The sequence below is a fragment of the Janthinobacterium sp. SUN120 genome (assembly GCF_030397735.1).
GTDB lineage: Bacteria > Pseudomonadota > Gammaproteobacteria > Burkholderiales > Burkholderiaceae_D > Janthinobacterium > Janthinobacterium kumbetense.
On sequence record NZ_JAPUBW010000005.1, the window covers coordinates 221,703 to 277,749 of the forward strand.

Genomic DNA, 56,047 nt, shown 5'->3' on the forward strand with positions numbered 1-56,047 from the left:
TGCCCAACAGGGTGGCGACGGAATTGCCCGTGGCCGACAGCGACGCATCGCCATTGATTTCGCCCACGCTCGCTTGCAGGGCCGGCAGGCGGGGGAACAGTTGCTGGATGTGCAGATGGCGGGCGCTGGCCTTGAGTTCGGCCGCGATGCCGTTGGCGATGACCTTGCCGCTGCCGTCGAGCTTGATCTGCGACGTCAGGGTGCCGCCCGCCACGTTGAAGTTGAGCGGCGTCAAGGACAGCACGCCATCCGTCAGCACGACATGCGTGTCGAGCTTGCTGATCGGCAACTCGGCATCGCGCGTGATTTTATCCGCCGTGTAGCGCACGTCGGCGTCCAGGCTGGTCCAGCGCTCCGTCTTGAAGGTTTCCACCGGCAAGACCCGGCCGGCCGGCTGCGTCGACGGCACGCCCCGTTCCTTCTTGCTGGCGCTGGAATCGGCGCCCACCAGCGGACCCAGGTCGGAAAATTGCAGCAGGCGCGAGTGGACTTCGCCCGTCAGCCGCTTGCGCGGCGTGCTGGCGGAAAAGGCCAGCTTGCCGTTGATGTCGCTGGAGCCCACCTTGCCGCTGAACTGGTCGTACACCCATTCGCCGCCGCGCGGCGCCAGGGTGCCCGTCAAATGGCCTTCCGTGCTGAAGTGCGGCGTTTCCGGCAGCAACACGCCCGTCAACGGATACAGGCGCGCCATGCTGGGTCCGGATAGCTTCAGGCGCACGTCGAGCGCGGCCAAGTCTGTCGGGCGGGTCAAGGTGCCTTCGATGGCCACGCTGCTGCCGCTCGCGCGCATGTCGGCCTGGATGGGGAAGGGCGTGCCTTGCCGCTGCAGCGACAGCACGCCGCCCGCCTTGCCGCCGCCCTTGACGGTTTCGCCGCGGTAGGTGCCGGACAGTGTCCACGCGATGCCGTAGCGCGCATCGTCCGCGATGGTGTCGACATCGGCGCGCATCGCTGTCTTGCTGACGCCATCGTCCAGGGTCACGGTGCCCTTGCTGAAGACCACGCTTTGCAATTCCAGCTGCCATGGCGATGGCTGGTCCTGCTTGTCGAAGGTCCAGTTGTTCTTGCCATCCTTGCTGCGCAGCAAGCGCACTTGCGGCGTGTCAAAGCGCAATTGCGGGATGATGATTTTCTTGTCCAGCAGGGCCAGCGGATTGAGCGAGAACGCCAGCTGGCTCACGGTGGCCAGTTGCGCCTTCTCACCCGTGTCCGCCATGGCGTTCGGGTTGCCCAGGCGCACGTCCTTTGCCTGCAGGTGCGGCCAGGGCAGATAGTCGCGCCAGGTTTTTCGCTCCGCGGTGGCTGGCTGCTGCCACGTCAGCGCCAGGTCGCCCTCGATGGCAAACGGCCGCCCCAGCGCGTCGCTGGCGCGCGCATTGAGCCAGGGCTTGGCGCGGTTCCAGTCCATGTTCAGCAGGACGACGGCGGCCGTGACGGGCAGGGCGATCAGCACGGCGGTACTGGCGAGGGCGATTTTTTGACGGCGGGAGAGCGGCATGAGCTGATTCTTTCTGGACAAGTAGTCACGATGCTACAGGAATCGCTCCAAAGCCGGGCCTGTTTCAGGTTTTGCTGGCGGACACGTGCGCTGGCGCACGTTGCCCATGCAAGTATTGTCGATTTCCTACCCTATGTGCGGCACCGAACGGATATGCGGGGATGCGGGGCCTATAACGTCATACATCAAACGCAGTTCCTGATTCGTTCCATGTATGACTTATATCGTTACCTCACTCTCCAGGAGAAGAAAAATGACAAACCGAGATTCCATCAAAACCCCCTTGACCGCCCTGGCTGCCTGCATCAGCGCCGTCGTCCTGATGACGGGCTGTTCCAGCCTGAAAACGCCCGCCACGGCCGATGTCGCCGTGTCGCGCGCCGCCGTCGATAACGCCGCCAGCGCCGGCGCCGCCGACCTGGCTCCCGATGAAATGCGTTCGGCCCGCGAAAAAATGCGCATGGCTAACCAGGCCTTGAAAGACCGCGACTACAAGACGGCGCGCGACCTGGCTGACCAGGCGCAAGCGGACGCCAAGCTGGCGCAAAGCAAGGCCAATTCGGCCAAGGCGACATCGGCCGCCGATGAAATCAACGAGAACATCCGCGTCATGCGCGAAGAGCTCGACCGTGCCAATCAACAAGCCCCAAAACAATAAGCAACAACAATAACAGGACCCCATCATGAAAAAAGCTACCTACACCACCATTCCCGGCCTGCTGGCCATGGCCGCCCTGGTTGCCGCCTGCAGCTCCGCACCGACCACCACCAGCCTGCTCGACCAGACGCGCGGCGACTACATGGCGGCGCAATCGAATCCGATCGTGTCGACCTATGCGCCACGCGAATTCCGTGAAGCGAGCGCGGCACTGGAAGCGGCAAACGCGGCCGCCACGCGCCAGGAAGACAGCGAAAAAGTCGACAAGCTGGCCTACCTTGCCAAGCAAAAGATAGCCACGGCGCAAGAAGTTGCCAAGCAAAAGGCAGCGGAAGCCGATATCGCCAACGCCGGCAAGCAGCGCGACCAGTTGCGCCTCGATGCGCGCACGCAGCAGGCTGACCAGGCCACGGCCCGCGCCCAGTCGGCGCAAGCGGATGCGGAAGCGGCCAAGGCCCAGGCACAAGCGGCCGAAGCATCGGCCCGCGATGCGCAAGCGCGCGCCGCCGGTCTGGAAGCGCAGCTGGCGGACCTGGCCGCCAAGAAAACGGAACGGGGCATGGTCATCACCCTGGGCGACGTGCTGTTCGGCACGGACAAGGCGAACCTGACGGCCGATGGCGCGAATACGGCGCGCAAGCTGGCCGACGTGCTGAAAAACAACCCGCAGCGCACCGTGCTGATCGAAGGCTTTACGGATAGCACGGGCGGTTCCGCGCATAACCTGGAATTGTCGCAACGCCGCGCCGAGTCCGTGCGCAATGCGCTGCTGGAGCAAGGCATCAGCCGCGACCGCATCGCCACGAAAGGCTACGGCGCCGCTTACCCGGCCGCCGGCAACGATACGGCGGCGAACCGCCAGCTGAATCGCCGGGTGGAAATTGTCCTGTCTGAGGACAACACGGCCATTCCCGCCCGCCGCTAAAACACCAGGCCAAACCTGCTGCGCGTCGCGACTTGCGGCCTCCGATGCTCACTGTGCTATAGCACAGCTCCGCTTCTCGGCCACAATTCACTGCCGCTCGCTACGGTTTTGCCAGGTGTTTGATTTGTTAGTAGGCAGCACCGGCCGCTACCTGGCCGGTGGATACCCATGCAAGACTTGAAAGGAAACATCATGACCCAAACATCTGTTGAGATTCCAGCTGGCATCGATACGGCCGCCATCCGCGCCGCCGCGAAAAACCTGGACGATGGCGCCGTGACGGCCGGCTATCAGGGCGACCGCCAGGAGTTGATCACCCTGTTGAATGGGGCGCTGGCCACCGAACTGGTGTGTATTGCGCGCTATAAACGCCATTACTACACGGTGAGCGGACGCGACAACGGCACCATCAAGGCCGAGTTCCTGGAACATGCGCAGCAGGAGCAGGAACACGCCGACTGGCTGGCCGAGCGCATCGTGCAATTGAATGGCAAGCCAGATTTTAATCCTGCAACATTGCTTGCGCGTAGCCATGCCGAGTATGATGACTCCGAAGACGTGCAAAGCATGGTGCGTGCCAATCTGATCGCGGAACGGGTGGCGATCGAGTCGTATCGCCAGATGATCGTGAAAATCGGCGACAAAGACCCGACCACACGCCATTTGTTGATCAAAATCATGGCTGTTGAAGAAGAGCACGCCGATGATATGCGCGATCTAATGGAATAGTGTTTTTGAGTAAAGTAGGTATAGTAACTACATTCATCCACAGCTAAGGAGCTAAACCATGTTGGAAAACAATATCACCACCGTCAATAACGATGTCAAAACCCTGGTCAAGGATGCCCAGGCCCTGTTCAGCGCCGCTGCCGCCCTGACCGGCGAAAAAGCCGACGAAGTGCGCGTCAAGGGCATGAAAACCCTGGATGCCGCGCTGGCCAAGGCACATGAAGCGCAAGCGTCGGCCATCGTCGCCACCAAGCAGATGGCTGCCCAGGCAGACGGTTATGTCAAGGAAAACCCATGGCGCACCGTGGCCGTCGCCGCTGGCGTCGGCGTGCTGGTTGGCTTCATCCTGGGCCGCAAGTAATCCACTGTCAGGAGCGATATGGACAAGTCTGCTTCGTCTCACCAGGGGCCGGGATTGATCGGCTCGGTCGCCGGCCTGGCCAAAAACGCCGTCGGACTGATGTTGTCGCGGCTGGAACTGGCCACCATCGAACTGTCGGAAGTGCGCAATCACATGCTGCAGCTGATTGTCATTTTCGCGTTGGCGACCGTGGCGGGCTTGTTTGCCATCGCTTACGGCAGCGTGCTGATCGTCTTCCTGGCCTGGGATAGCCTGGGCTGGAAGATCCTGGCGATCATGACGGTCGTGTTCGTACTGCTGGCGATTGCCCTGGTCATGTATGCGCGCGCCATGTTGCGTCAAGGAAAGCTGTCCATGCCGGCCACCATGGCGGAATTGAAGGCCGACCGCGACATGCTGATGTAAGCGGCCTTACGAGGAGAATTCATGTCGGAAAACGACAAACTGGCGGCGCAAGCCGCCCGCAAGCGCCTGCTGATCGCCCAGGGTGAAATGTACCGCGTGGGCATCGTGCATGCGCGCGCCAACGTGGGCTACGCATTGCGTCCCGAATCGATGCTGCAGGGCGTGGTCGAAACGGCCGTCGGCTTTGCCGGCCACCGCGTCGAATCCCTGCTGGCGCCGGGCGGCATGCGTTTGCAAGGCGCCATGCCTTACGTGCTGACGGCGCTGTCCTTCATCGGACGCAAGAAGCTGGTCAAGCCGGCCCTGGTCCTCGTGGCCGTGGCCGCCGTTGCCGCCAGCTGGCTGCGCCGCAAGCGCTGAACGCCAGCCGTGTTGCACAGGAACGCCGTCATCGACGGCGTTTTTTTTTGCCCGTACCCAACGTCCGGCACGTGCAGGCGCAATCCCTTACAATGATTCACGCCGCACCCGCGCGGCGGACAGAGGGCCATCTCGATGACGAATTCAAAGACACCGATCAATCAGTTAAATCCCTCGCGCCTGCGCATCGTGCTGGTGCTGCAAGGCGGCGGCGCACTGGGCGCCTACCAGGCTGGCGTCTACCACGCGCTGCACGAACATGGCCTGGCACCCGACTGGGTGGTGGGCACCTCGATCGGCGCCATCAATGCCGCCATTCTTGCCGGCAACAAGCACGAAGACCGGCTCGTGCGCTTGAAACAATTCTGGCAGCGCGTGGCGCACCGCGACAGCATCGACATGAACCTGGTATCGGACCAGCAACGCCGCTCGAACATCTGGCTGGCCACGCTCGATACGGTGCTGCGGGGCGTGCCCGGCTTCTTCAAGCCGCGTTCGTTCAGCATGTTTCCGGCAGGAATCGCCGTCAAGCCGGAAGAGGCCAGCTTCTATGACACCAGCGAACTGGCCGGCACCCTCGAAGACCTGGTCGATTTCGATTACCTGAACCAGCCCGGCGGCATGCGCCTGACGGTCAACGCCCTGCGCGTCAAATGCGGCAGCCTCACCAGTTTCGACAGCCAGCAGCAACCCCTGACGGCGGACCATATCCGCGCCAGCGGCGCCTTGCCGCCCGGCTTTGCCGGCGTGCGCGTCGATGGCGACTTATATTGGGATGGCGGCCTGTACTCGAACACGCCGCTGGAAACCGTGCTCGACGACACGCCCCACGTGGACACCCTCGTCTTCATGGTTGACCTGTGGAGCTCGGAAGGGCCGGAACCGACCACCCTCGACGAAGTGCAGACGCGGCAAAAGGATGTCACCTTCGCGTCGCGCTCGAAGCGGCATATCGCCGATTATGTCAATACGCATACCTTGCAGCGCAAGTTGCGCGAACTGTACGCCGGGCTGCCCGATACCAAGCACAACCGCCAGCAGACGGAAGAGCTGGTCGCGCTGGGCTGCGACAGCACCATGCACATCGTGCGCCTGCCGTACGCGGGGCGCGACTGGCACATGGCGGCCAAGGACATCAATTTTTCCAAGGGCTCCATCGAGTGGCGCTGGGAGCAGGGCTACCAGGATGGCTTGCGCGCGATCAAGGCGGCCGGCTGGCTCGCCTTTGTCACGGAAGATACGCCGCTCGTGGTGCACGAGTTGCCGCCCTACGAGCGCGACGCCGCCTGATCAGGCCGAGTCGCAAGAGTACGCTTCACTACTGCGGATGGGCCGCTTCGCGCAGTTTTTCCGCGTTCGCCATGTCTTGCCGGTAAGTGTCTTGCGCCTCCTTCAGGCAGGTGGCGCGCGCCGCGGAAGGTTCCGAGCGGCAGGCTTTTTTGGCTTCGGCCAGGGCGGCGGCGATTTCCTTGCGCAGGGTGCGCAGCTGGGCTTGCGCCGTGCTGTCTTCCTGATACCAGCGTTGCGGGTCGCCCGGCTGCGGCGCGGCCGTCTGGGCCAGTGCCAGCGGCGCCAGGCTGCAGGCGAACAGGGTGGCCAAGAGTGTGTTGTGGATAGTCATGATATTTCCTCCTTGAAATAAAAAAGGCGCCGTAGCGCCTTTTTTTACAACCTGCCCGTCAGTAATAGCAGGATCAGTATCACTACGACGAGGCCGGCGATGCCGCTGGGGCCGTAACCCCAGTTGCGGCTATGCGGCCAGGTAGGCAGGACGCCGACCAGGGCCAGGATCAAGATGATCAGAATGATGGTGCCCATGGTATCTCCTAGTTGGTGCATGGTCCGGCGCAGGCTTGCGGGCAAGCCTGGCCAGCGGATTAATAGCGGTAGACGCGGCCGTCAACGATGCGCACGCGATTGCCGGGACGCAAGTCATTTGCGTTGTCCTGCACCACGGTGCGGTATTCGCCGTTATCGAGGCGCACGCTGATCTGGTAGCCCTGCGCTTGCTGCCTGCGGCCTTCCACCTGGTTGCCCACGACGCCGCCGGCGACGGCGCCCGCCACGGTGGCGGCCGTGCGTCCGCCGCCCGAGCCGATGGTGTTGCCCAGCAGGGCGCCCGCGATGCCGCCCACGACGGCGCCGGCGCCGCTGGTTTGTCCGCCGCCCTGCACGAGCTGGATGGAATCGACGGTGCCGTACATGGCGGACTCAGGCTGGTTGGCTGGATAGTATGGTTGTTGTGACTGGTAAGAAGGGCCGGTGGCGCAACCGCTCAGTACGGCGGTGGCGGCGAGCATCAGTGCAGCCATGGTGGCGTTGGTTTTCATTTTATTCTCCTGACGAGGTGAGGGTGTAGTGCCATCTTAGTCATGCCCCCGCCCCCGGTCTGTACGCTGCCGCACGTACTTATTTCATGTCGAAATGGTATTTTTTACCACGGCGATCCCGCAAAACGTTGTTATTTCTCCCTGTCTGCCTCCCGCTTTCAAAATAAATTACTTGTGTACGGCAGCGTACAGAAGAGAGGCGGCGATCCACGTAAAACGGTAGTCATGCCAAGCAGACATGCTTGCTACCACCAGGGAGAAATACATGAACAAGAATAAGCTTTTCACCGCCATCGTCGTCAGCCTGGCGTGCGCCGCCTGGGGCGGCCAGGCAGTGGCTGCCACGCCGGAAGCGAAAGCAGCGTACAAGGCGGCCAACGAGCAGGCGGGCTTGAATTACAAGCTGGCGCATGCGGAATGCGAAAAAATCACGGGCAACCCGAAGGATGTCTGCATCGCCGAAGCGAAGGCCGTGCGCGCCTACGATGAAGCCGTGGCCCAGGCGCAATACACGAATACCCTGCGTGCCTACACCAAGGCGCGCATCAAGATTGCCGATGCCAACTACGACGTCGACCTGGCGCGCTGCAATGCGCTGACGGGCAACGACAAGGATGTCTGCGTCAAGCTGGCCAAGTCCACCAAGGTGGCGGCCCTGGCCGACGCCAAGGCAGACAAGAAAGTCATCGAAGCGCGCAGCGATGCGCGCGAAGCAAAAAGAAAAGCCGAGTACAAGGTCGCGACAGAAAAATGCGATGCATTAGCCGGCGCAGCCAAGGATGACTGTATCAAGGCTGCAAAAACCCAGTTCGGCTACTGAGCTCCCTCCGGGGCGCAGTCACCAGACTGGTATAAGAAGCTCATTGTGAGCACATTGATTGACCACTCCTAAGGAAACCACCATGAAATTCACTAAATCTATCGCTACTGGCCTTTTCGTCGCTTCCCTGTTCGCCGTTGCAGGTTGCGCTTCGACCCCAACCAAGGAAGGCACGGGCGAGTACATCGACGACGCGGCCATCACCACCAAGGTGAAAGCCAGCATCTTCAACGAGCCTACCCTGAAATCGACGGAAATCAACGTTGAAACCTTCAAGGGCGTGGTTCAGCTGAGCGGCTTCGTGGCCCAGCCGTCGGATGCCGCCAAAGCAGGCGAAGTCGCCCGTGGCGTCAAGGGCGTGAAGTCGGTGAAGAACGACATCCGCGTCAAGTAATGGCCTGACCTGCCGCAGCGGCCCGCCCCACGGCTGGCCCTGCGGCCCACCACCGACCGTCGCGGGAATCGCATGCATATCCAGCCTACAGATACCCCGCCCGAGCCGGTGGCGGCCGCCTCCACCGAGCCTGCCGGGCCACTTCCCGGCGCGCCCGTGGAGAATCCGGACGCATCCCTGCGTTTACCGCTGCATGTCAATGCGCGCGGCATGGCGCTGGGCATCATCGCCACCGTCAGCTTCATTTATGCGCTGCAGTGGGCACAGAAATTCCTCATTCCCGTCATCTTCGGCATTTTCATTGCCTACACCCTCAATCCCGTCGTCGCCTGGCTGGAAAAGCTGCGCCTGCCGCGCGCCATCGCCGCCACGGCCGTGACGGCCCTGATCCTGTTCGGCTCCATCGTCGTCGTCGAGCGCGTGCAGGGCGAATTCGAATCCATCGTGGAAGAATTGCCGGCCGCCACGCATAAACTGTCGCGCCTGATCGCCGCCAATACGGGCGGCAAGAACAGCACCTTCCAGAAGATGCAGGCCGTGGCCAATGAAATCGAGCAAGTGGCCGCCGGCGCCGAAGCGCGCCGCAACAACCGCCGCGCCGCCGCGGCCGAGGCGCCCAACTTCAAGATCATGGACTGGGTCTGGGCCGGCTCGCTGGGCCTGGTGGGCTTCCTCAGCCAGGCCACCATGGTCATCTTCCTCGTGTTTTTCCTGCTGCTGTCGGGCGATACCTTCAAGCGCAAGCTCGTCAAGCTGACGGGGCCGTCGCTGAGCCGCAAGAAAGTCACCGTGCACATCCTGGAAGACATCAATACCTCGATCCAGAACTATATGTTCATGCTGCTCGTCACGAATGGCTTGCTGGCCGTCCTGATGTGGATCGCTCTGCGCGTGATCGGCCTGGAAAACGCGGGCGCCTGGGCCATCGTGGCCGGCTTGCTGCACATCATGCCGTATTTCGGCCCCTTGCTCATCACCATCGCCACGGGCCTGGTGGCTTTTTTGCAGTTCGAATCGCTGGAAATGGTCTTGCTGGTAACGGGCACGTCGATGGCGATTGCCACCCTGGTGGGCACCTTTGTCACCACCTGGATGACGGGGCGCATCGCCCGCATGAATCCCACGGCCGTGTTCATCAGCCTGCTGTTCTGGGGCTGGCTGTGGGGCGTATGGGGCTTGCTGCTGGGCGTGCCCATCATCGTCATCGTGAAAGTCGTGGCCGAGCGCGTGCAGGGCATGGAAGTGGTGGCCGAGCTGCTGGGCGAATAGTTTGCGGTAACTCAAGAAAAACGGCGCCCGCGGGCGCCGTTTTGACTTGCCGCAGCCGGCTCAGGATTGGTGGCGTTTCAATATCTTGATTTGCACGTCGCCATCGTCCGTCTTCGGCATATCCTTCATGCTGCCTAGCTGCAGGGCGAACTGGCGCGTGAATTCGGCGCCCAGGAAGAAGATTTGCGCCGAGTAATACACCCACAGCAGCAGGGCCACGAGCGAACCGGCCGCGCCATAGCTGCTGGCCACGCCGCTATTGCCGATATACACGCCAATTGCATATTTCCCCAGGGAAAACATGAAGGCCGTGCCCACGGCGCCGATCACCACGTCGCGCCAGGACAGGCGCACGCGCGGCAGCATTTTATAGATGACGGCAAACAGGCTGGCGATGACGGCAAAGCCGATCAGGTTCGATAGGATGGTAAACAGCACGGCCGTGTCTTTCCACACGCCTTCCCAGAAATTGGCGAGGATGGCCATGGCCGCATTGACCACCAGCGACACCATCAGCAGGAAGGCCAGCACCAGCACCAGGCCGAAGGACAGCAAGCGCGTGCGCAGCATGTCCCAGGCGCCCGCTTCCTTCAAGGGCGGCACTTGCCAGATTTCATCCAGGCTGGCTTTCAGTTCGGCAAACACGCTGGTGGCGCCGAACAGCAGCAGGGCGCTGGCGATGAGGGTGGCGATGCGGCCCTGCTCATGATTCTTCGCGCCGGCCAGCACCAGCTGGATGGCTTCGGCGCCCTGCGTGCCCAGCAAGCCCTGCAATTGCCCCATCAGCTCGCCGCGCGCGGCGGCCGGGCCATAGAAAAAGCCCGCGATGGCGATCACCAGCACGAGGATGGGGGCGATGGAAAACAGGGTGTAATAGGCGAGGGCGGCGCCCTTGCTCGAGGCGCGGTGTTCCAGCCATTCGGTGACGGAACAGACGATGACGCTGCGCATCTGCTTGCTGAACGGCGCCAGGCCGGCCAGTCTGGGATAGCGGGGGAAAATATTCATGATGGCTTTCAATGCAAAAAAGGGGCGCGAGCCCCTTTTTCTATTCACGAGTGGCGTACCACTGTTGAGCTTACTGCACGCGGCGTTCGATGGTGATCTGTTCCACTTCAACGCGGCGGTTTGGTTCCAGGCACTTGATCAGGTCGGCACGCTTCTTGTTATCGCAGGTGACGACAGGATTGGTGGAGCCCTTGCCTTCGGCCGTCAGGCGGTTGGCGGCGACACCGTGAGCGACCAGGTATTCCTTGACTGCATCAGCGCGCTGCTGCGACAGTTTCAGGTTGTACTTGGGCGAACCGATGCGGTCGGCATAACCGCTGATGACGACGTTGTTGACGTCCGGCGCCGCGTTCAGCACGCGGGCGATTTCGTCGAGCTTGGTCTGTGTCGGACCCAGCTTGGCGCTGTCGAACGCGAACAGTTCCGTTGCCGCCATCGTCACTTTTTCAAAGCGTGGCGGCGGTGGTGGCGGTGGTGGCGGCACGACCACGACGACTTCTTCACGCACTGGCGGCGGTGGCGGTGGTGGCGGCGGTGCAGGCGGTTTGTCGAACGCGTAGTTCAGGCCCACGGTGACGTAGTAGTTGTTGGACTTGCTGCTCGGGTCGAAGGTGTTGCCACGCAGGAAGCCGTGCACATTGCGTACGTCAGCCTGGAGGGACAACTGATCCGTGATGCTGGACTGGAAACCCAGGCCCACGCTGGCGTACGGCGAGCTCTTGCTGCGTTCGCCGAAGGCGAAGCTGGTGTCCTTGTCGCGCTGCATGCCGGCACCGACCAGCAGGAAGGGGCGGAAGGCTTTGCGCGAGAACATGTACAGGCCGTCTACGCCCAGCGTATTTTGCTGGTAGCGCTGACCGCCATCCTTGGAGCGGGCATACGTGGTGCCCAGCTGGATATCCCAGTCCGGCGAAACGGGTTTACCGAAACGCAAGCCCGCGCCATAGCCGGTTTTATCCGTGGCGAAGTCGGAATCTGGCTTGAGTGCGTTGATGCTAGGTTGAATGTACCAGGAGGGATTGATTTCCTGGGCCTGTGCGCCGAGGGCGGAGCACAGTACTGCGGCGGCGACGGCGATTTTTTTTAGATTATTCACAAGTAACTCCCAACGTTGATAAGAGATTTTCTCTACTGCATCAATGCGACAACTGCCAGACATGCTATTGCTAGAGGTAGACAACAATTCCAGGTGCGCTTTCTTGCGATAAATGCACTGCTGTTGGACTAGAGAATACGGTTGCAGGTTCAACTGGTCGGTGCGTTGGCGCACAAAGCATTGTTGTATATCAATGGTGTTGCAGATTCACGACAAAGACTTCGGTGTTGAAAAAAACTAATTCGCCTCGGGAAACTTTTGCAATCACGGCCACTTCCTGGCGCCGCGACCAGAGGCAATCGTACGACTTGTTACCAGCGTGCCACTGTATATTAGCAACAATGATGAGCTTGATAACTAATATTACATTGATGTTGTATTCCTGCCGCGTTCTGTTGCCTTGCCGGGCTTCTTCCAGGCAACTTTTACGCGCCGCAGCCAGCTCCGCCACTTTTCATCAAGGAGTCACCCGTGCCTGATCACCCCCGTGTTGTTTCCTCCCCGCTGTCTGGCAAACTGGGCCCGCTATGTCTGCTGGGCCTGCTGCTGTCGCCGGGTCTGGCCATGCCGGCCTGGGCCGATAGCGGCGTGTCCCTGTTTTCGCCCAGCGGCACGGTCAAGGCCGTGCGCCAGGTGCGGGCCCAGTTCGCCACGCCGATGGTGCCGTTCGGCGACATGGGCTTGCCCGCGCCGTTCGCCATCGATTGCGGCAAGGCCGAGCCTGCCGTCGTGGCGGGCGCGGGACGCTGGGCCGACGAGCGCAACTGGAACTACGATTTCGAGCGCGACTTGCCGGCCGGCGTGGCCTGCAGCTTTACCTTGAAAGCGGGGTTGAAGGACGTGGCGGGCCAGGCCTTGCAGGGCACTGGCGCTTACCGCTTTTCCACGGGCGGCCCGGCCATCGTCGAGGCCGTACCGTATGACGGCCAGCCGTATATCGATGAAAACCAGATCTTCGTGCTGGGCCTGGACGCCGCGCCGAACGAGGCCAGCGTGGCCGCCAACGCGTATTGCCGCGCCGATGGCATCAATGAAAAGATTCCCGTGCGCTTGCTCAAAGGCAAGGAACTGGAGCAGGTATTGACCCTGCGCAAGAGTTTTCTCGACCGCTACCTGACCGTGTATTTCAAGAAGCGGGGCACGCTGTGGAAGGTGGGCATGCCCGTCGCCAGCAAGGGCGCGCCGCCGCTGCCCGTTACCGTGCTGCAATGCAAGCGCAGCTTCCCCGCCAACGCCAAGGTGTCGCTCGTGTGGGGCGAGGGCATTGCCAGCGCCAGCGGCATTGCCACGGACAAGGCGCAAACCCTGCAGTTCAAGACGCGGCCCGATTTCACGGCCAAGTTCAGCTGCGAGCGCAGCAATCCCAAGGAGCAGTGCATTCCCTTCCTGCCCATGCGCGTGCAGTTTTCCGCGCCCGTGAGCGCGGCGCAAGTGCGCGCTATGACCCTGAAGGGGGGCGGCAAGACGTATGCGCCGACGATATCAAAAGACGAGGAAAAGGCGGAATTCCTGTACGGCGCCACCTTCAACGGTCCGTTTCCCGTGCAAGCCAGCTTCGTGCTGAATTTGCCGCCGAAATTGACGGATGACGCGGGCCGCGCCTTGCTCAACCGCGCGCGCTTCCCCATGACGGTGCGCACGGGCGAACAGCCGCCGCTGCTCAAGTTCCCGGCCCCGTTCGGCATCATCGAAGCGAAGGGCGACGGCTTGCTGCCCGTGACGGTGCGCAATATCGAGCCCGTGCTGTCTGGCAAGGAAATCGCCCAGCCAGCCGCCGCCAGCGGCGCCACCTTGCGCGTGCCCGACAATGACGACAAGTTCATCATCGAGTGGATGCGGCGCCTGGCCGGCAATGGCGACGGGGGAGAGTACTGGCAGCCGTACGCCCAGTATGCGGGCAACATGAGCAAATCCGTGCTGGCGGACGCGGCCGGTACGCGCCCCATCAGCCTGCCGCGCCCCGATGGCAAGAAAACCTTTGAAGTGATCGGCATCCCGTTGCAGAAGCCGGGCTTTTACGTGGTGGAGCTGGCCAGCCCCATCCTGGGCAAAGTGCTGCTGGGCAAACCGACGACGGCCTACATCCGCACGGCCGCGCTGGTGACGAACCTGGCGGCCCACTTCAAGCATGGCGCGCAATCGTCGCTCGTGTGGGTGACGTCGCTGGACAAGGGCGCGCCTGTTGCGAAAGCGCAAGTGGCCGTGCGCGACTGCGCCGGCAAGCTGCTGTGGCAAGGCGCCACGGGCGCGGACGGCGTGGCGCACATTCCCGGCGAGCTGGCCAATTCCAGCTGCAAGAACAATGGCCGCTACTTCATCAGTGCGCGCAGCGGCGGCGACATGACGTTCACCCTGTCGGACTGGGTGGGCGGCATCGAAGCCTGGCGCTTCAATTTGCCCACGGACGACACGCGCGCCGACAACACCCTGCTGGCCACGGTATTCGACCGCACCTTGCTGCGCGCCGGTGAAACCGTGCACATGAAGCATTTCATCCGCAAGCACACGGGCGAAGGCATGAGCCTGGTCGACAAGAACAACGGCCCCGGCAGCGCCACCTCCATCGTCATCACGCACCAGGGCAGCGACCAGAACTACCAGTTGCCCCTGCGCTGGTCCGCCAGCGGCACGGCGGAAAGCGACTGGCTCATTCCCGCCGACGCCAAGCAGGGAGAGTACAGCGTGACGATGGCGGGCCGTCCTTCCGGCAGTTTCCGCGTAGAAGCGTTCCGCGTGCCGACCATGAAAGCCGTGCTGCAGGGACCGAAGGCCCCCGCCGTGCAGGCGAAGCAGCTGGCCCTGGATGCGCAAATCACCTATCTGGCCGGCGGCGCCGCCACGAATGCGCCCGTCAAGCTGCGTACGGTGCTGCAAGACAAGAGCGTGACGTTTGCCGACTATCCCGATTACAGCTTCAGCAATGGCGACGTAAAGGAAGGCCTGGTGAAACAGGGCACGGGCTACGACGACGATGAGGGCGAATGGCAGGACGAAGGCCATGGCGCGGCCGGCGCCGGCGCGGCGGCTGCGCGCACGCAAAGCTTGACCCTGGACAAGGCGGGCGGCGCACGCATCGTCATCGACCAGCTGCCGCAGCTGTCCACGCCGCGCGACCTGGTGGCGGAAATGGCTTTCCAGGATGCGAATGGCGAGACAGCCTCGGTGGCTGCGCGGGTGCCGCTGTGGCCGTCCAACTATGTGATCGGCATCAAGCCCGACGCCTGGGCCCTGAGCAAGGATGCGTTCAAGTTCACGGTCGCCGTGCTGGGCACCAATGGCAAGCCCGTGGCGAACGCTCCGGTCGCCGTCGATTTCTTCCAGCGCAACAGCTATTCGCACCGCCGGCGCCTGATCGGCGGCTTCTATGCGTATGAAAACAGCAGCGAAGTGGTCAAGCTGGGCCCCGCGTGCTCGGGCAAGACGGACAGCAAAGGTTTGCTGATCTGCGACGTGAAGGCGCCCGCCAGCGGCAATCTGATACTGCGCGCCCGCACGCAGGACAGTGCCGGCAATGCGGCCGTCGCCAACCGCGAAACCTGGGTGGCCGGCAGCGGCGACTGGTGGTTCAACGCCAGCGACAATGACCGCATCGATGTGTTGCCTGAAAAGAAACGCTATGAACCGGGCCAGGAAGCGAGCTTGCAAGTGCGCATGCCCTTCCGCTCGGGCACGGCCCTGATCACGGTCGAGCGCGAAGGTATCCTCGACACCTATGTGCGCCAGCTTAATGGCCGGGAACCGGTGGTGACTATCCCTGTCAAACCGAACTACGCGCCGAATGTGTATGTATCCGTGTTTGTCGTGCGGGGCAGGGTAGATGGCGTGCAGCCGACGGCCCTGGTCGACCTGGGCAAGCCGGCCTACAAGATGGGCATCGCATCGCTGAACGTGGGGTGGCAGGCGCATGAACTGAACGTGATGGTCGTGTCCGACAAGGAGGTGTATAAAACGCGCGACAAGGCGGAAGTGTCCGTGCGCGTGCGCCGCGCCGACGGTAAAGCCTTGCCGGCCGGCGCGGAAGTGGCGCTGGCGGCCGTCGACACGGGCTTGCTGGAATTGATGCCCAACGATAGCTGGAAGTTGCTCGATACCATGATGGCGCAGCGCAGCTTGCAGGTGGAAACGGCAACGGCGCAGATGCAGGTGATCGGCAAGCGCCACTTCGGCCGCAAGGCGTTTCCGGCCGGCGGTGGCGGCGGCAAGGGCGCCAGCCGCGAGCTGTTCGACACCCTGCTGTTCTGGAAGGGCACCGTCAAGCTCGACGCCAAGGGCGAAGCGACCGTGCAAGTGCCGCTCAACGATTCGCTGACGGGCTTCCGCATCGTCGCCATCGCCAGTGCCGGCAAGGAATTGTTTGGCACGGGTAGCACGGACATCCGCAGCTCGCAAGACTTGATCCTGATGTCGGGCTTGCCGACCCTCGTGCGCGAAGGCGACCAGTTGCGCGCGGGATTCACCGTGCGCAACACCTCGGTCGCATCCTTGAACGTGGAACTCAATGCCAGCGCTGCTGGCAAGGCCTTGCCGCGCCAGAGTGTGACCCTGGCGGCGGGCGAAGCGCGCGAAGTGGGCTGGGATTACCAGGTGCCGCTCGGTGCGCAACAGATTGTGTGGGAGATCGCCGCGAAGGCGGGTAGCGGGTCTGGCAACACTACGGACAAGCTGAAAATCACGCAAAAAGTGGGCCAGGCCACGCCCGTGCGCACCTATCAAGCCACCTTGCAGCAGATCGACAAGCCCGTCAATATGTCCGTGCAAATGCCGGCCGGCGCCTTGCCGGGCCGGGGCGGCATCCAGACCAGCTTTGTCGCCAAACTGGGCGGCGAGTTGCCCGGCGTGCGCGAGTACATGGCTGCGTATCCGTACACCTGCTTCGAGCAAAACACGTCGAAATCCATCGCCCTGCAAGACCAGGAGGCGTGGAACAAGCTGGCCGCCAGCTTGCCCGCCTACCTGGACAGCGATGGCATGCTGAAATACTTCCCCATCATGGAGCAGGGCAGCGACAGCTTGACGGCGTATGTGCTGTCGGCAACGAGGGAGGCGGGCTATGCGATTCCCGAACAGACGAAGAACCGCATGGAAGAAGCCTTGACGGCCTTCGTGCAAGGCCGCATCGTGCGCCGTTCCGCGCTGGACACGACCGACCTGGCCGTGCGCAAGCTGGCCGCGCTGGAAGCGCTGTCGCGTTCGAACAAGGTGCCGCCCGATGCGCTGGAGAGCATCAGCATCAATCCGAACCTGTGGCCGACGTCGGCCGTCATCGACTGGAGCTTGTTGCTGCAACGCACGCCAAGCCTGGCGCGCCGCGATGCATTGCTGGCCGAGGCGCAGCAGATCTTGCGCAGCCGTTTGAACTTCCAGGGCACGACCATGGGCTTTTCCACCGAGCGCAAGGATAACTGGTGGTGGCTGATGGTGTCGGGCGACGTCAACGCCAACCGGCTGTTGCTGGCCGTGCTGGACAATCCCGCGTGGAAAGACGACATCGGCCGCCTCGTGCGCGGCAGCATGGGCCGCCAGAAGAAGGGCCGCTGGGATACCACGGTGGCCAACGCCTGGGGTACCCTGGCGATTGCCAAGTTCTCGGCCAAGTTCGAGTCCACCCCCGTGACGGGCGCCAGCGCCGTCAAATTGGGCAGCGATACGCAAGCGCTCGTGTGGAATGGCGCGGCGAAAGTGGGCCCCGTGCTGCAAGCGTGGCCGAAGGGCACGGACACCCTGGGCCTGGCGCACAGCGGCACGGGCAAACCGTGGGCCACTGTGCAAAGCCTGGCCGCCATCCCGCTCAAGGCGCCCGTGTCCAGCGGCTACACGATCAAGAAAACCATTACGCCAGTGGAACAGAAGACGGCGGGCGCCTGGTCGCGCGGCGACGTCTACCGCGTGCGCCTGGACTTGTCCGCGCAGGCGGACATGAGCTGGGTGGTGGTCGACGACCCGATTCCCGCCAGCGCCACGGTGCTGGGCAACGGCCTGGGCCGCGATTCGCAGCTGCTGACGGCCGGCGAAAAATCCACGGGCTGGGTCTGGCCCACGTTCGAGGAGCGGGCTTTCGACGCCTTCCGCGCCTATTACGCCTTCGTGCCGAAGGGTAACTGGAGCGTGGAATACACGGTGCGCCTGAACAATGCCGGGGATTTCAGCCTGCCCGCCACGCGCATCGAAGCGATGTATTCGCCGGAAATGTTTGGCGAGTCGCCGAACGCGAATGTGAAGGTGGGACAGTGAAGAGTTTGATTTTTGTCACGGGCTGCCTGCTGGCCGGCCAGGTTTTCGCCGAGGTGGTCCTGACGCCGGCCCAGGTGCAGGCCGCCTACCGCAGTTCGGAAGCGCAATTGCTGGACCGCAGCGGCGCGCCCCTGCAATCCTTGCGCGTGGACATGAAGGTGCGGCGTTTGCCGTGGGTGCCGCTGGCCGACATCTCTCCCGCCGTGCAGCAAGCCGTGCTGCTGGCGGAAGACCAGCGCTTCATGCGCCACGGCGGCGTGGATGTGTCCGCGCTGGCCACGGCCGCCTGGGACAATCTGTTTTCCAAGAAACCCCGGGGCGCTTCCACCATCACCATGCAGCTGGCGGGCCAGCTGGATGCGGACTTGCAGGCGTCCTCGGGCGGACGCAGCCTGCGCCAGAAGTGGGACCAGATGCGCGCTGCCCAGGCCATCGAGGATAGCTGGAGCAAGGCGCAGATTTTCGAGGCGTATTTGAACCTCGTGTCGTTCCGCGGCGAATTGCAGGGCATCGCGTCCGCCTCGTACAGCTTGTTCGGCAAGGCGCCGTCGGGCCTGAACCAGACGGATGGCATCATTTTGGCCAGCCTCGTGCGGGCGCCGAACGCGCCGCCGGCCACCGTCACGCGCCGCGCCTGCGCGCTGGCGAAGGAATGGCGCATGGACAGCAGTTGCCAGCTGATCGGCCAGCGCGTGCAGACGGCCTTGCAGCGCAACGCCCTGTATGCGGAGCTGGCGCCGGCGCCGCAAGTGGCGCAGCAACTGTTGAAACAGCCGGGCGCGCAAGTGGCCAGCACCCTGGATGGCGCCTTGCAGCGTTTCGCGCAGGAAAATCTGCGCCAGCAACTGGCATCCTTGCGCGAGCGCAATGTCAACGATGGCGCCATCATCGTGCTCGACAACCGCAGCGGAGAGATTCTCGCCTATGTCGGCAATGCGGGCGGCAGCCATGTCGACGGCGTGGCGGCCCTGCGCCAGGCTGGTTCCACCTTGAAACCATTCTTGTATGAACTGGCCATCGAGCGCCGCCTGATGACGGCCGCGTCCGTCATGGACGACTCGCCGCTCGACGTCGCCACGGCGTCCGGCATGTATGCGCCGCAAAACTATGACCGCAATTTCAAGGGATACGTCAGCGCCCGCACCAGCCTGGCCAGTTCGCTCAATATTCCCGCCGTGCGCACGGTGTTGCTGACGGGGCAGGATGGCTTCTACAACCGTCTGAATGACGTGGGCTTGTCGAGCCTGACGGAGCCGGCCGAATACTACGGCCCTTCGCTGGCGCTGGGTTCGTCCGAAGTGACCTTGCTGGAACTGGCCAACGCCTACCGCGCGCTGGCGAATGGCGGGCTGTACAGCACGGCCAGCCTGCAGCCGGGCCAGGCGGGCAAGGACAAACGCCGCGTGATGGAAGCGGGCGCCGCCTTCATCGTGGGCGACATCCTGGCCGACCGCGCCGCGCGCAGCATGACCTTTGGCTTGCGCAACGAACTGGGGACGAATTTCTGGAGCGCCGTCAAGACGGGCACGAGCAAGGACATGCGCGACAACTGGTGCATGGGCTACTCGGCGCGCTACACGGTGGGCGTGTGGGTGGGCAACTTCGACGGCAAGCCCATGTGGGACGTGTCGGGCGTGACGGGCGCCGCGCCCGTGTGGCGCGACGTCATGGATTACCTGCACAAGAACGTGCCCAGCCATGCCCCGAAAGCGCCGCCCGGCGTGCTGCAGCAAATGGTGGCGTACCAGCCCGCGCTGGAAGCGCCGCGCCGCGAATGGTTTATCGCGGGCACGGAAAGCCCCGTCATCGCCGTCGTGGGCGACACCGTGAAGCCGCCCGCCATCGTGTATCCGGCCGACGACAGCATCCTCGCCATCGATCCCGACATCCCGCCCGCCCTGCAGCGCGTGTTCTTCCAGGCCCAGGGCAGCCGCGACTTGCGCTGGGTGCTCGACGGCAAGGACCTGGGCGGCGCGGCGGAGAGCATCAGCTGGCGCCCCGTGCCCGGCAAGCACGCGCTGGCCCTCGTCGACGACGCAGGCAAGACGGTGGCGCAGGTGGCGTTCCAGGTGCGGGGGAATGCGCTGGCGCAGCTTGCCGCACAGGGTAAGTAATCAGTTCGATGGATAGTTCGCCGGGTCGATGGCTGGCGTGACGTAATGCCGCAATACATCGCCGCCGTGCGGGTGTTTTTGCGTGCGGCGTCTTTCGTCCGATGGCGGACTGACCAGCACGATGGTCGCTTCTTCCGGATTACGCAGATTCACCACGGCGCTGACGCCGCCGTCGCGGTAGCTGCCCATCACGCCGACGGCCATTTGCACGAACAGAGTGGCCGCGCCCGTGTTGCCCAGGCGCTGGTCCGTATCGATCCACTGCTGCGGCTTGCCGCTGTCGAGTTCCGTGCCGCCATCTTCCGCATGCTTGAGCAAGGTTTTGTGTAGCGCCACCAACTGTGCCTGATTGCCGCCCGTGGCGGCGACCAGGCGCGCCGGCGCGGCGGGACGTTCGCTTTCCGGCAAGCTGTGCAGGGCCTCCTGCCAGCCCGCCTGCAAGGCTTGTTCGCGCTGGTCGCGGCGCGTGAGCGGCTTGCCGTGTTCATCCGTCATCCTGACGAACGTGGGCCTGTGGATGAAGCCGAAGGTCGGCAGGCGGTCCAGTTGCGCCAACTGTTCCTTGTTGAAGGGCACAGGAAACCAGGGCGTGGGCTGCCACTCTTTCGGCGGGTGATAGGTCTTGTGCTGGAGCTTGTCGAGCATGCTGAAGCTGCCCGTGCCACGGATGTCGGGACGCCGGGCGAATTGTGCGGCGACGGGCAGCCATTCGGCGATTGAGGGCTGGCGCCGGGTGGTGGCTGCCGGGTCGCTTTCCAGACGTTCCTGGGGCACGGTGCCCATCAAGTCATAGTAGGCCAGATATAGGCGCCGCGCCACGCCGTAGGTATTCAAGTCATCGACGCTATCCTCGGGCGGTGCATCGTCGTAGGCGAACTTTCGCACGGCATCGATGCGTTCGCGCCGGGCCAGCACGAACAGGGCCGAGGCGTCGGGCATTTCGGGAATGTAGCGGCCGTCATGTGTGAGCGGCGGAGAGTTGTCCGGGCTGTACAGGTTGCGCGTTGGCATGCTGTCTTCAGAATTGAGCACGATGTAAGGCACGTCGGGATGGGCATCGAAAAAGGCGAACACGTCTTCCAGGATGCGGTCCGGATGTTCGCTCAGGCGGCGTGGACCACTGGCGAACAGATGCCAGTGCAGACCGGATGACGCGGCGCCACCGGCCAGGCCTATGGCTGGAGAGTCGGGGCTGTCCAGCATGCGCGAATTAAAGATTGGTGGCTCAGCATTGAAAACGGGGACGCCAAAATACATGGGAGTATCCCTCGCCCCATTCTCCAGTGTGTCGCCACCGCGGCCACCTGCTATTCCAGCTCTTTGCATGGCATCCCAGGTGTACTTTTCCTTGTCCTGTTCGCGGATGCTGGCATAGGCGTTTCCCTGCTGCAGCGCTTCCCACAGTTTTCCCTGCCGGTATTTGTCCAGGGTGACGCCGAGACCGATCACTTCCAGCACATATTCCCGCTTGTCCTGTTCGCTAGGCGCCGCCTGCTGCACTTGCGGCTTTGCGACGGCCACGGGCTTGGGCGAATGCAGCCAGCGAGAGCCGAGCAATGTAGCTGCCACGATGGGGGGGATCAGCAAGAACCATTGCAGGTGCTTCCATATTTTTCTGCTCATTGTGAACTCCAGCAAGAAAGGGGATGGAATGAACATTAGTAGCAGTGCCAACACGATGGCAGCTGCACCAATCGAATACTGCCAGCGTGGGAATAAATTTTTCATCTTGGAATATCGTCGCTTGATTTATGGACGACCGGAGTGATGAGCGACTCAGTGCGCCTACCGTTGACTATTTCACAAATGACGGTAGACGGCAGGCCTGCTTGCAATGCGGGCACAAAGGCTGGTAACTCTCCCGAACTGTAATAATGGGCATTACCTTCAATGATTTGCTTGCGTTGTAGAGGTTCTGCAGCCCAATAGGCTGCAAATTTTTTCATGAAATCCTCCCATCTCAGGATGGATTGTCTTATAGGATTTTTTTTGTCGTTTTGCAGCCGCCAATCCGCCACCGCACACAAATACCGGTAAAACCTCGGATCGCTGCTGGCCTTGCCCCCGCCGATGGCCACGTCATACGCCGTCACGTTGCGGTGGTTTTCCGCGTTGCCGATGATGGCGCCGTGGAAGGATTTGGGGCTGACCTCGTTCTGCCAGCGCTGGCGCGCCTCGTTCGGGGTTTCTTCGCGGTCCACGCGCAGCCTGTCGCCACCGCCCGGGTGGCGCGAGACGCGGTCGAGCTTGCATTGGTCGCCCGCTTCCTTGCCCAGGTTCAGGGCCTTTTCCACTTGCTCGCGCTCGCCCGCGCCGAACATGCCGGCGCCGTACTCGGGAATGCGATGCTTGAGCGGCCGCGGATCGGCGATGATTTCCTGCTTGCGGATGCGCAAACCTTTCTTGCTGGTCACCGCGATGGCCGCGTCGATCGGGTCGACTTCCTCGCACGGTCCTTGCTGGTCGCGCGGCAGCCTGGCCTGGTCGGAATCCTTCGGGAATTGCCCAGGGCGGATCTCGCCGCCGTCCAACACGGCCTTCGTGGGTACGCGCAGCGCTTCGCCATTGATCGTGCGCAAGCCTTCGCGCCGTTTCGCTTCCGTGGAAAAGACATTCCATTTGCTGGGCTTGACGGGCGGCCAGGGCGCTTCGTCATGGCTGGCGCGGTGACCCCGGTTGGCGCCCGCCACGTGGGCATGGTCGTCCTCGCCTTCCACGCGCAGGGCGAAGTCGTGCGGCGGCGGGCCCACCGGCACGGGCCCGCGGTTCTTGCCGGCCGCATCGGGGCGTTGTTTGTTGGTAAATACGCGCTGGTAAAACCCTTTGCCCAGTTCCGCCAGCGGCTGGCGGCGCTGGAATTCCTTTTCCCAGTAGGTGGGGCCGTCGCCCCAGATGCTTTTGTTCGTCTTACCCTTGGTTTTGGACAGGCCATGGCCATCGACGTGGTCGGGTATGCCTTGCCAGCCTATGCCCTGCATATTATCCAGCGCCACAGTCATGTCTTCGGGGCAAAAGTACAGATAAACCTTGCCCCGGTTGTCGCGGTCCGCTTCCGCGCGCCATGCGGCGCCCGCCATGCCATGGCAGATAGTGTGATCCTTGATGTGCGCAAAGGCGGGCGTGGTGTGCTTTTTTGCCACCACGCCCTGCACGATCTGTACGAGGGTTTGCAAGCGTGCATGCAGGGTCTGGCGGTTGTCGATGGCGTCGTACTGGCTTTCCATCGCAGCATCGCGGCCGCCGCCGAAGATGCGGCTCGCCTCCGCCGCGCCGAAAAACATCGTCGTGTCTTCCACCAGGCTGTAGGGCGGATGCGTGAGGATCAGGGTGTCGGCGGGGCGCTTGCCCTCATCGAGCAGGAAGGCTTGCGCCAGCAGCGAGATCAGACAGCCCTGGCTGTGCGCGACGATGGATACCACGTCGTCGCTGTCGTAGTCGCGGATCATGGCGATCAGCGCGGCCAGGCGCTTGGCCGCCAGCACCATGTACATGCGGCCCGGCGCCGTCATCAGCGGACGCACGGGGTCGCCGCCAACATCGTAGGGTGAAAACAGCCCCTTGTTCCACATGTCGGGCAGGGTGTTGGTGGCATTGCCGAACGGACCGCCGTTCTTCGACATGTCCTTGTCCAGGCGGTTGCCGTAGCGGTCAGTGTTCTGGCCGTTGACCACTTTGCTGGCGTTGCCGCGTTCGCGAAAGCCCCAGTAAAACGGAATGACGGGGCTGTACGTCGCCTCATCAGGCTTGCGCTTGAAATACACATCGTCCGGGTCGGCGATGGTTTCACGCTTGTCAGCCTCCTGCGGCAGGCGGTAGGCGGCAGGGGTGAAAACGTGGCCGCCGCCGTACATGCGCGCGTCGAGTCCCTGGCACAGCCCCTTTTCCACGGCACTGAAACTCGTGCCCACGTCATTGACGCCATGGATGACGATGACGTTGCCCGGCAGTTCGGGGCGGATGCGCACGATGGCTTCCTGCGTGCGGTCGCAGTGCAGCAGGGCGGTGCTCTTGCCGCTGATATACGGAAGTTTGGGATACGCCATCGCCGCTCCAGGCTGACCAGACAGGTCAGTGTAGAGGGGCGGGATGGTGGATTAATTGCGTTTCCGCAAGCATTGCGGAAAAGAAGGTGTCCTTACGGCGCGCTGATGATCTTCGTCAGCGCGATGCGGTACGCGGGCTGCACGTCGCCATCCTTGTCTAGCTTGTCCGTCATGATCGCGCCATAGCCTTGCGCGTACCATACGTATTCACCGCTTTTACCCTTGCTCTTGCCGCCGACGTCGCGCAGTTCGAACTTGCAGGCGTCGGGGAAGCGGCGGCCGCCCAGTTCCAGGCGTTCCCAGCCGAGGAAGGTGATCGAGAAATCGCGTTTATCCGTGCGCGTGGAGGTGGTGATCTTGTCCGACAGGCCCGCCAGCGGGTAGTGGGTGTCCGTTCGCGTGTCCGTGAACTGCACGCGCACTTCCTGGCCGGGGCGCATGTTGGCGGGGATGGCGGACTGCGGCGTGTAGGCGTTCTTGCTGCGCACGGTGCCGTCTTCGTTGTAATGGATGGCGCCCGTCAGGAAGACCTGGCCGTCGCGGATATCCTGGTAGGACGTGGCCAGCAGCACGCCGCCGTCGAGGATCAGCTGCGTGCCCTTTTGTTTCTTGCCTTCGAACATCTCCTCGACGTTGACTTGCGCATCGCCATTGTTCTTGCTGAACTTGATGCCTGTCGTCAATTCCATGCATTCGCCCACCGTGGGCGCCGCCTGTACGCTCGCGGCCGCGAATACGCTGGCCGCCGCCATTCCACACCATACTGCTTTCATTGTCATCCTGGATATATTGCAAAGGCGCGATGATAGCGTGCCTTGGAGCAATGTGGCGCAGCGCTGGAGGCAGACTTAGCGGGCCGGCGCGACTGGCGTCGCTGGCGGCGCGGTGGCCGGTCCGCTGGCGGCCGGGGTGTCCGGCGTGGCCACGGGCTTGCCGCGCCGCGTGCGCTTGTCCGTGCGCGTCTTGCCGGGCTTGGCGTCGTGGATCGGCTTGCCTTTGTTATCGAGCTTGTCGGATTGGTCCGATTGCTGGCCAGGGTCCCTGGCATTGTTGGTGTGGTTGCCCGTCTGGTTCACATTCGTCGTCGACTGGGCTTGCACCCAGGCGCCGCCGACGGTCATCAGGGTGGCGGCCAGCAAGAGAGCGGCGGTTTTCATGGCGGTATCCTGTGAGAAATGAGGTTGAGCTTGCATTCTCACACAGGAGTCCGTCCGCACGGGTAGGACGCCGCCTCATGGCCGTGTCGGCTATTTGCTTCAGATCAACGGAACTGTTCCGTCGAGATATCGAAGCGCTTGAGCTTGTCGTACAGGGTCTTCTTCGGGATATTCAGGCTGGCAGCCGCGTCGATGACGTTGCCATTGTGGCGGCGCAAGGCTTCCTCGATGATGGAAATTTCGAAGGTGTCGACTTGTTCGGCCAAGGATGCTTCTCGGCAGCCTGCCGGGCTCAGGGTGTCGTCGAGCAGGCCCAGCACGAAGCGGTCGGCCACATTGTGCAGCTCGCGCACATTGCCGGCCCAGCGCTGCGCCATCAGCGAGGCGATCAGTTCGCCGCTGACGAGGGCGGCCGGCTGGCCGTAGCGCAAGGCTGCCTGCAGCACGAAGAACTCGAACAGCAGCGGGATATCTTCGCGCCGGTTGCGCAGCGCGGGCAGGGTCAGGCTGGCCACGTTCAGGCGGTAATACAGGTCGGGCCGGAATTTCCCTTGTTCGGCCAGCACATTCAAGTCTTCCTTGGCGGCGGCGATGACACGGAAATTGACGGAAATCAATTTATTGGAACCGAGCCGCTCCACTTGGCGTTCCTGCAGCACGCGCAGCAGTTTCACTTGCAGGGCCAGCGGCATGCTTTCGATTTCGTCTAAAAACAAAGTGCCGCCGTTGGCGTACTCGATCTTGCCGATGCGCTGGCGCTGCGCGCCCGTGAATGCCCCTTCTTCGTGGCCGAACAGTTCCGATTCGAAGATCGATTCGGGCAGGGCGCCGCAGTTGATGGCCACGAACGGGTGGTCGCGCCGCTCGCTGAAATCGTGCAGGCAGCGGGCGATGAGTTCCTTGCCGGTCCCCGTTTCGCCGAGGATGATGATGTCGGCCGATTTCGGCGCCAGGTTCAGCACCAGCTGGCGCACCTTGGCCATGGCCGCGCTGCGCCCGACGATGCGCGCCTCGATGCCGACCCGCTGTTCGAGCTGGCGGCGCAAGTTCATGTTTTCCAGCACCAAATGGCGTTTATCCAGGGCGCGGCGGCACACTTCCACCAGCAAGTCGGCGGAAAACGGTTTTTCGATGAAATCGTAGGCGCCACGGCGCATGGCGCCCACGGCCATCGACACGTCGCCGTGGCCCGTGACGAGGATGACGGGCAGGCTGGCATCCTGCGCCACGGCGATATCGAGCAGTTTCAAGCCATCCATGCCGGGCAGCTTGATATCGCTCAATAAAATGCCCGCAAATTCCGGCACTAGGTAGGGCAGCGCTTCTTCGGCCGTGGCGACGGCGGTCACTTGCAAGCCCGCCAGTTCCAGCGATTGCCGCGCGCCCTTGCGCACGACCGCGTCGTCTTCCACCAGCAGCACTTGCATGCCTTCAAAATTATTCTCGTGCATCGGGTGTTTCCTCTGTCTCTTTATTCTTTTCCCCCGGGGCGCAGCTCAGGGTGATGGTAAATTGCGCGCCGCCCCCTTCCTGCGCGCTGCGGTTGCGCACGGCCAATGCGCTGCCGGCCGCGCGCAGTATGCCAGCGCTGATCGACAATCCCAAGCCCAGCCCGTGTTCCTTGGTGGTATAGAAGGGGTCGAAAATCTTGTCCAGCGAAGCGAGCGGAATGCCGGGGCCATTATCGGTGATATGCAGCACGGCGAGGTCGCCTTCGCGGCGCACCTGGAACCAGATTTGCACGGGCTCGTTTTCCGGCACGGCATCCATGGCGTTCGTGATCAGATTGGTAAACACCTGTTCCAGGCCAATGGCGTTGCACAGCACGATGATGTCGTCCTCCAGCCAGCTTTCATGCAGGGTCAGGCGCTGCGAATGCTTGCGCGTGCGGATTTGCAGCATGGTTTGCGCAAACGCCTGGCGCACGCTGACGGGTTTGCGGGCATCGTCGCTGCGCCGCGCAAAGCCTTTCAGTTGCGACGTCACATAGCCGAGACGCTTGACGAGGTCGGAAATGGTCGACAGGTTGTCGAGCGCGTCGTCGATGCGCCCGCGCGCCAGGAACACCTTGGCATTGTCGGAAAAGGTTTGCAGGGCGGCCAGCGGCTGGTTCAGCTCGTGCGTGACGCCGGCCGCCATCTGGCCGATGGCCGCCAGCTTGCCGCTTTGCACCAATTCCGCCTGGGCATAGCGCAGGGTCTGCTCAGCCCGCTCGCGCTCGGCCACTTCCGCCTGCAGGCGGCCGTTCGCATGCACGAGGTCGGCCGTGCGCTGCTCGACCTTGATTTCCAGCTGTTCATAGGCGCGCGCCAGCGTCTGTTGCGCATTGAGCTTGTCGGCGATGCGGCGCCGGCGCTGGCGCGCATACATCAGGGCCAGCAGCAGCAAGGCCCAGCCCAGCGCGGCGGCGATGGCCGCGTTGCGCGCCGCCTCGTCGACCTGGTCGAGCTCGGCCAGCACGGTGATCTGCCATTGCAGCGGGCCCAGAGCGCGGTTCACGGCCAGATAGTCGGCGCTGCCGGACAGGGCGGGCGTATCGCCCGTCTGCGGACGTTCCAGCGTCATCACGCTGGCGCCGTCGGCAAACTGGCGCCGCAACCGGTGCGGCAAGATGGGCAGATTTTCCTGCAGGAACTGGCGCTGCGCGCTGATATCGTTCTTCGCGGCCGGCGCCAGGGGCGCCAGGGTCTTGAACTTGAAGGCGGGCGTGGTGGCCAGGATCAGCACGCCATTTGCATCCTTGACCCAGATCTGTTCGCCGGCGCCGGGCGTGCGCCACGATTGCTCGATCCAGTCCAGGTTGACCTTGGCGGCGACGATGCCGATGATGCGCCCGTTGCGCTGCACGGGTTGCGAAATGAAATAGCCGGCCTCGAAGGTGGAAGCGCCGATGCCGTAGAAGCGGCCGATGCCGCCCGCGATCGCATCCTTGAAGTAGGGCCGGAAACCGTAGTTGACGCCCACATACGAGCTGCGGTCTTGCCAGTTGCTCGATGCCAGGGTCGTGCCCTTGTCGTCGAGCACGTAGACGGCAAAGGCGCCCGCGCGGCGGTTCATGTCGACCAGGTAGGCGTTGATCTGCGTGACCTTGTCGGCGCTGGGCTGTTCCAGCAATTGCGCCACGGCATCGCTCTGGGCCACGGCCAGGGGCAGGAATTCGTACTTGTTGAGGGCGCCGCCGATGGACGCCGCATACAGTTCCGCGCGCGAATCGAGGGTGCGGTGCAATTCATCGAGCTGGCGCTGCTTGACCCAGGCATACGACGCCCACGTCAGCACGACCAGCGATCCCACGGCCAGCAGGGGGCCGAGCGCGGGTCTCAGGGTCCATTTGCCGAATGCCATGGTGCTCCGTGTGTCGGGTTAAGCTTGCGTGTGCCGCAAAGAAGGAATGGTAGTGTACGGCGGGATTCACCCGAATGGGTGAATCCTGATTTACGACTGACATGCAAAGTTGCAGTGTCTGACAAAACCGTAGCGAGCGGAAGGGAGAGGTGGCCGAGAAGCGGAACCGTACTCTAGTACGGTGAGCATCGCAGGCCGCCTATACCGACGCGCAGTAGGTTTGGTCAGACACCACTAATCAGCGGTGCTGGCCATGGTCTCGGCGTTATGATGACGCTGTTGCTCTTCCATCACCATCTCGCCCAGCATGCGCTTCAGGCGGTTGAACTCCGGGTCGCTCGGGTCGCGCGGGCGGGGCAGTTCGATGGCCACGTCGCGCTTGATGGTGCCGGGACGGTAGGTCATGACGATGGTGCGGTCTGCCAGGTAGATCGATTCCTCGATCGAGTGCGTGACGAACACGATGGTGGTGCCGAAGACTTTCCAGATTTTCAGCAATTCATCTTGCAGGTTGCGCCGCGTCAAGGCGTCCAGCGCGCCGAACGGTTCATCCATCAGCATGATGGGCGAATCGAGGGCCAGCACGCGGGCAATCGCCACGCGCTGGCGCATGCCGCCCGACAAGTCTTTCGGGTAGCGGGCACGGAATTCCGTCAAGCCCAGCATGCTCAGCAGCATGTCGACCCGTTCCTTGATTTCGGCCGGCGTCTTGCCGGCGATTTCCAGGCCGAAAGCGATATTGCTTTCGATGGTCATCCAGGGGAACAGCGCATATTCCTGGAACACCATGCCGCGGTCGGGACCGGGTTCGGTGATCAGCTTGCCGCCGGCCAGGATCTGGCCCGAGGTCGGTTGCGAAAAGCCGGCGATGGCGTTGAGCAGGGTCGACTTGCCGCAGCCGGACGGTCCCAGCAGGCAAATGAACTCGCCGCTGGCGATTTCCAGGTTGATATCCTTCAGGGCGATGACGTCCGCGCCGCCCGTGGTGAAGATTTTATTGACTGCATTGATATTGATCGTGGTCATGGCCGTTCCTCTCAGTGTTCCAGGCCGCGGTGCCACTGCAGCAAATGATTATTCAGGGCATTCATGGCCATGTCGATGGCCAGGCCGAACAGGCCGATGGTGAACATGCCGGCGATAATCTTGTCAGACCAGAAATATTCGCGCGCTTCCAGGATGCGGAAACCGAGGCCGCTATTGACGGCGATCATTTCCGCCACGATCACGACGATGAAGGCCGTGCCCATGCCGATGCGCGCGCCCGCCAGGATGTAGGGCGTGGCGGCCGGCAGGATGACGCGGCGGAACATGGTCATCTGGCTGGCGCCCAGGTTGCGCGCGGCGCGGATGTAGATGCCGTCGACCTGGCGCACGCCGGCGATGGTATTCATCAGCACGGGGAAGAAGGAGCCGATGCTGATCAGGAAGAAGGCGGGCGGGTTGCCCAGGCCGAACCACAAAATGGCCAGCGGAATGTAGGCGATGGGCGGAATCGGGCGCAGCACCTGCACCAGCGGGTCGAACAGTTTATAGATGGTCTTGTTGGTGCCCATCAGCAAGCCCAGCGGCAATGCCAGGCCGGCGCCGATGGCGAAGCCGCCCAGCACGCGCGACAGGCTGGCCCAGGCGTCATGCGGCAACTCGCCGGAGAACATCCACACCAGGTAATTGCCCGTTTCGGGCGTGTAGGCTTCCATCGGCACCAGGTATTCATACCATTTCACCAGTACGGCCACGGGCGAGGGCAGGATTTGCGGGTTGATCCAGCCGAACGTCGACATGGCTTGCCACAGCAGCAGCACGGCCACGGGCACGGCGGCACCGTGCGCGAAGCGTTTCATCATTTGAATATTCATCGTGATACTTTCAGATTAGCGTGGTCATGGTTAGCGTGGAACATAGGACTTCTTGGCTTTGTCCAGCAGGTCCAGCTTGACCCAATCCTGTGCTGCAGGCGGTTTGGCCATGCGGCCCACGCCGAATTTCACCATGTAATCGGTGGTCAGCTGCACGTGGCTTTGCGTGATGTCTTCCGTGAAGATGGCGTTGTCGATGGCGTCGCGGTAATCCTCGGTGGTGATCTGGTTCTTGAACATCGATTCGCGCACGTATTTTTCCGCCAGTTTCGGGTCGGCCAGGAAGGCGCGCGTGGCGGCGACGAAGCAATCCATGAAGCGCTGGGCCACGGCAGGTTTCTCTTTGTACATCTTTTCCGTCATCACGAGCGCGCGCACGGGCTCGCCCAGCGGCGTGTCGTAAGGCTTGATGATGGCCGCGCCGTATTTCTTGTGGATGGCCTGGGTCGAGTACGGCTCGGACTGGCTCATGACGTCGATATCCTTGGTCAGCAGCGCCTGGTTCAGGTCCGGGTAGCCCATGTACAGGATCTGCACGTCCTTGCCCGGCTTGTCGGACCAGGTCAGCTTGGCCTTGGTCAATTCGGCAAACAGCAGGATTTCCTGCGGGCCGCCGCGCGTGACGCCGACTTTCTTGCCTTTCAGGTCGGCGATGCCCTTGATGTTCAGGTCGGGACGGCCGACGATCTGCACGCCGCCCTTGGCGAAGCCGCCCACCAGGTACACGGGCAAGCCCGTGGCGCGGCCCGTGATGGCCGCTTCCAGCGCGCTGGCGGACACGTCGATTTCACCGGCGATCATGGCCGGCACGATGTCGAGGCCCTTGGCGAAGATGCGCTCTTCAATTTTCAAGTCGTATTTGGGCGCGATTTCCTTCATGTAGGCGACGGCGCCGTAATGGGCGAATTTCAGGTTGCCCAGGCGGACCAGGTCGGCTGCATGGACGGCCAGCGGGAATTGCGCGGCCAGTGCGACGGCGACGGTCAGTGCCTTGGTGTTCAGGAAGGACGAGATGCGGAAGGTGCGTGCCATGCTGTTGTCTCCAAAAGGTAGATGGTTTTATATAGTGGGTCGGGCTGCCGCTCTGACGGCGGTTATGAAAATATAAAAGCATCTTCCGTGCCAGTGGAGCGCATTTTGACATTTATTGCAAGTGATTGTTTATAAAGGTTTAATTTGAATCTAGTGAAAATGGGAAATGGCGAGATTCCGTCTTTCCGCACGACGAGGGGAAAGGCTGTGCGGATTGCCGCATTCTCGGAGCCGCATGCCGGTGAACCTTCAGGGCGTGGCCGACTCCAATCGTAAAAAAACGCGTTGCAAACAGGCTGGCAACGCGTAACTCCCCCGTGGAGTAGGGGTGGCGCCGCGCGGGCGCCCGTCTGAGGTCGTGTGCCGGCCTCGACTGTAGGCTTTACTTCGGCGCCGTGGCCGGCGGCAGGGCGGGCGCGGTGGCGGGATCGGTCAGCGGCGCAGGCGGCGTCGTGCTGCCGGAACCCGCGTCCGGCATGGCTGGCGTGACGGGGGCAGGCATCACTTGCGGGGTGGAAGCGGGATTGGGCGCCGTTTCGGGCAGGGGCGGCTCGGCCGGTTTCTTACAGGCGGACAGGGTGACAAGCAAGGCGGCGGCCAACAGGGCGGGCATTTTCATGATGTTTCCTTTGCAAGGGTCGAAGATTCGCGATGCGGGCGGCAGGCGCCGCGCGCGAAGCTTGAATTTATTGCAATGGCGTTTCCGCTTCTGTTCGCTATTTCACTTTGCGCCACGAATGGCGGCACAGGCTCGTCATGCCGGGTTTTTAGATGTCTTTTTTAGATGTCACGAGAGAAAGAATTCAATAGGGCAATATTTTTCACTTTCTTGCTTCTAATGTTCGTTAACGCACAGACCGCAGCCGCCGACACGGGCATTCTGTGCCCAGACGCTCAGGATTCGTGGTGTTCTGGTATAAAAATTGCCAAGAACTTAACAATCCGGGCTACCGGCAATCGTTTAAAAGGAGTATTCAAATGCATGCAATGACTCAGTCTCACGTGAAGAGCGAATTAAAGGCAGCGCACCAGGAACTTCGTAGCCCCGAAAAAGGCTCGCAAATGGTAGAACGCGCAGCACCTATCCCCCCGGAACGCATGAATCCCATTTCCATGGCACCGATCGAGCGCGTGCGTTCGACGTCGGCCACCCTGCGCCGCATCGAAAACATGCAAAAGCTGATCGGCGAATTGTCGCTGCACGAGATGCTGGCCGACGAAATCGCCTGGTTCCTCAAGTTTTCGCCATCGGGCGCCCGCAAATACATCCGCGACCTGCGCGAAGCGGGCGTGATCGAACTGGCCCGCTACATCGAAGGCACCGCCACCTACCTGGGCAAGGCAGTGTACCAGCTGACGCCAGACCCTGAGCGCGTGCGCGCCTTCCTGGCCGCCATCGTCCAGCCAAAACGCGAAGGCGCGCCACCGCGCAAGGATCGTCCAGGCTTGCGCGAGCAAAGCATGGCAGGCAGCGGCCGTCACTTCCACATCCTGGCCGATGACACGCATTACGCCATCCGCGTCAACCGTGGTCCCGTGACGCGCGATCCGCTGGTCGCCGCCCTGTTTGGTGCGCCGCAGCAAAAGGCTGCCGAGTAATACGGCGCTTGAACGGCCGCCTGGCGGCTGGCGGGCGTCGCTTGTAGTTCGTATTATCAGACGCATGTCGAAAGCCGGGTTGCGACCCGGCTTTTGGCGTTGTGCCGAACCATCCGAGGTGAGTCGATTGAACGTGGTCTGATTGAAAAGACTGCAAGCATCCCCATGTGGGCTGGACTGCTGCCCGCGCCGTGCGGGTTCACTTGAAGGAGCTTGTCCTTGTCTGCCTACGCCGTGTTCTCCTGCATTGCTCTTATTGTTCTGAAACGGGCCGCCGCATGAACCCGCTGCTGTGGATCGCCCTCGTCACGGCGGCCATCGTCTTTTCGCTGTGGTTCCCCCGCTGGCGTTTGAAGCGTGCCTTGGCGAAACCCTTGCCGGCAGAAGGCTTGGCCGTGCTGGAAAACAATATCCCCGTCTATCAGCATATGCCGGCGCCGCTGCAGGAGCAGTTGCGCCGCCTCGTCGTGCAATTCCTGTATCAAAAGAAATTCGTCGGCTGCGGCGGCCTGGAAATCACGGACGAGATGCGCTACACCATCGCCGGCCAGGCTTGTTTGCTGCTGCTGAACCGCCAGACGCAGGTGTATCCCGAACTCGACACCATCCTCGTGTATCCCACGGAATTCATCGTCACGCGCAATGAAGTGGGGCCGGGCGGCGTGGTGACGCCGTCGGCGAATGGCTTGCTGGGCGAATCCTGGGGCGATGGCCGCGTGGTGCTGGCCTGGGACCACGTACAGCGGGGCGCGGCCGACTGGAGCGATGGCCACAATGTCGTGCTGCATGAATTTGCCCACCAGCTCGACAGCGAATCGGGCGCCGCGAATGGCGCGCCCTACCTGCCCAGCGTGTCGAGCTACCGCAGCTGGGCCACCGTGCTGTCGCGCGACTTCGACAACCTGCGCCACGACGCCATGTACCAGCAGCAAAGCGTGATGGACCATTACGGCGCCACCAATCCCGCCGAATTCTTTGCCGTGGCCACGGAAACCTTCTTTGAAAAGCCGTACCAGATGGCGGAACACCATGAAGAACTGTATGCGCAATTCTTGCAGTACTACAAGGTCGACCCGCGCGACTGGATGGCGCCGCCCGTGGAACCCGAACACATAGCCTCGCCATTCCCCAACTACGCACCGCACTGGTAAGTCTGGCTTTAACTCGACGATATCAGCCTAGCAGCCGCTGTTTCAGCGCGGGATAGCTGCTGCGCGACACGGGGATGCCCGTGCTCGTCTGCGTGTCGAGCGCGTATTTGCCGCCCGCGCCGATCTGCAGCCGCTTGAAGCCCAGGCTGTTGACGATGTAGGAGCGGTGCACGCGCAGGAAGTGGGGCGGCAGCAGGGCCATGAGCTTGTCGATAGGCAAGTCGTGAAAGCACTGCTCGCCGCTGCACAGCACGATATTGCTGTAGTGGCCATCGGCTTGCACGTGGTCGATGTCGGCCATGGCGATCCATTCCAGTGCCCCCCGTTTCTTGACGGCCAGCGAAGCCGCTTCCGTGTGCCGCCCCGTATAGCGTTGCAGCGCCTTGTGCAGGCGTTCGCGGCTGAAAGGCTTGGCGACGAAATCGAGCACGCCGAATTCGAAGGCCGTGATCGAGCGTTCCGCGTGGGCCGAGACGATGATGGTCTGGAAGCGCGCATCGGCGGCCAGACGCAGCAAATCATAGCCGTCCGCGCCATGCAGGTTCAAATCCAGCAGTAGCAGGTCGATCTGCCCCTGCGCCAGGGCGGCCAGCGCTTGCGGCACATTGTCATGCAGTACGAGATTGCGGAGGCGCGCGCCGAAATGCGCGCGCACTTCGCGTTCGAGGCCTTGCGCGATCAGCGGTTCATCTTCCAGTATCAACACATTCATGGCGCCGCCGGCAAGGTAAAGGTGAGGCGCCAGCCTGCCGGATGCTGTGCGCAGGCATAGTTGGCCGCATCGCCGAACACGGCGTGCAGGCTGGCGCGGATGTACTGTTCGCCCACGCCGCTGCCTGCATGGGGGCGCGCCTCGCCTTCGGGCAGCAGCAAGGTAAGTATTTGCGTTTGCGCATGTTGTGCGATGCGCAGGATAAAGGCCGCGCCGTGGCGGTAGCGGTTGTGGCTGAACGCATTTTCCAGTGCCGTCAGCAACAGGGCGGGCGGCACGGTGATGCCCGCCGCCTCGCCGTCGAGCAGCAGGCTGCACGGCTGCTGCAGCCGCGTGCCCATGATGCTCAGGTAATTCTCGCACAGGGCCAGTTCCTGCGTCAGGGCAATGCTGGGCTGCTGCGCGAATTCGTTGAGCATGCGCAATTCGGCCCCCAGCGCTTCGATGAAGGTTTCGGCCGCCTGCGGCGATTGCGCGTTGAGTTCGCTGATCAGGCTGAGGGAATTCATCAGGAAGTGCGGTTGCATGCTTTTGCGCAAGAGCTGGTTTTCCAGCTGCTGGGCGCGCGCCGCCTTGCTGCGTTCGCGCAATAGCTGCGCCAGCAATTGCGCGCATACAGGCAGCAGCAGGAAGCACACGACGAGGGCGAAGCCGCCTTCGGCAAACTGGCTGCCCGTCAGCAGGAACAGGGCGCACGACGCCAGCGCGATCAAGGTGCCGCCGCGGCTGCCCGGCAGGCGGCGCCACAGGGCGCCCAGGTTGAGCGCCAGGCTCGCCGCCAGGCCCGTCAGAAACATCAGCCAGCAGCGCGCGTCGAAATGCGTGGGCAGCGCGCCGGCCAGCGCGATGCCCGCCAGCAGGACCGCCGCCGCCAGCGGCCAGCGGGGCAGGCGGTAAGCCGTATAAAAATACAGGGGCAGCAAGGCGGAAAACAGCCACGTCAGGGCGCTGACGGCGTACAGGCGCGGCATGTGCGAGGGATAGGCATAGCCGGCAAAGCTGCGCCACAGTTCCGCCACCAGCAGCAGCGCCGCCGCCAGGCACAGCGCCGCAAACATGGCCCAGTGCCGCTGCCGCTGGTACAGTACCGTCAAGGCGAGAAACAGCAGGGCGACGGCGCCCAGCGCCCCGGCCAGCAGCAGTGGCGGCAACCGGTACCAGGCCAGCGCCGCGCGGTAATCGTGCCGGTCGACCAGGTACAGCGCATAGAATGGCGATGCCAGGTGGGCCGGCACCTGCTGCGTCGACAGCAGCAGGCGCAGGTGGTGTGTGCCCATGGCCAATTGCTGCGGCCTCAGGTGGAGGGCGAAATCGACGTCGCCCGCGCGTTCCCCGCTGGCCTGGCGAGCCGGCTGGCCATTGCTGCCGATCAAGACCCCATCGAGCCACAGCTCGCTGGCAGCCAGCGCCGACAGCACCAGCAATTGCGTCGACGACGGCGTGGCGGCCAGGGCGACATCGCGCTCGACGCACAGCAGCTGGCCCGGCCGGACCAGCTGCTGCAGCGAGGCGGGCGCGGAAGGCGTGTTGCCGCAGGTGCGCCAGCCGTCGTCCAGCGAGAGCGGATGCATGGCGCAGGCGAAAGAGGGCAAGGCCAGGCAGCACAGCAGCAGGTAGCGGAAGAGGGAGGGCATGGCGGGCATTGTAGCTGCTCATGTGCTACTCCTTTGCAACATTTTCATCGACGCCGGTGCCGTTCGTGCGGGCCACGTGCATTTCGTGCACGGCCCGCCAACGGCGTGTGGAAGACACTTACCATGCATCAGCGCCGTGCTGTGCACACGGCCCTCACCATGGAATCATGACTATGCAAAGCAGCAAATACTACGGTTTCGCCGGCGCGCTGGCGCTGTTCTGCGGCGTGGCGCAGGCCGCCTCCGCCCCATCCTCTGTTTCACCCGCTGCTCCTTCCGCCGCGCTGGCCGCGCGCCTGGCCGATTTCGACGGCTGGGCGGCCCGGCGCATGGGCGCGGAGCGCATTCCGGGCGTCACCGTCGGTTTCAGCCAGGGCGACGTGGAATGGGTAAAAGGCTACGGCTATGCGGACCTGGAAAACCACGTGCCGGCCACGGCCCAGTCCAGCTACCGGTTGGCGTCCGTCACCAAGCCCATGACGGCGGTGGCCATTTTGCAACTGGTCGAACAGGGCAAGATCGACCTGGATGCGCCCGTGCAAACCTATGTGCCGTATTTTCCCGTCAAGCCGTTTCCCGTGACGGTGCGCCAGTTGCTGGGCCACCTGGGCGGTATCGACGCCTACCGCGACAGCAGGGTGGAACAGCATTTCAAGGAGCACAAGGATACGCGCCAGTCGATCGCCGTCTTCGAGCAGTTCGACCTGATCGCCGAACCGGGCACGCGCTTCCGCTACACCAGCTATGGCTACAACCTGCTGGGCGCCGTCATCGAGGCCGCCTCGGGCGAAAGCTATGGCGGCTACATGCGGCGCCACGTGTGGGGGCCGCTGGGCATGGACGCCACCGTGATGGACGACTCGGACGCCGTGATCGCGCACCGCGTGCGCGGCTACCGGCTAGCCGGCAAGGAGTTGAAGAATTCGGAATTCGTCGACATCAGCAGCCGCTTTTCGGCCGGCGGCACGCGCGCCAGCGTGCCCGACATGCTGGCCTTTGGCCGGGGCGTTCACGCAGGCAAGATCTTGTCGGCGGCCAGCGTGGCCGCCATGGTGCAGCCGATGGCCACGCGCGCGGGCCGCTTGACGAATTACGGCATGGGCTGGGAAATCCTGCCGACGGGCGGGCGCTACGCCATCGCCCACGGCGGCCAGCAGCCGGAAACCGTTACCTACCTGTACAGCTTTCCTTCGCGCAAGCTCACCATCGCCGTCGCCGCCAATCTCGAGCGCGTCAATCCCGAAGCCTTCGTGCAGCGCCTGTTCGAAGTGGTCACGGGTGAACCGTGGCAGCTGAACACGTATATCGCCGACGCGGGCGCGCAGCGCGCCTACCAGGTGGCGCAAGGCCTGTTCGAGGAGGGCCGCGCCTACGCCGAACGCACGGATCAGGCGTATGCCGATGCGGCCGCCACGCGCGCAGCCTTCACGCACATCAACCGGCAAGCGCTGGCGCCCGACGCCCAGGCGGCGCGCGCCTACATCGAGGCGGCCCGCCATCCTGCGGGCGGCCGCGTGTTTCTCGCAGCCGGCGCCAGCATGGCCCGGGCATTGCGCGCATCGGGCGTCGACTTGAATACCTACTCGCGCGGCGGCGCGCTGGCGTTTGCGCGCGACTATGTTCGCTTGTCGCAAGGCGCAAAGGCCGGCACCGTGCCCCGTTTCGATCCCGCCTTCGAGCAAGCCATCGTGGCCCTGGCCGCCAGTTGGGACCGCACGGCCGCCATCGCCTGGCCGGCCGCACCCGCCTCGGCATCTATCGCCGCCCTGGATAGCCGGTTGCGCACGGCCTTCCGCGGCCAGCGCGCCTATCCCGATTTCGTGCCCGAGTTGCTTGATCTGGCGCAAGCGTCGGCCGCGCGCGGCGAGGCGGATTCGGCGCTGGCGGCCAGCCGCCTGGCCGTGGAACTGTATTCCCTCAGCGACCGCGCGCATGCGCTGCACGGCTTGACCTTGTTGCGCGCCGGAAAGACGGAACCCGCCCTCGCGGCCCTGCGCCTGGCGCTGGCCCGCGACCCGCTGGGCGCGGCCAGTCCGGCGGCGCTGAACCTGGAAGCGTACCGCCTGAAAGGCGGCGGCGCCGTGGCGCAAGGCATGGCCGTGCTGCAGACGGCCGCCAGCCTGCATCCGCGCGACGCGAATCTGCAAGACAGCCTGGCCGAGTTTTATGTGGAGCAAGGCTTGCGCCCGCAAGCGCTCGAGGCGTACAGGCAGGCGCTGCAGCTCGACCCCCGCTATCCGGGCGCCGTGGGCGCCAGGGCGGCGATCATCCGCCTGGGCGGCGAGACGAAGGCGCTGGCGCCTTAGTTGGTGCCTTACAACACCTAACAAAACCGTAGCGAGCGGAAGGAAGGCTCGGCGCCCCCGTTGGCTTGAGAAGCGCAACTGTACGAAGGTACGGGGGCGCCGAGCCAGTGAGCATCGCAGACCGCAAATTACGACGCGCAGTAGGTTTTGATAGGTGTTCTTAGATGAATTCTGCATAAGCAAGGGTGAAAAGATTCCTTTTTGGAAATAAGAGCGCTGCGGTCTAATGGCGGCATTCATTGTCCACCAGAGGAATTCCATGCAGACCCGCCTACACTTCGCCGCGCTTCTTTTCACCTCCATCGCCTTCACGCAGGTGGCGCAAGCGGACCAGCTGGCCGCCATCAAGGTGAAGGGCGAGCTGGTCTGCGGCACCCTGGGCACGGACGAGCCGAACAGTTTCATCGACGCCAAGTCGCGCCAGCTGGTCGGCTATGAAGTGGACCTGTGCCGCGCCATCGCCCAGGGCCTGGGCGTCAAGCCGGTGATCAAGCAGCTGGCCGTGGCCGCCCGCATTCCCGAACTGCAGCAGGGCCGCATCGATATCCTGACGGCATCCTTGACGCACAACAAGGAACGCGAAGCGCTGGTCGATTTTTCCCTGTCCACGTTTTACACGGGCCAGCGCGTGCTGGTGAAAAAAAGCAGCAATATCACGACGGTCGCTGGCCTGGCCGGCAAGAAAGTGCTGACCGTCAAGGGCGGCACGCAGGAACCGAATATCCGCAAGGCCGTGCCCGGCGTGGACGTGGTGACGTTCGAGACGGCGGGCCAGGCCTATCTCGGCTTGCAGCAAGGCAAGGGCGTTGGCTATGTCGACGATGAAGTCTCGCTGCTCAACAACTACGCCAAGCTGGGCGCCGCGCAAAAGGATTACATTGTGCTGCCGCAAAACATCAGCCAGGAAGTGTTTGCCTTCGGCATCCGCAAGGGCGAGACGGGCGTGAAAACCGCCGTCGACAAGGTGCTGCGGGAGCTGGAAAAGTCGGGCGAGGCGGAAAAACTGTTCTTCAAATGGTATGGCCCGACGAGCAATGTGAAATTCCAGAAACGCACATTTAAAATTGAATCGGACAAGATCGACGCCTGAACCTTGCCTGACTCTTCCGCATGTTTGATCTGAACTTTTTGCTGGCCGGCGACTACCGCGACTGGTTGCTGTCCGGTTTGCTGCTGTCATTGCGCCTGATGGGCATCACCTTGCTGTTGTCGCTGCCGCTGGCGTGCGGCGTGGCCATGCTGCGCCTGGCGCCGTCGCGCCTGCTCAACGGGCTGGGCGCCGCGTATGTCGAGCTGATCCGCAACGTGCCCTTACTGGCCCACTTCCTGTTCTGGTATTTCGGCGCGCCCGAACTGTTGCCCGACGCCTGGAAGGAGCGCTTGTATGCCGGCAATATCGAAGCCGTCAGTGCCGTCACGGCCCTGACTTTATATACGGCCGCCTACATGGCGGAAGACATCCGCAGCGGCATCCGCGCCATTCCTGCTCAGCAATTCGAGGCGGGCCGGGCGCTGGGCTTTGGCTTTCTCGCCACCATGCGCCTGTGCATCGTGCCGCAAGCCTTGCGCCTGGCCGCACCGCCGCTGCTGTCGCAAACCCTGAACCTGTGGCAAAACACCAGCATCGCCACCGTCATCGGCGTGGCCGAGCTGATGTACCAGACGCAGCGCGTCGAAGCGGCCTCGTTCCGCAGCGTGGAAGCGTTCGTCTTTGCCAGCGCGGCCTATCTGGCCGTTTCCCTGCTGATCGCCAGCCTGGCGGCCTTGCTGCAAAAGAAGGTGTCCTGATGCTGGAACTGATCCACGATTACTGGCTGTATTTCCTCGTTGGCCGCTATCCCGAGGGGCCGCTGGGCGGCCTGGCGCTGACGGTGCTGCTGGCCAGCCTGGCGTTGGTGCTCAGCCTGCCGTTCGGCTTGCTGCTGGGGCTGGCGCGCCTGAGTCCCTGGCGCCTGCTGCGCTGGCCCGTCGCCGCGCTGATCCACGTGGTGCGGGGCATCCCCTTGCTGCTCGTCATCTTCTGGGCGTATTTCTTCCTGCCCAGCATCACCGGCCATGAAAGCGGGCAATTCGGCACCATGCTGGCGGCCCTCGTCATCTTCGACGGCATTTATCTGGCGGAAATCGTGCGCGCCGGCGTGCAAGCCGTGCCGCGCGGACAGGTGGAGGCGGCCCGTTCGCTGGGCTTGAACTATCTGGACAGCATGCGCACGGTCGTGCTGCCGCAGGCGCTGCGCCACATGCTGCCGTCCCTGGTCAACCAGTTCGTCTCGACCATCAAGGAAACCTCGCTGGGATACATCATCGGCCTGGCCGAAGTGTCGTTCATCGCCTCGCAAGTCAATGGCCTGGTGCTGACGAAACCCGTGCAAGTGTATTTCTTGCTGGGCATGACGTACTTTGTTTTATGTTTCAGCCTGTCGCGCGCCGCCTTCTGGCTCGAGCGGCGCCAGGCGCGACTCTTGAAAGCGGCTGCATGATTACCTTTGACAACGTCAACAAATACTATGGCGAGTATCACGCCTTGAGCGGCATCAATGAACACGTCGCCAAGGGCGAGGTGCTGGTGGTGTGCGGGCCGTCCGGTTCCGGCAAATCCACCCTGATCCGCACCATCAACCGGCTGGAGCCGATCGCCTCGGGCCGCATCACGGTGGCGGGCCAGGACATCCACGCGCCGGGGCTGGACGTGAACGCCTTCCGTTCGCATATCGGTTTTGTTTTCCAGCAATTCAACCTGTTTCCGCACCTTTCCGTGCTGGACAATTGCGCGCTGGCGCCGCAGCGCTTGCGCGGCCTGAGCCGCAAGGAAGCGGAAGAGCGGGCGCTGGCCCTGCTGGAACGGGTGGGCCTCGCGCACAAGGCGCGCGCCATGCCAGCGGCCCTGTCGGGCGGGCAGCAGCAGCGCGTGGCGATTGCCCGCGCGCTGGCCATGCAGCCGCCGCTGATGCTGTTCGATGAACCGACCAGCGCGCTGGACCCGGAAATGGTGGGCGAAGTGCTGCAAGTGATGCGCGACCTGGCGCAGGGCGGCATGACGATGGTGTGCGTGACGCATGAAATGGGCTTTGCGCGCGAAGTGGCGGACCGCGTGTGGTTCATGGATCACGGGCAAGTGCTGGAACGGGCCGCGCCCGAGGATTTCTTTGCGCGGCCTCAACATGCGCGCGCACAACAATTCCTGTCGGATATCCGCAGCCCCTTCAGCGCGTCTGCTTGAGTGAGCATATGATTGGGCATGGGAGAAGCGGCTGTGTGCGTAAGCGAACGGTATCCTGGCGTTGTCTGGCGCACGCTATCGAGGCGGCGCATGGTGCGCCAGCAGCCGACGAGGAGGGCCGTATCATGTCACGCATCATCGCAGGTCATTTTCAGTTGCAGGAACAGATCGACGTCGCGCGCGCCGCGCTGAACCAGGCGGGTTTTTCCGACAGCCGCATCAGCGCCTTTTTTGTCAACCAGCCGGGGCAGCATGATCTGCACGCGCTGGGTGGCGACCGCGACATGTCGCCGGGCGCGAAGGAAACGCCGGAGGGCGTGGTGGAAGGTGTGGCCGTCGGGGCCGCCTTGGGCGCGGGCATCGGCGCGGCCACCGCCCTGGCGACAGGGCCGCTGGGGCCGGTCGTCGGGGCGCTGGTGGGCGCCCACGTGGGCTCGCTCTACAGTTTCAACAAGATGAAGGAAGCGGGCGAAGCCGAGAAGAATGGCGAAGACAACGGTGAAAACCGCCGCCAGCCACGCCATCCGGGCATGCTGATCGCCGTCGCGCTGGGCGGCCTCGACGAGCGCGAACGGGCGCTCGAGGCGCTGCACCGGCTGGGCGCCGAGCATATCGAGGAAGCGGAAGGCACGATCGCCAATGGCGACTGGCATGATTTCGATCCGCTCAGCATTCCCGTGCTGGTGGCGTGAATTGGCGCTTCTGTGGCGCAAGATGCATAAATTCCGCGCTGCATGAAATTTAGGTATGATCCTTGTTAGTATTAGTAATTATTGGTAAACAATGCCGACAGGGATAGTTTCCGCGCGCCCGAAGTGACACTGGACCAAGGTGACTGCCCGTAGTACTTGCCTCGCATGCTAACGAGTATGGATAGGAGGGCGCGTCATGACACAGGCATGGTTCATTCTGACACGGGCCGATGGGCGCGACATCTGCGCGCCCTCGCCGGCACAGCTGGCCGATGCGCTGGCCGAGGTGTACCGCGGCGGCGCCGTCACGCCGGACGGCAGCCCGGCCGCCGTCCTGTTGCGCTTTGGCTACGACGATGGCTTGATGTATCAGGTCGAGGTCGCTAGCGGAGGCGAAGTCACTTTCGAGGAATGGTCGGACCGCGATTGTGAAATCGCCCTGGCCACGCCGCGCCACATGTCGGCCCTGCCGCAGGACGCGGCCCTGCAGCTGTGGCAGTGGCTGGCGCAGCGCCAGGTGGCGAAGATCCGCAGCCAGCCCTGGCAGGGCGGCTAGTCCTGCCATCAGTCCGCCCGCCTAGTGCGCCATCAGCACGGGGATCGTCATGCTTTGCAAGATCGTGCGCGTGACGCCGCCCAGGATGGTTTCGCGCAGGCGCGAATGGCCATACGCTCCCATCACCAGCAAGTCGGCCGACAGGTCGGCCGCCTGCGACAGCAGCGCTTCGCCGATATCGCCGCGCCGCACGCCACCGCCATCGAGCAAATGCAGCCGCGCTTCCACGCCGTGGCGCGCCAGGTAGTGCGTCAGTTCGGCGCCCGGCTGTTCGCCGTGCTCGGCGGCATGCACCTGGGCGTCGAAGATGGCCACGTGGACTTGTCCGGCGCGCTGCAGCAGGGGCAGGGCGGCGCTCACGGCGCGGCTCGCTTCCTTGCTGGCGTTCCAGGAAATGAGCACATTGCGCGCGGCCGCCGGCGGCGCCAGCCGAGGCAGCGGCGGCGCATACGGCACGATCAGCACGGGGCGGCCCGAATGCAGCAGCACATAGGCGGGAAAGTCGCGCATCACGGACGGCGATCTATCGCTGGCATTGTATTGGCTGATGACGACCAGGTCCGCATAGCGGGCCAGCAGGCTGATGCCGCCCGCCGCCTCGTCGTCGAGCACGCGCTGTTCGAACGAAGCGACGCCGGCGGCGCGCACCTGCGCCTCGAAACCGTCGAGGGCGCGCGTCGCCCGCTCGCGCAGGAAGTTGAGATGCAAGCTCAGGTTCGGGTCCGCATCGAGGTCGGGCTGGTTCTGGTACAGCAGGCGCGACACGCCCGTCAGCGCCACGCCCGTCAGGTGGCCGCCGCACGCCTGGGCGATGCTGGCCGCCGCGTCGATGCGGGCGGCGCGCCCGGCGCTGTCGTCGATGTGGAGCAATACGGTCTTGTAGGTCATGGCCTGTCCTCTCGCTGTGCAGTAGTGGCCATTCTGGCACAGTCCCGGGTGCCGGCCGCGCACGACTGCGGCCGGTGCTTGTTGCCTCAGCTCATGGCGATGATGATGATGTCGGCGTCGCAGTTGCGGTAATGAATCACGATGACGATGACGCGCCGCAATTGCGCCGCCTTTTGCGCCACCTCCAGCATGGCGCGGCTGGCGCGGTTCTTCATCGTCACCTGCACTTGCGAGGCATCGCTGACGGGGATGCCCATGGCTTTCAGCGCCGCTTTCGGGTTGGCCATCAGGGCCAGCGCATGCTGTGGATCGAGCTCCGCCTGATGCACGGATTCCACGTCGCTCATGCCGGGATTGATATCGTTGAACAAGTCCCTCAATGCTGCTGTGTCGTCCTGGATTTCCATCGCGTTCTCCCTGTGAATCTTACCGTCAAGCAAAGTCCGCACGACTTGCCTGTCGAGGTGCCATCACCTCTCCAGGGAGTATAATTTTGATAATTGTCTCTGCATGGATGCAGCGCAGACGGACGCTGCAATACGCAGGCTCAGCCTTTGATCTGGCGCAATGCCCGCTTCAAAAGTGCCACCTACACTTGATCCCACGCAGAACAACCATAACAAGCGGGGAGAGACAGCAATGAAGGAACAAAAGGTAGCACTGATCACGGGCGGCATGGGCGGCCTGGGCACGGCCTTGTGCCGGCGCCTGCATGGGGCGGGCTTTGCCGTCGTGGCGGCGCATACGCCGGGCAATGCGCGGGTGGGCAGCTGGCTCGACGAACAACAGGCGCAGCAGTATTATTTCCACCCGCTGGCCGTCGACGTGAGCGATTTCGATGCCTGCAGCGAGGCCGTGGCAAGCGTGCTGGCAAAGTTCGGCCGGATCGACGTGCTGGTCAACAACGCCGGCATCACGCGCGACCAGAGCATGCGCAAGATGGAATTGCCGCACTGGGCCGAGGTCATGCGCACCAATCTCGACAGCCTGTTCAACATGAGCAAGCAAGTGCTCGAACCGATGCTGGCCAACCGCTGGGGCCGCATCATCAATATCTCGTCCGTCAATGGCCAGAAGGGCGCGTTTGGCCAGTGCAACTATGCGGCCGCCAAGGCGGGCGTGCACGGCTTCAGCAAGGCGCTGGCGCTGGAAGTGGCGCGCCACGGCATCACCGTCAACACGGTCTCGCCCGGCTACCTGCGCACGCAGATGGTGACGGCCGTGCCGGCCGATATCCTGGAAACGAAGATCCTGCCGCAGATTCCCCTGGGCCGCCTGGGCGAGCCGGACGAGGTGGCGGCTCTGGTCGCTTACCTGGCGTCTGACGAGGCGGCCTTCGTCACGGGCGCGAATATCGCCATCAATGGCGGGCAGCACATGAGTTGATCCGGCATGCAGCCGGATACTTGAAGCAGGGCAATGGCAGTAGAGGAGACCCGTCCACCCAGCCGGCGCACAGAAGCTGGCGGGGGACGCAAGGCAGCAGCAAGGAAGGAAAGCAGGGGGCAGGGCAGCGATGCCTTGCCCTTTGTCATGCTGCAACGGCTGGTGACATGCGGCGCCGCTGCCCTGTTCAGCGCTGGGCTTTTTCCAGCCGTGTCTGGCAATCGATGCACAGGCGCGCTTCGGGGCGCGCATTCAGGCGCGACAGGCCGATGGCTTCGCCGCAGTTGTCGCACAGGCCGTAGCTGCCGTCGGCAAACTTGGCCAGCGCGTGCTTGATGATGGCCAGCTGCGCCACGTTGTGTTCGGCCGCTTCGCTGACGAGGGCGTTCAAGGTGCGCACGCTGGCGTTGTCGGCCGGCGAGGCTTCGATTTCATTGAGCAGCGAGGCGCGCGCGTCCGCTTCGGCCGCTTCATTCTCGATTTGTTCCAGCAACGCCAGCTTGCGTTGCTCCAGCACGCCCTGCAGGCGCTGCAGCTGGTCTTGCGGCAATCCATTCATGGCCATCACCCGTTAAGAGTCTGTCCTATATGGTAGTCCAGGATGGGCGACTCTGCTTGCGCTACCACCCGCGCCGCGTTTGACGCGGCGCAGGCTGGCAGCGGCCGTTCTATGCTGGTTCTTTCAGGCAGTTGATCATCCAGGCGACGCCGAACTGGTCTTTCAGCATGCCGAAGCGCTTGGCCCAGAATGTTTCCGCCAGGGGCATCTGGATGGTGCCGTCGCGCGCCAGCGCGTCGAAGGCCCGTTCCGCCTCCTCCGGCGTGTCGACGGTCAGGCAGATCGCGCTGCCGCTCATGCCCTTGGCGCCCTCGTCGCAGCCGCCGTCCGAGCCCATCAGCATGGTCGGCCCCAGTTGCACGGAGCCGTGCATGATCTTGTCGTACCAGTCTTCCTTGACTTGCTCCTGGGCCGGCGAGCCCCGATAGGGCATCAGGCACAGGTCGCTGCCATGCAGGTGCTGGCGGTAATATTCCAGCGCTTGCGCGCAGTTTCCATCGAATTGCAAATACGGTTCGATACGCATGTTGGTCTCCTCTGGTCATCGTCCCGCAGGCACGATTGCCAGGCGGGGACGTCCCAGTATAGGCGCTTGCCAGCCGATTTCAATCAGTCCGGCGCCATCTCTTGCAGCCGCTCACGCACCTTGCCCAGGGCGCCGAGGATGCGCTCGGGATTGCCGGCGAGGACGGCGCTGCCCAGGTGCAACAAGCTCGTCGCCAGGCTGATCCAGTGCCGCACGTCGTCGTTGCGGGCGATGCGCAGGCGTACCGTGTCGAGCAGGCCGCTGAGCTGGCGCTGCGCCGTTTCCAGGCCCGCCACCGTGTGCCCGGCCGCATCGGCATACAGCTGGTTGGCTTGCTGGCGCAAGGCCACTTCCAGGGCGAAGACGGCTTGCGCCTGGCTCAGGCTGATGCCGTTTCCCCCCTGGCTGGCGCGCTTGCGGATGGCGCGCATGACGGCGCCGTGCAAGGTGACGGCCGCCTGCGACAGGCTGTCGGCCAATTGCTCGACGCGCATGGCGCTGCTGAGAGCCGCTTCGCGGCGTTCGCTGCCTACCGATCCGTCCATCTTGCCTCCGTGGTGGTGAGGGCGGCGGCGAGCTGGGCGTGTTCGCGCCCCAGTGCCGCCAGTTGCCGGCGCGCCAGGGTATGGCGCAGGCCAGCCAGGCGGTATTCCTCGGTCTTGCTTTGCTGCATGTTTTTCGCCAGCACGGCCAGCAGGCGCTGCTGCGGCGTGTCCGCATACGCGATTTCCACGTCGAGCAAGCCGAGCACCATGTCGCGCTCGTTATCGCCGCTCTTGTCGTACAGCGCCAGCAAGCTGTCGAGCGCGGCCAACAGGGCTTGCAGCGGCGCATCGCCCTCGTGCAGCACTTGCGCCAGGTGCGCCTGCTGGCTGGCCGCGCCGCCCAGGCGCGATAGTTGCTGCAGCAACAAGGTGTAGGCGCTGACATGGCGGTCGTCGATGCCGCTGCCCGGCCAGGCGCGGATGGCGGCGCCGGCGCCGGCCAGTTCGGACTGCACGTCATACGCATCGGCATCGGCCAGCCGGCCCAGCGCCTGCAGGTACAGGCGCACGGCCTGCGCCAAACGCGCCACGTCCGCCTGCGCGGCGCGGCGCTGCGCATCGAGCAGGCGCTCGCGCGCGTCTTCGGCCGGCGACAGATAGGGGCGGGCGCGCTGGTAAGTGTCCACGTGGCGCTGCGCCAGTTCGTTGAAGGCGGTCAAGACATCGGCGCCGGCCGCCAGGGCGCGCACTTGCGCCAGCTCGGGGCGCGCGGTGGTGCAGCCGCACAGCGCGGCAGCCAGGAAGAGGCTCAGGTACAGCTTCAGGCAAAGGGCGCGGCGATGGCGGGCGGGCAGGGTGGACACGGCACCTCTCGACAGGAAATACTGTATGGAAAGGTATTGTCGTGCCGGCTTGCGCCGGCCGCCTTGTGCGGGCGCAAGCGCGCTGCGATCAGGCGCCCAGCGTGCCCGCTGTGCCCGTCAATTGCTCGCGCCAGCCCAGTCCCGCGACGGTGTCGCTGGCGGGGCGGTATTCGCAGCCGACCCAGCCTGCGTAGCCGACCTGGTCCAGCAGTTTGAACAGATGGCGGTAGTTGATCTCGCCCGTGCCCGGTTCGTGGCGGCCCGGCGTGTCGGCGATCTGGATGTGGCGGATCAGGGGCAGCAGGGCGCGGATGGTGTTGCTCAGTTCCCCCTCCATGCGCTGCATGTGATAAATGTCGTATTGCAGGAAGACATTGCCGCGCTGGCAGTCGGCGATGATGTCGGCCGCCTGCTGGCTATGGTTCAGGAAGTAACCGGGCATGTCGTAGCGGTTGATCGGCTCGATCAGCACGTTGATGCCATGCGGACGGCAGGCGTCGGCCGCATATTGCAGATTGGCAATCAGGCTTTGCCGCGCCCGCTCCAGGCTCATGCCGGGCGGCACGATGCCGGCCATGCAGTGCAACTGCTTCGCCCCCAGCGCCAGCGCGTAATTGAGCGCCAGTTGCACGTTGCCGCGAAATTCCTCGCCCCGGCGCGGATCGCAGGCGATGCCCCGCTCGCCGTGTTCCCAGTCGCCGGGCGGAAAGTTGAAGAGGGCCAGATGCAGCTGGTGGCGTTCCAGCCGCATGGCGATCTGCCGCGCCTCGACGGCATAGGGGAACAGGAATTCGACGGCATCGAAGCCCGCTTCCCTGGCGGCGGCAAAGCGGTCCAGGAAGGGCAGTTCGGTAAACATCATGCTGAGGTTGGCAGCGAAGTTCGGCATGGCAGCACGCAGGTGAGGATGATGGGCACTATCCTAGCCCAAATCGGCAAATGGTGGCGTGCATAAAAAAACCGTCCCAAGAGCAAGTCCTGGAACGGTTTTATTGTATTTTAATACTGGAAAGCGGGGCCTGAAAGCGTAGCGAGCGGGAGTGATATTGCGTCGAGTCGCGCAGCCGTACAAGAGTACGGCGAGCAACGCAAACGCCATAGCGCCCCGCGCAGTAGCTTTAAGGCCGCGTTTTAACGGCCGCGGCCGCCGGAGCGATGGTTCGCCGCCGAACGCGGCGCATTGCCCGAACGGTTGCCGCCGCCACCGCCGCCCGATGGGCCGGCGCTGCGTGGCTTGGCGCCGCTGCCGCCCGTTTTCACGCGCACCACGGCGCCGGCTGGCGCGCGGCTGTTGTTGCGGTGACCGCCGGTGCCGCTGCGCAATTGCACAGGCTGGGCGCGGGCGTTCAGGTCCGGCTCGAAGCCTTCGATGACTTCGCGCGGCAGGGTTTGCTTGATCAGCTTTTCGATGTCTTTCAACATTTCGTGCTCATCCACGCAGACCAGCGACACGGCTTCGCCCTTGGCGCCGGCACGGCCCGTGCGGCCGATACGGTGCACATAGTCTTCCGGAATGTTCGGCAAGTCGTAGTTGACGACGTGCGGCAACTGGTCGATATCGATACCGCGCGCGGCGATGTCGGTGGCGACCAGCACTTGCAGGGTGCCATCCTTGAACTCGGACAGCGCGCGCGTGCGTGCCGACTGGCTCTTGTTGCCGTGGATGGCCAGGGCGCCGATGCCGTCCGCGCCCAGCTGCTCGACCAGTTTATTCGCGCCATGCTTGGTGCGCGTAAATACCAGCACTTGCGTCCAGTTATTCGACTTGATCAGGTAGGACAGCATCGGGTGTTTCTTGTCGCGGTCGACGGGATGGATCTTTTGCTTGATCACTTCCACGGTCGAATTGCGGCGCGCCACTTCGATCATGGCCGGCTTGTTCAGCAAGCCGTCGGCCAGGGCCTTGATCTCTTCCGAGAACGTGGCCGAGAACAGCAGGTTTTGGCGTTTCGGCGGCAGCACGGCCAGCACTTTCTTGATGTCGCGGATGAAACCCATGTCCAGCATGCGGTCGGCTTCGTCCAGGATCAGGATTTCCACTTTCGACAGGTCGACGGTGCCCTGGCCCATGTGGTCCAGCAAGCGGCCCGGCGTGGCGACGAGGATGTCGACGCCATGTTTCAGTTGCTTGATTTGCGGGTTGATGCCGACGCCGCCGAAGATCACGGCCGAGTTCAATTTCGTGTACTTGCTGTAGGCGCGCACGCTTTCCTCGACCTGCGCGGCGAGTTCGCGCGTCGGTGCCAGGATCAGGGCGCGGATCGGGCGCGTCGAGGTGTTGCTGGTGATGGCTGCGCCATTGGCGTCGGTCGACAGGCGGTGCAGCACGGGCAGGGTGAAGCCGGCCGTCTTGCCGGTACCGGTTTGTGCGCCGGCCAGCAAGTCGCCGCCAGCCAGCACGGCGGGAATCGCCTGCGACTGGATCGGGGTCGGCACGGTGTAGCCGTGTTCGGTAACGGCACGTACGATAGCGTCGGACAATCCGAGGGAGGAAAAGGACATGGTAACTTTATTGTGAGATCGGCCTGTCGCCATCGTGGGGCGCCAGTCGCAGGCAATCAGATTAGGGGTCGAAAGACAGCGGCAAGGGGACTGGTCATATGTGCCGCACACGCGAAGTATAACAGCATGGCAAAAACGCGCCTGTTTTGTTTCAGGTTTGCAATGCCGCAAGTAAAGAAAAATGCGGCAAGGGCGCGCTGCCCTGGCGTAAATCTGGGTAGAATTCCCGCCTGCACCCCTTGCGCGGGGGGATCGCCGCGCTGCCGGGGTTCTTGTTCCTGGAGGAATACCATGCGCATTGCCGACCTTCGCATCGCCACCCGCCTGTATGGCGGCTTCGGCGCCATTGTCTTGCTGCTGGCCGTCCTGGTCGCAGTAGCCACCTTGAATTTCTCGAAACTGGCCGACGCCAACGCCATCAATACCCACACCTACCAGGTGCTCGGTGAAAATGACGCCATCCTGGAAAGCCTGATCAATATGGAAACGGGGCAGCGCGGCTACGTGATCACGGGCGCGGAGGCGTCGCTGGAACCCTACACCGTGGGCAAGACTTCGTTTCGCAGCCACCTCGACAGGACGCGCGCCTTGACCAGCGACAATCCTGTCCAGCAGCAACGCCTGGCGAAACTCGATGCCGCCCAGCAAGCCTGGCTGGCCGGCGCGCTCGACCCCGTGATCGCCCTGCGGCGCGCCGTGGCGCAGGGCACGGCCCCCATCGAACCCGTGCTGGCGCTGGAAAAAGAGGGCCGGGGCAAGCAGGGCATGGACGCCATGCGCGCGTTGCTGAAGGAAGTGGGCGACGCGGAAACGGCGCTGCTGGCGCAGCGTTCGCAGGCGCTGGCGGGCTTGCAGGCGCAGACGCGCTGGGTCTTGCTGGGCGGCGGCGCGGTGGCCGTGTTGCTGGCCGGCATGATCGCCATGTGGCTGGCCAGAAATATCAGCCGGCCCCTGCGTTCGGCCATCGAGGTGGCCAGGCAGGTGGCGCAAGGCGACTTGACGGTGCCGGTGGCGGTGGGCTCGAAGGATGAGACGGGCGAGCTGATGCAGGCCTTGCAGGACATGACTGCCAGCCTGCTGCGCATCGTCACCGAGGTGCGCAGCGGCACGCAAACCATCGCCACGGCCTCGCGCCAGATCGCTTCGGGCAACCTCGACCTGTCGGCGCGCACGGAACAGCAAGCCAGTTCGCTGGAAGAGACGGCGTCGTCGATGGAAGAACTGACGGGCACGGTCCAGCAGAATGCGCAGAACGCCCACGAAGCCAATGGCCTGGCCGCGTCGGCCGAGTCCGTGGCGGGCAAGGGCGGCGCGGTGGTGGCGCAAGTGGTCGACACCATGGGCTCGATCAACGATTCCTCGCGCAAGATCGTCGACATCATCGGCGTGATCGACGGCATCGCCTTCCAGACGAATATCCTGGCCTTGAACGCGGCCGTGGAAGCGGCCCGGGCGGGCGAGCAGGGGCGCGGCTTCGCCGTCGTCGCCACGGAAGTGCGCAACCTGGCACAACGCTCGGCCAGTGCCGCCAGGGAAATCAAGGCCCTCATCAACGATTCCGTGGCGCAGGTGGAAAGCGGTGCGCGCCTGGTCGACGAGGCGGGCCGCACGATGCACGAGATCGTCGACAGCGTGCACAAGGTCAGCAGCATCGTCGGGCATATCTCGGCCGCCAGCGACGAGCAGCGCTCCGGCATTGAGCAAGTCAACCGGGCCATCGGCCAGATGGACCAGGTGACGCAGCAAAATGCTGCGCTGGTGGAAGAGGCGGCCGCGGCGGCCGAAGCCATGCAGGAGCAGGCGGCCCGCCTGGCCGACGCCGTGGCCGTGTTCAAGACGGCGCAGGCGGCCGCCACGCCGGCGCTGGCGTCCCGTCCCGCCGCGCGCCGTCCAGTGCCGCTCAAGGCGGCGCGCGCCGCCGTCCGCCTGCCCGCCAAGGGGGCGCAGCCCCATGCGCCGCAAGTTTCGACCAAGAAACAGCGTCCGGAGGACGATGCGTGGGACGAGTTCTAGGGCGAGCGCCGCAAGCCTAGTCGTCGATCTCCGCGACGGCGTAGTCCACGCCCTGCGCATCGAGCCAGGCGCGCACGGCGTCCAGGCCGTGCCACGGTTCCGGGCGCAGGTACTGGCATACATACAGGCCGGCATCCGTCAGCCTGGCGTCCGTGCCGGGCATGCCGTCGGCCGCCTGCGGCAGCGCCGCCAGCAGTTGTTCGATGTGCTGGCGCTGGCCGGCCGTCAGGCTGGCCGCGATCCTGAATTCGAACCCCATGTTTTCCTCCGTGCGATTGGTTGCGGTGCGCTTATTTTATATCATCGAAAAAATCGAATATAGCTTGGCATTCTTTCCGTTTTTGTTTTCCTTTTTGTGCGTGCATACTACCTATCACTGACACGCAACATGGCAGCGCAAGAAGGAAGGCGCTAGATTGTGCGGGCCGGATACCACTACTTTGATATTCAATTATTTTCACTGAGGAAAACATCATGCCTATCGCTACCGCCCAAGCCGCCCAAAAACTGCTGACCCCGAACGACCACACCCTGATCATGATCGACCACCAGTCGCAGATGGCGTTCGCCACGCGCTCCATCGACCTGGCCTTGCTGCGCAACAATGCGGCCCTGGTCGCCAAGGCGGCCGCGGAATTCAAGGTGCCGACGATCCTGACGACGGTGGCGGCCAAATCGTTCTCCGGCCCTATTTTTGACGAAATCCAGTCCGTCTTCCCGGAGCAGGCGCCCATCGACCGCACCAGCATGAATACCTGGGAAGATGCGCGCATCGCCGACAAGGTGAATGGCTACGGCAAGGGCAAGATCGTGCTGGCCGGCCTGTGGACGTCCGTGTGCATCGTCGGCCCCGCGCTGTCGGCGCTGGAGCAGGGCTTTGACGTGTACGTGATCGCCGACGCCAGCGGCGACGTCTCCGACGAAGCCCATGCGATGGCCATGCAGCGCATGATACAGGCGGGCGCGCAGCCGATGACGTCCGTGCAATACTTGCTGGAACTGCAGCGCGACTGGGCCCGCGGCGAGACCTACAACGAGACGGTGGCGACGGCCGTGGCGCACGGCGGCGGCTATGGCCTGGGCTTGATCTACGCCAAATCCATGTTCAATGCCAGCGAAGGCCATTGAGATTTTATTGATATCGCGCCACTGCCGCCCGCCGGCGGGGGCGTATCCTTCACCTGAATCGGGAGTTCCCATGCATGCACACACGATCTTGCTCAATGGCCGTTTCCACACGGTCGACAGGGCGCAGCCGCTGGCGTCCGCCGTCGCCATCGCCGATGGCAAATTTCTCGCCGTGGGCGACGTCGAGGACGCGATGCGTCATCGCGGCCCCGCCACGCAAGTGATCGACCTGGCTGGCCGCACCGTCATTCCCGGCCTGAACGACTCGCATTTGCACTTGATCCGCGGCGGCTTGAACTACAACCTGGAATTGCGCTGGGAAGGCGTGCCTTCGCTGGCCGACGCCTTGCGCATGCTCAAGGAACAGGCGCTGCGCACGCCGAACCCGCAGTGGGTGCGCGTGGTGGGCGGCTGGACGGAATTCCAGTTCGCGGAAAAGCGCATGCCGACCCTCGACGAGATCAACGCGGCCGCGCCCGACACCCCCGTCTTCATCCTGCACCTGTACGACCGCGCCCTGCTGAACCGCGCCGCCCTGCGCGCCGTCGGCTACGACAAGAATACGCCGAACCCGCCCGGCGGCGAAATCGTGCGCGACGCTGCCGGCAATCCCACTGGATTGCTGATCGCCCGGCCGAACGCCATGATCTTATATGCGACCCTGGCGAAAGGCCCGACCCTGCCGCGCGAATTGCAAGTCAATTCCACGCGCCAGTTCATGCGCGAACTCAACCGTCTGGGCATCACCAGCGCCATCGACGCGGGCGGCGGCTTCCAGAATTATCCCGAGGATTACGCCGTCGTCGACGAGCTGGCGCAAAAAGAGCAGCTGACCATCCGCATCGCCTACAACCTGTTCACGCAGAACAAGGGCGCGGAATTGCAGGACTTCCAGAAGTGGACGGGCATGGTCAAGCCGGGCGACGGCACGGACTTTTACCGCCACAACGGCGCCGGAGAGATGCTGGTGTTTTCCGCCGCCGACTTCGAGGATTTCCTCGAACCGCGCCCGGAGCTGGCGGCCGGCATGGAAGACGAGCTGGAAAAGGTCGTGCGCCACCTGGTCGAGCAGCGCTGGCCGTTCCGCCTGCACGCCACCTATGACGAATCGATCGGCCGCATGCTCGACGTGTTCGAAAAGGTCAACCGCGACACGCCGTTCGGCGGCTTGCACTGGCTGTTCGACCACGCGGAAACCATCAGCCCGAAAAATATCGACCGGGTCAAGGCGCTCGGCGGCGGCCTGGCCATCCAGCACCGCATGGCCTTCCAGGGGGAGTACTTCGTCGAGCGCTATGGCGCCGAGGCGGCGAAGGCCACGCCGCCCGTGCAGCGCATGCTGGACGCGGGCGTGCCCGTGGGCGGCGGCACGGACGCCACGCGCGTGGCCAGCTACAACCCGTGGACTGCGCTGTACTGGCTCGTGTCGGGGCGCACCGTGGGCGGCCTGGCCCTGACGGATGCGGCGGGGCGCCTGTCGCGCGACACGGCGCTGGAACTGTGGACGGCGGGCAGCGCCTGGTTTTCCAGCGAGCAAGGCAAGAAGGGGCGCATCCGCGAGGGCATGCTGGCCGACCTGTCCGTGCTGTCGGCCGATTATTTCACGGTGCCGGAAGAGGCGATCAAGTCCATCGAATCCGTGCTCACCATCGTCGGCGGCAAGGTCGTCTACGGCCAGGCGGAATTCACGACCCTGGCGCCGCCCCCGATTCCCGTGCTGCCCGAGTGGTCGCCCGTGCGTGCGGTGCCGGGCCATTACCGGCCCGTGGCCAGGCCGGCGCAGGCGGCCATGCCGCACCAGTGCGCGGGCGCCTGCGGCGTGCACGCCCACGCCCACGACCGGGCGCGCAAGTCGGCCGTGCCGATCAGCGATTTCTCCGGTTTCTGGGGCACGCTGGGCTGCAGCTGCTTCGCCTTCTAGGAGCGGAAATGAGCATGTACTACAAGAAAGTCATCCTGGGCCTGCTGCTGGCCTTTGTCGTGGGATTCGTCTGCCAGCTGGCGCACATCCCCGTGCCGGCGCCGCCCGTGCTGGGCGCCGCGCTGCTGGTGTTCCTGACCAGCTGCGGCTACTGGCTCACGGGCCTGTATTTGCAGCGCCGTGAAACGCAAGGGGAGGCGCCATGAACGTCATGCTGGCAGGATCGGTACTGGGATTGCTGGTGGGGGCCGTGTGCCGCTGGTTCGACCTGC

The 56,047-nt window shown here is 63.7% G+C and carries 54 protein-coding genes (2 of these 54 only partly in view); 27 read left to right on the plus strand and 27 right to left on the minus strand.

All coding sequences use genetic code 11. The features are described from left to right. Positions 1-1,498: the 5' portion of an AsmA family protein gene (locus O0879_RS23720; RefSeq protein ID WP_289919130.1), read on the minus strand. Its footprint begins 539 nt before the window's first position; only the first 1,498 of its 2,037 coding nucleotides appear in the window; it begins with the start codon at positions 1,496-1,498; its stop codon lies beyond the left edge, outside the window. A 253-nt stretch (positions 1,499-1,751) separates the two neighbouring features. On the opposite strand from O0879_RS23720, the gene O0879_RS23725 reads away from it, so the two are divergent. From O0879_RS23725 to O0879_RS23755, 7 genes are all read left to right on the plus strand, one after another. Continuing rightward, positions 1,752-2,156 carry a DUF4398 domain-containing protein gene (locus tag O0879_RS23725; RefSeq protein WP_099664890.1) on the plus strand — a complete coding sequence of 135 codons (405 nt, stop codon included), beginning with the start codon at positions 1,752-1,754 and terminating at the stop codon, positions 2,154-2,156. Positions 2,157-2,181: 25 nt separating this feature from the next. Beyond that, positions 2,182-3,081: an OmpA family protein gene (locus O0879_RS23730; RefSeq protein WP_099664889.1), complete on the plus strand. Its 900-nt coding sequence runs from the start codon at positions 2,182-2,184 to the stop codon at positions 3,079-3,081. 192 nt (positions 3,082-3,273) lie between these two features. Further along, complete coding sequence (locus O0879_RS23735) at positions 3,274-3,810, plus strand: ferritin-like domain-containing protein (protein ID WP_070224913.1); 537 nt, start codon at positions 3,274-3,276, stop codon at positions 3,808-3,810. 58 nt (positions 3,811-3,868) lie between these two features. Continuing rightward, positions 3,869-4,171, plus strand: a complete 303-nt coding sequence (locus tag O0879_RS23740) for a DUF883 family protein (protein ID WP_035826246.1) — start codon at positions 3,869-3,871, stop codon at positions 4,169-4,171. 18 nt (positions 4,172-4,189) lie between these two features. Continuing rightward, positions 4,190-4,576: a phage holin family protein gene (locus O0879_RS23745; protein WP_034758936.1), complete on the plus strand. Its 387-nt coding sequence runs from the start codon at positions 4,190-4,192 to the stop codon at positions 4,574-4,576. A gap of 21 nt (positions 4,577-4,597) precedes the next feature. Beyond that, positions 4,598-4,936 (plus strand): hypothetical protein, encoded by a 339-nt coding sequence (locus O0879_RS23750; protein WP_035826249.1) that lies wholly within the window; start codon positions 4,598-4,600, stop codon positions 4,934-4,936. A gap of 135 nt (positions 4,937-5,071) precedes the next feature. Beyond that, positions 5,072-6,226 carry a patatin-like phospholipase family protein gene (locus O0879_RS23755; protein ID WP_099664887.1) on the plus strand — a complete coding sequence of 385 codons (1,155 nt, stop codon included), beginning with the start codon at positions 5,072-5,074 and terminating at the stop codon, positions 6,224-6,226. A 28-nt stretch (positions 6,227-6,254) separates the two neighbouring features. Here O0879_RS23755 and O0879_RS23760 read toward each other — a convergent pair whose 3' ends face one another. The 3 genes from O0879_RS23760 to O0879_RS23770 are packed head-to-tail and all read right to left on the minus strand — an operon-like array spanning position 6,255 to position 7,266. Further along, a complete protein-coding gene (locus tag O0879_RS23760) occupies positions 6,255-6,557 on the minus strand; it encodes a hypothetical protein (protein ID WP_289899245.1) in 303 nt (100 codons plus the stop codon). A gap of 44 nt (positions 6,558-6,601) precedes the next feature. After that, a complete protein-coding gene (locus tag O0879_RS23765; RefSeq protein ID WP_010396415.1) occupies positions 6,602-6,754 on the minus strand; it encodes a DUF3309 family protein in 153 nt (50 codons plus the stop codon). Positions 6,755-6,813: 59 nt separating this feature from the next. Continuing rightward, positions 6,814-7,266 (minus strand): glycine zipper 2TM domain-containing protein, encoded by a 453-nt coding sequence (locus tag O0879_RS23770; RefSeq protein ID WP_077401560.1) that lies wholly within the window; start codon positions 7,264-7,266, stop codon positions 6,814-6,816. A 265-nt stretch (positions 7,267-7,531) separates the two neighbouring features. Between O0879_RS23770 and O0879_RS23775 the strand changes: the two genes are divergently transcribed. From O0879_RS23775 to O0879_RS23785, 3 genes are all read left to right on the plus strand, one after another. Beyond that, positions 7,532-8,086 carry a hypothetical protein gene (locus O0879_RS23775; RefSeq protein ID WP_071078642.1) on the plus strand — a complete coding sequence of 185 codons (555 nt, stop codon included), beginning with the start codon at positions 7,532-7,534 and terminating at the stop codon, positions 8,084-8,086. Positions 8,087-8,168: 82 nt separating this feature from the next. Continuing rightward, on the plus strand, positions 8,169-8,480 hold the full coding sequence (locus O0879_RS23780) for a BON domain-containing protein (RefSeq protein ID WP_046682432.1): 312 nt from the start codon (positions 8,169-8,171) through the stop codon (positions 8,478-8,480). A 177-nt stretch (positions 8,481-8,657) separates the two neighbouring features. Continuing rightward, complete coding sequence (locus tag O0879_RS23785; RefSeq protein WP_251350953.1) at positions 8,658-9,749, plus strand: AI-2E family transporter; 1,092 nt, start codon at positions 8,658-8,660, stop codon at positions 9,747-9,749. Positions 9,750-9,809: 60 nt separating this feature from the next. Here the strand turns inward: O0879_RS23785 and O0879_RS23790 are convergent, their stop codons facing one another. Continuing rightward, the gene (locus O0879_RS23790) at positions 9,810-10,757 is read right to left on the minus strand and encodes a YihY/virulence factor BrkB family protein (protein WP_289919133.1); all 948 of its coding nucleotides are present in this window, start codon (positions 10,755-10,757) and stop codon (positions 9,810-9,812) included. A 70-nt stretch (positions 10,758-10,827) separates the two neighbouring features. Then, complete coding sequence (locus O0879_RS23795) at positions 10,828-11,853, minus strand: OmpA family protein (RefSeq protein ID WP_289899244.1); 1,026 nt, start codon at positions 11,851-11,853, stop codon at positions 10,828-10,830. A 471-nt stretch (positions 11,854-12,324) separates the two neighbouring features. Between O0879_RS23795 and O0879_RS23800 the strand changes: the two genes are divergently transcribed. Both O0879_RS23800 and pbpC read left to right on the plus strand, forming a co-directional pair. Then, positions 12,325-18,084 (plus strand): MG2 domain-containing protein, encoded by a 5,760-nt coding sequence (locus tag O0879_RS23800; protein WP_289919135.1) that lies wholly within the window; start codon positions 12,325-12,327, stop codon positions 18,082-18,084. Continuing rightward, on the plus strand, positions 18,081-20,198 hold the full coding sequence (gene pbpC / locus O0879_RS23805) for a penicillin-binding protein 1C (RefSeq protein WP_354670199.1): 2,118 nt from the start codon (positions 18,081-18,083) through the stop codon (positions 20,196-20,198). Before O0879_RS23800 ends, pbpC begins: the two co-directional genes overlap by 4 nt. On the opposite strand, the gene O0879_RS23810 is transcribed toward pbpC, so the two are convergent. From O0879_RS23810 to O0879_RS23855, 10 genes are all read right to left on the minus strand, one after another. Next, positions 20,199-21,821, minus strand: coding sequence for a DUF2875 family protein (locus O0879_RS23810; RefSeq protein ID WP_289919137.1), 1,623 nt, complete (start codon positions 21,819-21,821; stop codon positions 20,199-20,201). A 101-nt stretch (positions 21,822-21,922) separates the two neighbouring features. Next, entirely contained in the window at positions 21,923-24,241 is a 2,319-nt protein-coding gene (locus O0879_RS23815) for a DUF3274 domain-containing protein (RefSeq protein ID WP_289919139.1), read from the minus strand. A gap of 92 nt (positions 24,242-24,333) precedes the next feature. Beyond that, on the minus strand, positions 24,334-25,014 hold the full coding sequence (locus tag O0879_RS23820) for a hypothetical protein (RefSeq protein ID WP_289919140.1): 681 nt from the start codon (positions 25,012-25,014) through the stop codon (positions 24,334-24,336). Between the two features lie 75 nt (positions 25,015-25,089). Beyond that, positions 25,090-25,398 (minus strand): hypothetical protein, encoded by a 309-nt coding sequence (locus O0879_RS23825; protein WP_251350771.1) that lies wholly within the window; start codon positions 25,396-25,398, stop codon positions 25,090-25,092. Between the two features lie 104 nt (positions 25,399-25,502). Next, complete coding sequence (locus O0879_RS23830; protein ID WP_034758888.1) at positions 25,503-26,849, minus strand: sigma-54 dependent transcriptional regulator; 1,347 nt, start codon at positions 26,847-26,849, stop codon at positions 25,503-25,505. Further along, a complete protein-coding gene (locus tag O0879_RS23835; protein WP_289919141.1) occupies positions 26,836-28,743 on the minus strand; it encodes an ATP-binding protein in 1,908 nt (635 codons plus the stop codon). Before O0879_RS23835 ends, O0879_RS23830 begins: the two co-directional genes overlap by 14 nt. A gap of 234 nt (positions 28,744-28,977) precedes the next feature. Next, complete coding sequence (locus O0879_RS23840) at positions 28,978-29,769, minus strand: ABC transporter ATP-binding protein (protein ID WP_077401587.1); 792 nt, start codon at positions 29,767-29,769, stop codon at positions 28,978-28,980. 11 nt (positions 29,770-29,780) lie between these two features. Then, positions 29,781-30,602 (minus strand): ABC transporter permease, encoded by an 822-nt coding sequence (locus O0879_RS23845; RefSeq protein ID WP_099380440.1) that lies wholly within the window; start codon positions 30,600-30,602, stop codon positions 29,781-29,783. A 30-nt stretch (positions 30,603-30,632) separates the two neighbouring features. Further along, positions 30,633-31,634, minus strand: coding sequence for an ABC transporter substrate-binding protein (locus O0879_RS23850; protein WP_289906482.1), 1,002 nt, complete (start codon positions 31,632-31,634; stop codon positions 30,633-30,635). Positions 31,635-32,016: 382 nt separating this feature from the next. Continuing rightward, positions 32,017-32,253, minus strand: a complete 237-nt coding sequence (locus O0879_RS23855) for a hypothetical protein (RefSeq protein ID WP_289899237.1) — start codon at positions 32,251-32,253, stop codon at positions 32,017-32,019. Positions 32,254-32,732: 479 nt separating this feature from the next. On the opposite strand from O0879_RS23855, the gene O0879_RS23860 reads away from it, so the two are divergent. Both O0879_RS23860 and O0879_RS23865 read left to right on the plus strand, forming a co-directional pair. After that, positions 32,733-33,233 (plus strand): winged helix-turn-helix domain-containing protein, encoded by a 501-nt coding sequence (locus tag O0879_RS23860; RefSeq protein WP_010396453.1) that lies wholly within the window; start codon positions 32,733-32,735, stop codon positions 33,231-33,233. A 278-nt stretch (positions 33,234-33,511) separates the two neighbouring features. After that, positions 33,512-34,384, plus strand: coding sequence for a M90 family metallopeptidase (locus tag O0879_RS23865; RefSeq protein WP_289919142.1), 873 nt, complete (start codon positions 33,512-33,514; stop codon positions 34,382-34,384). Positions 34,385-34,406: 22 nt separating this feature from the next. On the opposite strand, the gene O0879_RS23870 is transcribed toward O0879_RS23865, so the two are convergent. Together O0879_RS23870 and O0879_RS23875 are read right to left on the minus strand one after the other, a co-directional pair. Further along, positions 34,407-35,096: a LytTR family DNA-binding domain-containing protein gene (locus O0879_RS23870; protein ID WP_289919143.1), complete on the minus strand. Its 690-nt coding sequence runs from the start codon at positions 35,094-35,096 to the stop codon at positions 34,407-34,409. Further along, complete coding sequence (locus O0879_RS23875) at positions 35,093-36,730, minus strand: sensor histidine kinase (RefSeq protein WP_289919144.1); 1,638 nt, start codon at positions 36,728-36,730, stop codon at positions 35,093-35,095. Before O0879_RS23875 ends, O0879_RS23870 begins: the two co-directional genes overlap by 4 nt. A 167-nt stretch (positions 36,731-36,897) precedes the next feature. Here O0879_RS23875 and O0879_RS23880 point away from each other — a divergent pair, with 167 nt between their 5' ends. The 7 genes from O0879_RS23880 to O0879_RS23910 all read left to right on the plus strand — a co-directional run bounded on the left by O0879_RS23880 (position 36,898) and on the right by O0879_RS23910 (position 43,504). Then, complete coding sequence (locus O0879_RS23880; protein WP_289919145.1) at positions 36,898-39,036, plus strand: serine hydrolase; 2,139 nt, start codon at positions 36,898-36,900, stop codon at positions 39,034-39,036. A gap of 259 nt (positions 39,037-39,295) precedes the next feature. Further along, a complete protein-coding gene (locus O0879_RS23885; protein ID WP_289919146.1) occupies positions 39,296-40,126 on the plus strand; it encodes a transporter substrate-binding domain-containing protein in 831 nt (276 codons plus the stop codon). Positions 40,127-40,146: 20 nt separating this feature from the next. After that, positions 40,147-40,824, plus strand: coding sequence for an amino acid ABC transporter permease (locus O0879_RS23890; RefSeq protein WP_289919147.1), 678 nt, complete (start codon positions 40,147-40,149; stop codon positions 40,822-40,824). Next, entirely contained in the window at positions 40,824-41,516 is a 693-nt protein-coding gene (locus O0879_RS23895) for an amino acid ABC transporter permease (RefSeq protein WP_289919148.1), read from the plus strand. The genes O0879_RS23890 and O0879_RS23895 overlap by 1 nt, the downstream gene beginning before the upstream one ends. Then, positions 41,513-42,256: an amino acid ABC transporter ATP-binding protein gene (locus tag O0879_RS23900; RefSeq protein ID WP_099664867.1), complete on the plus strand. Its 744-nt coding sequence runs from the start codon at positions 41,513-41,515 to the stop codon at positions 42,254-42,256. The genes O0879_RS23895 and O0879_RS23900 overlap by 4 nt, the downstream gene beginning before the upstream one ends. A gap of 125 nt (positions 42,257-42,381) precedes the next feature. Further along, positions 42,382-42,948 carry a glycine zipper domain-containing protein gene (locus O0879_RS23905; RefSeq protein ID WP_099664866.1) on the plus strand — a complete coding sequence of 189 codons (567 nt, stop codon included), beginning with the start codon at positions 42,382-42,384 and terminating at the stop codon, positions 42,946-42,948. A gap of 196 nt (positions 42,949-43,144) precedes the next feature. Further along, the gene (locus O0879_RS23910) at positions 43,145-43,504 is read left to right on the plus strand and encodes a hypothetical protein (protein WP_077401630.1); all 360 of its coding nucleotides are present in this window, start codon (positions 43,145-43,147) and stop codon (positions 43,502-43,504) included. Between the two features lie 21 nt (positions 43,505-43,525). Here the strand turns inward: O0879_RS23910 and O0879_RS23915 are convergent, their stop codons facing one another. Beyond that, positions 43,526-44,392 (minus strand): universal stress protein, encoded by an 867-nt coding sequence (locus tag O0879_RS23915; RefSeq protein ID WP_289919149.1) that lies wholly within the window; start codon positions 44,390-44,392, stop codon positions 43,526-43,528. 86 nt (positions 44,393-44,478) lie between these two features. Beyond that, positions 44,479-44,799: a hypothetical protein gene (locus O0879_RS23920; RefSeq protein WP_289919150.1), complete on the minus strand. Its 321-nt coding sequence runs from the start codon at positions 44,797-44,799 to the stop codon at positions 44,479-44,481. Positions 44,800-45,031: 232 nt separating this feature from the next. On the opposite strand from O0879_RS23920, the gene phbB reads away from it, so the two are divergent. Beyond that, a complete protein-coding gene (gene phbB, locus O0879_RS23925) occupies positions 45,032-45,778 on the plus strand; it encodes an acetoacetyl-CoA reductase (protein WP_289919151.1) in 747 nt (248 codons plus the stop codon). Between the two features lie 187 nt (positions 45,779-45,965). On the opposite strand, the gene O0879_RS23930 is transcribed toward phbB, so the two are convergent. From O0879_RS23930 to O0879_RS23955, 6 genes are all read right to left on the minus strand, one after another. After that, a complete protein-coding gene (locus O0879_RS23930) occupies positions 45,966-46,337 on the minus strand; it encodes a TraR/DksA family transcriptional regulator (RefSeq protein ID WP_251350759.1) in 372 nt (123 codons plus the stop codon). Between the two features lie 109 nt (positions 46,338-46,446). Further along, entirely contained in the window at positions 46,447-46,863 is a 417-nt protein-coding gene (locus O0879_RS23935) for a VOC family protein (protein WP_289899228.1), read from the minus strand. An 83-nt stretch (positions 46,864-46,946) separates the two neighbouring features. Next, the gene (locus O0879_RS23940; RefSeq protein WP_099664860.1) at positions 46,947-47,408 is read right to left on the minus strand and encodes a hypothetical protein; all 462 of its coding nucleotides are present in this window, start codon (positions 47,406-47,408) and stop codon (positions 46,947-46,949) included. Further along, entirely contained in the window at positions 47,393-48,211 is an 819-nt protein-coding gene (locus O0879_RS23945) for a hypothetical protein (RefSeq protein WP_289919152.1), read from the minus strand. Before O0879_RS23945 ends, O0879_RS23940 begins: the two co-directional genes overlap by 16 nt. Positions 48,212-48,299: 88 nt before the next feature. Then, positions 48,300-49,100: a 2-oxo-tetronate isomerase gene (gene otnI / locus O0879_RS23950; protein ID WP_251350756.1), complete on the minus strand. Its 801-nt coding sequence runs from the start codon at positions 49,098-49,100 to the stop codon at positions 48,300-48,302. A gap of 242 nt (positions 49,101-49,342) precedes the next feature. After that, positions 49,343-50,713 (minus strand): DEAD/DEAH box helicase, encoded by a 1,371-nt coding sequence (locus tag O0879_RS23955; RefSeq protein WP_099664857.1) that lies wholly within the window; start codon positions 50,711-50,713, stop codon positions 49,343-49,345. A 291-nt stretch (positions 50,714-51,004) separates the two neighbouring features. Between O0879_RS23955 and O0879_RS23960 the strand changes: the two genes are divergently transcribed. After that, a complete protein-coding gene (locus tag O0879_RS23960; RefSeq protein ID WP_289919153.1) occupies positions 51,005-52,726 on the plus strand; it encodes a methyl-accepting chemotaxis protein in 1,722 nt (573 codons plus the stop codon). Positions 52,727-52,742: 16 nt separating this feature from the next. On the opposite strand, the gene O0879_RS23965 is transcribed toward O0879_RS23960, so the two are convergent. Then, a complete protein-coding gene (locus tag O0879_RS23965; RefSeq protein WP_289919154.1) occupies positions 52,743-52,985 on the minus strand; it encodes a hypothetical protein in 243 nt (80 codons plus the stop codon). Positions 52,986-53,200: 215 nt separating this feature from the next. Between O0879_RS23965 and O0879_RS23970 the strand changes: the two genes are divergently transcribed. From O0879_RS23970 to O0879_RS23985, 4 genes are all read left to right on the plus strand, one after another. Next, complete coding sequence (locus O0879_RS23970; RefSeq protein WP_251350751.1) at positions 53,201-53,854, plus strand: hydrolase; 654 nt, start codon at positions 53,201-53,203, stop codon at positions 53,852-53,854. Between the two features lie 70 nt (positions 53,855-53,924). Continuing rightward, positions 53,925-55,775 carry an amidohydrolase gene (locus O0879_RS23975; RefSeq protein ID WP_289919155.1) on the plus strand — a complete coding sequence of 617 codons (1,851 nt, stop codon included), beginning with the start codon at positions 53,925-53,927 and terminating at the stop codon, positions 55,773-55,775. A gap of 8 nt (positions 55,776-55,783) precedes the next feature. After that, positions 55,784-55,981 (plus strand): DUF1427 family protein, encoded by a 198-nt coding sequence (locus O0879_RS23980; protein ID WP_251351864.1) that lies wholly within the window; start codon positions 55,784-55,786, stop codon positions 55,979-55,981. After that, on the plus strand, positions 55,978-56,047 hold the beginning of the coding sequence (locus tag O0879_RS23985; RefSeq protein ID WP_077401676.1) for a XapX domain-containing protein. 89 nt of this gene lie beyond the right edge of the window; the window shows 70 of its 159 coding nt (coding positions 1-70); it begins with the start codon at positions 55,978-55,980; its stop codon lies off the right edge, out of view. The genes O0879_RS23980 and O0879_RS23985 overlap by 4 nt, the downstream gene beginning before the upstream one ends.

What these genes read in the sequence shown, in the direction of transcription:
- O0879_RS23725 (WP_099664890.1), top strand. Translation starts at nt 1,752, where the DNA reads ATGACAAACCGAGATTCCATCAAAACCCCCTTGACCGCCCTGGCTGCC.
- O0879_RS23730 (WP_099664889.1), top strand. Translation starts at nt 2,182, where the DNA reads ATGAAAAAAGCTACCTACACCACCATTCCCGGCCTGCTGGCCATGGCC.
- O0879_RS23735 (WP_070224913.1), top strand. Translation starts at nt 3,274, where the DNA reads ATGACCCAAACATCTGTTGAGATTCCAGCTGGCATCGATACGGCCGCC.
- O0879_RS23740 (WP_035826246.1), top strand. Translation starts at nt 3,869, where the DNA reads ATGTTGGAAAACAATATCACCACCGTCAATAACGATGTCAAAACCCTG.
- O0879_RS23745 (WP_034758936.1), top strand. Translation starts at nt 4,190, where the DNA reads ATGGACAAGTCTGCTTCGTCTCACCAGGGGCCGGGATTGATCGGCTCG.
- O0879_RS23750 (WP_035826249.1), top strand. Translation starts at nt 4,598, where the DNA reads ATGTCGGAAAACGACAAACTGGCGGCGCAAGCCGCCCGCAAGCGCCTG.
- O0879_RS23755 (WP_099664887.1), top strand. Translation starts at nt 5,072, where the DNA reads ATGACGAATTCAAAGACACCGATCAATCAGTTAAATCCCTCGCGCCTG.
- O0879_RS23760 (WP_289899245.1), bottom strand. Translation starts at nt 6,557, where the DNA reads ATGACTATCCACAACACACTCTTGGCCACCCTGTTCGCCTGCAGCCTG.
- O0879_RS23765 (WP_010396415.1), bottom strand. Translation starts at nt 6,754, where the DNA reads ATGGGCACCATCATTCTGATCATCTTGATCCTGGCCCTGGTCGGCGTC.
- O0879_RS23770 (WP_077401560.1), bottom strand. Translation starts at nt 7,266, where the DNA reads ATGAAAACCAACGCCACCATGGCTGCACTGATGCTCGCCGCCACCGCC.
- O0879_RS23775 (WP_071078642.1), top strand. Translation starts at nt 7,532, where the DNA reads ATGAACAAGAATAAGCTTTTCACCGCCATCGTCGTCAGCCTGGCGTGC.
- O0879_RS23780 (WP_046682432.1), top strand. Translation starts at nt 8,169, where the DNA reads ATGAAATTCACTAAATCTATCGCTACTGGCCTTTTCGTCGCTTCCCTG.
- O0879_RS23790 (WP_289919133.1), bottom strand. Translation starts at nt 10,757, where the DNA reads ATGAATATTTTCCCCCGCTATCCCAGACTGGCCGGCCTGGCGCCGTTC.
- O0879_RS23810 (WP_289919137.1), bottom strand. Translation starts at nt 21,821, where the DNA reads ATGAGCAGAAAAATATGGAAGCACCTGCAATGGTTCTTGCTGATCCCC.
- O0879_RS23815 (WP_289919139.1), bottom strand. Translation starts at nt 24,241, where the DNA reads ATGGCGTATCCCAAACTTCCGTATATCAGCGGCAAGAGCACCGCCCTG.
- O0879_RS23820 (WP_289919140.1), bottom strand. Translation starts at nt 25,014, where the DNA reads ATGAAAGCAGTATGGTGTGGAATGGCGGCGGCCAGCGTATTCGCGGCC.
- O0879_RS23825 (WP_251350771.1), bottom strand. Translation starts at nt 25,398, where the DNA reads ATGAAAACCGCCGCTCTCTTGCTGGCCGCCACCCTGATGACCGTCGGC.
- O0879_RS23830 (WP_034758888.1), bottom strand. Translation starts at nt 26,849, where the DNA reads ATGCACGAGAATAATTTTGAAGGCATGCAAGTGCTGCTGGTGGAAGAC.
- O0879_RS23835 (WP_289919141.1), bottom strand. Translation starts at nt 28,743, where the DNA reads ATGGCATTCGGCAAATGGACCCTGAGACCCGCGCTCGGCCCCCTGCTG.
- O0879_RS23840 (WP_077401587.1), bottom strand. Translation starts at nt 29,769, where the DNA reads ATGACCACGATCAATATCAATGCAGTCAATAAAATCTTCACCACGGGC.
- O0879_RS23845 (WP_099380440.1), bottom strand. Translation starts at nt 30,602, where the DNA reads ATGAATATTCAAATGATGAAACGCTTCGCGCACGGTGCCGCCGTGCCC.
- O0879_RS23850 (WP_289906482.1), bottom strand. Translation starts at nt 31,634, where the DNA reads ATGGCACGCACCTTCCGCATCTCGTCCTTCCTGAACACCAAGGCACTG.
- O0879_RS23855 (WP_289899237.1), bottom strand. Translation starts at nt 32,253, where the DNA reads ATGAAAATGCCCGCCCTGTTGGCCGCCGCCTTGCTTGTCACCCTGTCC.
- O0879_RS23860 (WP_010396453.1), top strand. Translation starts at nt 32,733, where the DNA reads ATGAATCCCATTTCCATGGCACCGATCGAGCGCGTGCGTTCGACGTCG.
- O0879_RS23865 (WP_289919142.1), top strand. Translation starts at nt 33,512, where the DNA reads ATGAACCCGCTGCTGTGGATCGCCCTCGTCACGGCGGCCATCGTCTTT.
- O0879_RS23870 (WP_289919143.1), bottom strand. Translation starts at nt 35,096, where the DNA reads ATGAATGTGTTGATACTGGAAGATGAACCGCTGATCGCGCAAGGCCTC.
- O0879_RS23875 (WP_289919144.1), bottom strand. Translation starts at nt 36,730, where the DNA reads ATGCCCTCCCTCTTCCGCTACCTGCTGCTGTGCTGCCTGGCCTTGCCC.
- O0879_RS23880 (WP_289919145.1), top strand. Translation starts at nt 36,898, where the DNA reads ATGACTATGCAAAGCAGCAAATACTACGGTTTCGCCGGCGCGCTGGCG.
- O0879_RS23885 (WP_289919146.1), top strand. Translation starts at nt 39,296, where the DNA reads ATGCAGACCCGCCTACACTTCGCCGCGCTTCTTTTCACCTCCATCGCC.
- O0879_RS23890 (WP_289919147.1), top strand. Translation starts at nt 40,147, where the DNA reads ATGTTTGATCTGAACTTTTTGCTGGCCGGCGACTACCGCGACTGGTTG.
- O0879_RS23895 (WP_289919148.1), top strand. Translation starts at nt 40,824, where the DNA reads ATGCTGGAACTGATCCACGATTACTGGCTGTATTTCCTCGTTGGCCGC.
- O0879_RS23900 (WP_099664867.1), top strand. Translation starts at nt 41,513, where the DNA reads ATGATTACCTTTGACAACGTCAACAAATACTATGGCGAGTATCACGCC.
- O0879_RS23905 (WP_099664866.1), top strand. Translation starts at nt 42,382, where the DNA reads ATGTCACGCATCATCGCAGGTCATTTTCAGTTGCAGGAACAGATCGAC.
- O0879_RS23910 (WP_077401630.1), top strand. Translation starts at nt 43,145, where the DNA reads ATGACACAGGCATGGTTCATTCTGACACGGGCCGATGGGCGCGACATC.
- O0879_RS23915 (WP_289919149.1), bottom strand. Translation starts at nt 44,392, where the DNA reads ATGACCTACAAGACCGTATTGCTCCACATCGACGACAGCGCCGGGCGC.
- O0879_RS23920 (WP_289919150.1), bottom strand. Translation starts at nt 44,799, where the DNA reads ATGGAAATCCAGGACGACACAGCAGCATTGAGGGACTTGTTCAACGAT.
- phbB (WP_289919151.1), top strand. Translation starts at nt 45,032, where the DNA reads ATGAAGGAACAAAAGGTAGCACTGATCACGGGCGGCATGGGCGGCCTG.
- O0879_RS23930 (WP_251350759.1), bottom strand. Translation starts at nt 46,337, where the DNA reads ATGAATGGATTGCCGCAAGACCAGCTGCAGCGCCTGCAGGGCGTGCTG.
- O0879_RS23935 (WP_289899228.1), bottom strand. Translation starts at nt 46,863, where the DNA reads ATGCGTATCGAACCGTATTTGCAATTCGATGGAAACTGCGCGCAAGCG.
- O0879_RS23940 (WP_099664860.1), bottom strand. Translation starts at nt 47,408, where the DNA reads ATGGACGGATCGGTAGGCAGCGAACGCCGCGAAGCGGCTCTCAGCAGC.
- otnI (WP_251350756.1), bottom strand. Translation starts at nt 49,100, where the DNA reads ATGCCGAACTTCGCTGCCAACCTCAGCATGATGTTTACCGAACTGCCC.
- O0879_RS23955 (WP_099664857.1), bottom strand. Translation starts at nt 50,713, where the DNA reads ATGTCCTTTTCCTCCCTCGGATTGTCCGACGCTATCGTACGTGCCGTT.
- O0879_RS23960 (WP_289919153.1), top strand. Translation starts at nt 51,005, where the DNA reads ATGCGCATTGCCGACCTTCGCATCGCCACCCGCCTGTATGGCGGCTTC.
- O0879_RS23965 (WP_289919154.1), bottom strand. Translation starts at nt 52,985, where the DNA reads ATGGGGTTCGAATTCAGGATCGCGGCCAGCCTGACGGCCGGCCAGCGC.
- O0879_RS23970 (WP_251350751.1), top strand. Translation starts at nt 53,201, where the DNA reads ATGCCTATCGCTACCGCCCAAGCCGCCCAAAAACTGCTGACCCCGAAC.
- O0879_RS23975 (WP_289919155.1), top strand. Translation starts at nt 53,925, where the DNA reads ATGCATGCACACACGATCTTGCTCAATGGCCGTTTCCACACGGTCGAC.
- O0879_RS23980 (WP_251351864.1), top strand. Translation starts at nt 55,784, where the DNA reads ATGAGCATGTACTACAAGAAAGTCATCCTGGGCCTGCTGCTGGCCTTT.